Raw genomic sequence first — 57,671 nt, 5'->3', positions numbered from 1 at the left:
GCGTTACTTAAACGTTCCACAACCTGTTCGGTCCGGGTCGCCTGATCGAGCGGTGCATAGATGATGGAATATGCTGTCATTCTCTAATTCCTGACTGAAATGACATAAGATTTCAGCCTGTCTGCAAACAACGCTAAAAAATGCCGTGACGATGCAGCGCTTGCGCATCTTCCGGTACTGGGGTGATAGCATCCCAAAGCTCAGCCACTTTGCCGTTTTCAATGCGCCACAGCTCAAAGTAGCTGTGGCGTGCCCCGGCAATACTCCCCTCGGAATGGCTCAGGACAAACTGCCCGTCGGCGACGGTACGGTGGATTTTTGCATAATGCAGGCCCCGTCCTTCTTCCTTGAGTTGCTGAAGAAACGCAGTGAGCGCAGCCGTACCATCAGGAATATCGGGACTGTGTTGGCGAAACGCTTCACCGTTGGTGTAGTTGCCAAACTCAGCGTAATGCCCTTCGATCAGGGTACGGGTGAAAAAATTAACCAGCCGTTCGCGGTTCTTCTCCCTGTCATGGTGATGGCCGGTTTCCGTCGGGCCGTCTAACTGCGTTCGGCCACTGGCATTGGGTGCGGACTGTGGCACCAAGCCGTCCCAGTGCTCCACGATTAAGCCATCGGCAACCCGGTACAAATCAAAACCGACCAGCGGCTGCTCGTCTAACCCGGTAAAACGGCCGTGGATAGCCACCAGATCACCGTCCTGTAGGACACGATGTGTTTCATGGTGCAGTTCGGGATGTGTCTGAACCAACTCACGCAGCCCGGCAAGCCCCTCTTTGACCAACGGGGAATGTTCAATGAAATTCGGCGCGAAATAACGCTCAAGTGCTCCCACATCACGCTCAGTAAACAACTCATGGTGCGCACGCAACACCAGATCATTTAAGGATCTATTTTGATTCATTATGGATATCCTGTTTTAGTCGTTGGAACTCATCACATGTTTGATGCGGGTATATTCTTCGAAACCATAAGCCGACAGATCCTTACCGTATCCAGAGTTCTTGAAGCCGCCATGTGGTGCCTCTGCCGTCAAAGGAATATGGGTGTTAATCCAGACAGTGCCAAAATCAAGCTCACGGGACAGGCGCAACGCGCGCCCGTGGTCGCGGGTCCAGATACTGGAGGCCAACCCGTATTTCACATCATTAGCTTTCCCGATAGCCTCCTGTTCTGTCCGGAATTTCTGCACGGTAATCACCGGACCAAAAACCTCGGTCTGAATCATTTCATCATGCTGTTCCAGATCGGTAATCACCGTCGGTTCAAAGTAATATCCCGCACGATCGGCCTGACGGCCGCCGGTTTCGATACGGGCATGGGTGGGCAGACGCGTAATAAACCCTTTGACCTGTTCCAACTGGCGAATATTATTCAACGGCCCATACAGCGCCTCTTTATCGTCCGGATCACCAAAACGGGTGGCCTTCGCTGCGGCGACCAGTTTAGTGACGAAAATATCGTAAACAGATTCATGCACCAGCACGCGCGAAGCGGCCGTGCAGTCCTGACCGGCGTTGAAGTACCCTGCGGTAGCAATGTTCTCCACGGCTTTGTCGATATCCGCATCGGCAAAAACCACTACCGGTGCTTTGCCCCCCAACTCCAGATGCGCTCTGGTGAGATTCGCCGCCGCCGAAGAGGCCACCTGCAAGCCGGCACGCACGGAACCCGTGATGGAAACCATCGCCGGCGTTTTGTGTGAAACGACCAAAGCACCTGCGCTGGCATTACCCAGCACCACGTTGAAAGCACCCGCGGGGAAGAACGGCGCGGCCAGTTCAGCCAGCAACAGGGTACTCTCCGGCGTGGTATCGCTCGGTTTAAGCACCACGGTATTACCGGCTGCCAGCGCAGGGGCTATCTTCCATACCGCCATCATCAACGGATAGTTCCACGGGGTAACCTGCCCCACCACCCCCAGCGGTTCACGCCGAATACTGGTGGTCATCTCAGGCAGATATTCAGCAGTGGCCTTGCCTTCCAGAAAACGCGCGGCTCCGGCGAAAAAGCGGATATGATCCACCGACGTCGCAACTTCTTCGGAAGCAATCAAATGCTTGAGCTGCCCGGTATTGCGGCTTTGCGACTCAATCAGGCGATCCGCATTTTTTTCCACCGCATCAGCTAACGCCAGCAACGCCTGCTGACGTGCCGAAGGCGTGCTGCGTCCCCATATTTTAGATGCCTCTTTAGCCGCTGCATAAGCCTCATCAACCTCCGCCACGGCCGCGTTAGGAGAACGCGCATAAGATTTACCCGTGACCGGACTTATCAAATCAAAATATTCGGAACCTTTAGACTCAAGATACTGACCATGAATGAAATGCCTGAGCGTTGGTATCGGCATTAGTTACCTCCTGATGGATTAAACGTATAAAACATAACCTATGATTTAATATATTTAACGGTTACATTAATGTCAAATTTGTAGCAAAAATGTAAAAACACATGGTAATTTATATACATACGAGTAACTTTCAGCGTTTCCATCAGGAAAAGAAGTTTAAATCTGTGAGTAGGATCGAGGATTTCTATATTACGGTCTGGACAGTGCAAAATAGTACGCACAAACCAACGGACTCAATCCGGTTCGTGTTATTGCACTGTTGCAATTGAGAAAACAACCTGTGTAGCCCATCTCATCACTCAGCCCTGTTATTGAAGTGCTGGTATTATGATTCAGCTATATCAGGCAACCCATGCCTGATAGCATTGTTAGATAGCCAAGTCAGGTGCTTTTACTTATCAGAGATCTTTCCGGCAAACTGCATTCACTGTCCCCCGTTTTGGGGTTGTGATCAGCAATAATAACAGGCCGGATAATGCGACAAACCCACCAGCGTAGCTGACAGCGGAATACCCGAATCCCAGTGACAACACACTTGCCCCCAATCCTGCGCCAATGGCATTACCCAGATTAAACGCTCCCACATTAATCGATGAGGCCAACGCCTGAGCTTCAGAGGCAACCTGCATCACTTTTACCTGTAACGGAGGAACCACACCAAAACTGGCGATCCCCCAGATCACTAACATGATGCCGCCACTGATACTGTCCGTACCGATAAACGGAAGCAACATCATACTGACAGCCAACAGTGTAAATAAGCCGAAAAGTGTCATGGAAACCGAACGATTAGCCCATATTCCGCCAAGATAATTACCTAATGTAAACCCCAGTCCGACAAATACCAGCATGATACTGATTTGTGCCGGTGGAGTATTTGCAATAGTCATCATCAGTGGCGCGATATAGGTATAAAGCGTAAACATCGCACTGGCACCCAGGACCGTACTCAATAAGGCAATTAATACGTTAGGCCGGCTTAATACCTGTAATTCTTTTTTGAGATGCAAAGGTTGCCCCGGCATATTTCGGGGAAGAGTCAGCAATAATGCAATCATAGTCATCACGCCTAATGCACTGATCAGCAGAAATGCTTCGCGCCAGCCGATCATCTGCGATAACCAGGTCACTGACGGTACACCGCCAATATTGGCGATGGTCATCCCCATAAACATGCTGGCAATGGCACTGGCCTCTTTACCTTTTTCCACTACCCGTGTCGCAACCAGTGCGCCGATACCAAAAAATGCCCCGTGGTTTAAACTGGTAACAAAGCGTGCAATCATTAAGCAAGTAAAATCGGTTGCCAATCCCGATAGGATATTTCCTACAGTGAAAAGGCTCATCAGGAAAATCAGCGCCACTTTGGGGGAACGCTTAATCAGTAATAACGTCATGAATGGTGCACCCAGCATCACACCCAGTGCATAGGTCATCACCAGTATACCGGCGGTAGGAATCGAAACGGACAAGCCGGAAGCAATATCCGGTAACATCCCCATCGGCGAAAATTCCGTTGCCCCGATAGCGAAGGCACCGACTGACAACGAAAACAGTGCGGTATTTGAACGCATAAGATCCTCTGTCTCTTTAACGGCACATTACGGGTAGATGCCGCAACACCATTCCGTCTGCATGTGATTAACCCGCTTATCGGACAATTTCATGAAATTTACCCGCAGATTTCGTTGGAGCTGACCAATTATGAAGGCGTAACCAACTTATTGGAAAAGCAAACGGATATTGCATTTCGTATTGGATCTTTGGCAGATTCTTCCCTGCATGCCACGCTGTTGGGTTATAGCCAGTTGCGTATACTGGCAAGCCCTATTTACCTGCAACACTTCGGTGAGCCGAAAAACGTAGATGAACTACAGCAACACTGCTTACTCGGTTTCACATCGCCAGAATCTCTTAATGAATGGCCGCTGTATCAGGGTGAGAAAAAAAGGGTGAAAATCACGCCAACGATAGCCGCCAATAGTGGTGAGATTTTGTGTAATTTAGTACGGAAAGGCGTTGGTATTGCCTGTCTGTCAGATTTTATGACCTATGAAATGCGGAAAAGTGGTGAATTCCGGCAGATCCTAACCGGAGTCACTGATGATCATAAGCAACCTATCAATGCCGTTTATTACCGTAATCAGGCACTCTCTCCGCGACTACGCTGCTTTATCGATTTTATCAGACAGCATAGTCAGCGAATTATTCGCCCATCATCAACAAGCTGAATATCCGTTATCATGATTTCAGCGTTTTTATGCACCTTATTTTTCATAAGTTAAATTTATTTAAGCATTACCATACGTTTCAATATGTTATAAACCTTCGGCACCCACCATAATGGCGCTGAACATCAATCAGATCATACTGGCGATTAGTATCGGAGCGAGTTTCTTTAACAACGGATAAGTGTTCCATCAAACGGATAAAGGAATAATTGTTTCAGTTTCATGGGGTAACTGATAGTTAAGTATTATTCGCTTGTTATTGGGTGGAAATGGGTTTATCAACTTTGTTGGCGCTATCAGTCTTTGTGATAGTGATGCAGTCAATAAGATATGGAGCCATAAAAATGAAAAAATACATTCTTCTTTGCCTGTTGGCAGCCACGACTATTCTCGCTTCAACCCAGACTTATGCCTTTACTTGCACGGCGGAATTTCCTGTTGGTAGCCCGGAATGGAAAGCATGTGCGGACCTATGCGGATTTAATATTATAACTGGTGGTTTTCTTCTTTGTGTATAGGATGGCTATTTTTAACCCCAATACAAACTGAGTCATAACTCTATCTGGTTCTCAAACTTTCATCTTTTCAGATTGATTGTCAGATAGAGTCCAATTTAGTGGTATGCCCCTAATAAAAAACCCCTGAATGTTAAGGGTTACTTCCGCCGTGGGATATTTAAAAGCATACCGTTACTGAGTCTGTTCTACATCATCATTGATATCAGCGTGATAGCGGTACCCATGATGAATTATTGGAACGATGCCCGCTTTACCAATCCCTTTGGAAAAATCACCTTGGTTCAGGGGCGCATTGGCATTTACAACCGAATATTCACCCGAATCAGGTGTAACCCGCCATCTAAACGACAGCCGCCTCTGGCATAAAAAATCAAAACGAGGTGCACCCGCCCTCCAGCAAAGCCTGTTCGTTGCAGCGGCGACCATTTGCCAGTTGGCAAACAGGAATTTGCTGCCCATTCAATTGCTGGGTTAATGCCGGGATGCCTCCGGCATCAGAGCAATTTTCACTGGCATCCCTGCTCAAGTTAATGCCCAGATCAGAATATTGATAATGTGGGTAGCCGCTGGATGAAGTGTCTGTTTGATGCCCGCTGCAACCCGCCAATATCGTGCTCACCAGCAACAGATTGATAAGGATAATTCCTCGCTTTAACAACATATCGATTCCCGTTTAAGTATCGGATTAATATTGATTTGGGTATATACCCGTCGTACTTCACGCTGCCTTTATTATCTCCCCGCGCGGCGGGGAGATAATAAGCGGCTTTCGTCTTACGAGTGGCAACTTGACGTTTATAGGGTATAGATTAGTGCCCTGCACTTTTAGAAAGTAAATTTATCACTAAGACACCCGCAATAATAAGCAAAATACCAAAGATTGCCGGTAAATCTAATTTTTGTTGATATAAAAATATCCCTGCAATAGAAACTAAAACAATACCAAGGCAAGACCAAACCGCGTAAGCAATCCCCAAGGGCATCGATTTTACAACTTGCGATAACGCCCAGAACGATAAGCAATATCCCAATACAACAACAATAGATGGCACTAAGCGAGTGAAGCCATCAGCCGTTTTTAACATTGTTGTTGCTATCACTTCCGACAAAATCGCGATAAACAAATAACCCCACACATTCATATTGCTCACCAAGCCCAAATGATAAGATAGACCAAACTTTCCAAAAACCGCCCAATTTACCATAAGTTAAAATACAATGCCTTAAAGAAATGTGGTGCTTAGATTATCTTTATCAGCAACAGAAAGATCATCAGGGATATATTTCACAGAGAGTGATTTAATCAAATAAAGAAAAATATCAATCTTTAAGTCACAAACCTTCCTTTCAATAAATTTACCTCCCTTTTGCACTTAATAAAAACAACATGAAACTCATGAATAACCCTTCGGAAAAATAACTTAAAGAAATCATTTGTTTTAATATAAAAAAAGAATAGAAAGTTATTCAGAATAATAAAAAACCATAATGAAAGATAAAATAATAACAAATAACCACGAAGAATTTGAGCTATATCGCCTTGTATCCATGAGTAATTCAAAAAACATAAACCTGTCAAATAAAAAATATTATAGACTTCAATCAAAATGATAATCACTATTAAAGCTCAAGGCGTTATGATCATGAATCCATGGCCATCGCATCATGACCACGGGATAATAAATAACAAATAATGACTATTATTGGAAAAATAATTTGAGCGGAACAGGCAGGTGATAAGGATGTATACTTGAATATATCATATATCAGAAATAAAACTTTAACCATTGGCCGATTGAGTATTAACCATTTTGTATAAGGGAGAGTGTTGAAAGGTTGCGAGATTAGCTGTAATGATACCCTGATAGAACATGCTAATACCTATTAAAAATAATATTCGAAGTTGTAAAAACAAAATATAGCGTACTGAGCGTGATTAACGCTACAGAACAAATAAATTAAGGTAGGCAAGCGCTTAAATCTATTCATTTGTATCAAAAATTACAAATAACTTGTAAACGGAATGCATTCATATCATTGATTATGAGAACACATGAAGGTTCGTTGAATGCGAACTTATATCACCTTCATCCCGCTCAAGAGGATGTATTTTACGAACAAACCCTCCATGAAAACCCCCTATTGCACAACCTGGGTTGGTATACCGTAATGGAAGGGAACGTTGATATGGCCATTGTGCAACAAACATGGCAATTACTGCACCAACATGTTGATATACTGAGGTTACGCATATCAGTTAATTCGGATCACGAAGCAACCCAATATATACAGAATCAGGGTGATCCTGAATCAGTCCTATTCCATGATTTTGCCATGCAGCCTGCTCCTGAAAAAAAAGCCAAACTCTGGATGCAGCAACAGATGGAGACAGCCATTAATTTTCGCAATGAGATCCTGTATCAAGCCGCATTGATTCGTCTTACCCGCGAAAAATATTACTTCTTCACTAAGTTTCACCATATTATGATTGATGGCGTCGGCTTATTCCGGTTCCACGAATATATCCATAAGCTGTACGCCTGCCTGCAAAATAAAACATCCACCGCGTGGCTGGCAGAAATTCCGCGATATTTAGACACCATAGAGAGAGCAAAAGAATACCTGAATTCGTTTCATTACGAAAAGGATAAAAATTATTGGTATGATTTTTTAACAAAAAACGATATACATCAATTAACCCCTTATTACCAAAATACGGGTTCTGACAGCGAGGCGTTGAGATTACCCCTTTCAATGAAAGCCGATTTACGTGCTTTTTGTGAAAAAAATAAAACGAATCTTCTCTCCGTCTTTTCAAGTCTGGTCATCATGATGATGTCGGCGCTGACAGGACAACAAGCATTAACGTTTAATACCATTACTCATGGCAGAAAGACAACATTAGAGAAATATGTTGTGGGAATGCAGGCAAATATTTATCCCGTACATTGCCATGTTTCCAACACAGTCAGTGTCATTGAACAGATCCACCGAATGGAATTCGCGCTGAAAGAGAGTTATCGCCACTGCCAATTTCCTCATTCTCACTTGGTTCGCATGGCTCATAACCACGGAGTGGCTTTACCCAATATCTTTATCTTCTATGAAAGGTTTTCAGCATCAGCCGCTGAAATCAACCAAGCCCAGCATTATAATGCCAATGGCGGATTGAATACTGATCCTATTGTTTTTCGATTGCAAGACGTTGGCTATGATCAAGAACTCATCATCACGATAGATTACTTACGGGAATATTTTAGTCAGCAAGATATAAACAGAATATTTGCGCGATTGCAGAACTTATTGACGGCGTTGCTTGACTCGCCCGCTTTACCCGTCAGTGAATTACCTATTTTATTAGCGCAGGAGCGCCACACCCTGCTGCATAGCTGGAACCAAACCGACGTTCCCTACCCGCAAGATAATATTTTGCAGCAGCAGTTTGAGATGCAGGCGACGGCTACCCCTCATCATGTGGCATTGATATTCGAAGATAAAACCCTGACCTACCGTCAGCTTAACGAACAGGCAAACCAGCTTGCCGCTGTAATACGCGAACGCTGTCAGCAGCAACGCAATGTACCGATGCAAGCCGATACCCCTATCGCCCTCTACCTTGACCGCAGTCTGGAGATGGTGGTCAGTATTCTGGCGGTGCTGAAAGCCGGCGGCGCTTATGTGCCGGTTTCGCCGGAATATCCGCCGGAGCGCGTGCAGTTTATTCTGGAAGACACCGGCAGCCCGTGCCTGCTGACCCAGCAACGCCACCTGACGCCCCTGGAGAAATGTACCCGGGCTTTGCCAATCCGGCCAACGCTGCTAGCCATTGATGACCGGACAGTCACCCAAAACCAATCCGCAGCAAATTTGCTGCCGGTAAACAAAAGCACGGATCTGGCCTACATTATCTATACCTCTGGCACGACCGGACAACCAAAAGGCGTTGAATTAACCCATCAAAATGTCATCAATCACCTGTGTTGGATGCAATCCCGATATCCATTAACCGCATCAGATAAGGTGCTGCAACAAATCCCTTATACTTTTGACGCCTCCGTCTGGGAGCTACTGGCCGCCAACTGGGTGGGTGCCAGTATCGTGATGGCTTCACCGGATATCCATCGACAGCCCGAAACCTTATATCAACTGATACAGAAAACCGGCGTGACAGTGGTGCAATTTGTTCCGTCCATGTTAGGGGCTTTTTGCCAAACCTTACGGGATTTAGGGCAGCCGTTACCCCACACGATCCGTTATGTTTTATGTGGCGGAGAGGCGTTGACGATGTCCCATGTCAGCGCGTTTAACGCCATCAATCGTGGTTCAGGCACGTTAATTAACCTCTATGGCCCGACAGAAACCACCAATGATGTCACGCACTTTGATGTCGTGGGTGAATTGAGTGGCCGCATTCCCATTGGTAAAGCACATCATAATACCCGCCTGTATGTCCTTAATCATGACGGCAAACTGTCTCCGATTGGTGCCCCCGGCGAGTTGTATATCGGCGGTGCCGGGTTGGCGCGGGGATATCGGAATCGTCCAGAATTGACTGCCGGGCGTTTTGTGGAAAATCCCTTAGCCACCGCCGAAGACAAGGCGCAGGGTTATACCCGCCTGTATAAAACCGGCGATCGGGTGCGCTGGCGGCCGGACGGTACCGTCAGTGCTATCCGCCGGCCATGTCGTCTTGGTTGCCGGCATTACGGCACTGCCATATCGGTGAATACACAGAAACGGAATTACACCGGCAACTGACCCAATGGCAAAGTGGCTTTGATTACCATCACGGCCCCCTATGGCAAGCCGCTCACCTGACCGGATATGCCGACGGCAGTGCCCGCTTATTTTTCGCCTTTCACCACCTGATTATCGACGTGGTGTCCTGGCGGATTATTGCGGAAGATATGCGCTTGCTACTACAGGGAACAACCCTGCCGGCAAAAACCAGCAGCTATCGGCAATGGGTCGCTGCTGTTCACCGCCATGCCGCACAGCATCAAGATGAAATACCCTATTGGCAGGGTGTGCTGGCCGGAAAAGAAACTTATCCGGTGATGGGCGAAGCCAACCCGCATCGGCTGAATTTATCAGCCAAACTGACAGACATCCTGCTCCATGAAGCCAACTCAGGTTATCACACCGAAATGTTACCTGACCGACGATTTGCCAGCTGTCAGTTTTAACTATCTCGGCCAACTCGGCCAATTGGGTGGTGAAGCCGGGCAACCCCGCCATCAGGACTGGACCCTGATCGATGACGGTTGCGGTTCAGTCATGGCCAACGAGAACGACAGCCATTTATTGCTGGATATCAATGGCTTGATCCAAGCGGGTCGGCTGCAATTCAGTATCAGCTCACGCTTGCCACAAACCCAAACGCAAATATTTATCACCGCCTTCGGGCAGGCACTTAATTCCGTGATCAGCGCCAGCCGGCAACAGGCGCAATCAGGCGATTGATGCGATCCAACAACATGACCGTACCCTGCCCTTTGATTTAAGCCAGCCGGGTTTAATTCGTTTCACTTTAATTAAACAGCATGAACAGTTAACCACAGTGCTGATCTCGCAACATCACATGATCACTGACGGCTGGAGTGGCCCGATTTACAGGCCGTGCATGAGTATTACAACACACTGGTGCGGGGACAAACGCCTCAGCTCGTCGTCGAACAGGCTTATCTGGCCACCCAGCAATACTATCTGGCGCATCTGGCTGAATCGGAGAGATATTGGGCTGAACACAAAGCACTATTTCAGGGAGCCAACGATCTTGCCCCCCTGTTAACTCACCGCGTTGATTTAACCCGGATAAAAGCCGTTGAAAAACCGGCCGAACAAGCGCTCATCGTACAGGGCAACACTTACGGGCAACTTAAACACCTGTGCCGTGCGCAGGGGGTTAGTGAGGTGTATGAACCGCTGGCAAATGCGTTATCTGACAGAGTTAACTGCATCGGCATCGATAATTATAATCTTTGCACAGACAATCATATTGATTCATTACAACAAATAGCCCGGATCTACATGAAGTTGATCTTAACCGAAACGGCCATTGATCAACCGATTCGTATTTTAGGCTGGTCATTGGGAGGACAGTTGGCGATGGAAATTGCCTTTCAATTAGAACAACTCGGTGCAAAAGAAATCCAGTTATTTTTATTAGATACGGTCATGAATACTGATGAGATAAAAGCGCTCAGGAATAAATTAGATATATCAAGTGCCTATCGTCAAGTGACCCGAAAATTGCAGGATATGGGCGCAAGAGAAACTTATATCAATAAAGTATTGGCCGCAATACCGTTTGAATCAGGAATAGCAGACTGTCATTTAAGCGGAAAGTTATCGTATGCCAATATCACTTTATTTAAAGCAGGCCAAGCCAGCCCGCATCATAAAGAAGGCGTTGGATTTGCAATGAGTCAATTAATCGCCAAGATACCGGATAATAATATTTCGCCATGGGCAGTTCATCCCTTGGTCATTAAGATGATTGAGGATTGTTATCATGAAAATATGATTGAGTCTGTTCCCATTATCAGTACAGAAATAATGAATACCTTGTCAATGAAGGATAATCATTAATTATTGCCCACTCCCTGACTCCCCGCGTGGCGGAGAGTCAGGGAAATACGAGAACCCGTAACGCTCAACATAACGCCGGAATTGGTCAGGCACAAATCGGTTTCGGGTGCTCGGTTTCAAGTGATCAGTTTCAAGCGATCGGTTTCAAATAAAAAGAAAAATCCGTATAATCCCCCTCCGGCCAAAAGCCCATATAGGAAATCGATAGCCGATACCATCGGCAATGTGAGAAGTCGCAATGAATCAAAAAGACACGAGAAAAGAGACACTTGAGTTCAACAAACTCCAGAAACGCCTGAGGAGAAACGTTGGTAATGCGATTATTGATTACAATATGATTGAAGATAATGATGTTGTAATGGCATGTATCAGTGGCGGCAAAGATTCATTCGCGATGTTAGATATCCTGCTGAATCTGCAAAAAGCGGCACCCATAAATTTCAAAGTCGTTGCAGTAAACCTTGATCAAAAGCAACCGGGTTTTCCTGAGCATATTTTACCCCAATATTTTGAAAATCTGGATATTCCATACTATATCGTCGATAAAGATACCTACTCCGTGGTGAAAGAGAAGGTGCCTGAAGGCAAAACGACCTGCGGGTTGTGTTCAAGACTCCGTCGCGGCACGCTCTATTCTTTTGCAGAAAAAATCGGTGCCACCAAAATTGCCCTCGGTCATCATCTTGATGACATCGTTGAAACGCTGTTCCTGAATATGTTCCATGGCGCCCGCCTGAAGGCGATGCCGCCAAAGTTACGCTCTGACAATGGGCGGAATGTCGTCATCAGGCCGCTGACATATTGTCGGGAAGCCGACTTCATGATGTATGCGGAATATAAAAAATTCCCCATTATTCCCTGCAACTTATGTGGCTCGCAAGAAAACCTACAGCGCCAAGCCATTAAAGCGATGCTGGTAGAATGGGATAAGAAAACACCGGGCAGAGTAGAGAGTATTTTCAAATCTGTTCAAAATGTTAGCCCCAGCCAATTAGCAGACAAAACCCTTTTCGACTTTGTTAACTTACCGTTGGATCGTACGGGAGAAAGAGAAGAGTATGCGTTTAACGAAGCTGTCGTATCATCAACCAACATTGATGAAAACCTGTTTATCGATGTGACAAACATTTAATGCCCCGCAAAGCAGCCTTGGTAACAGGCTGCTGACAAAAAAATTGCCGATACTCGAACCCGCATCGGCATAATTAATGAGCAATTATTCTGTCTGAAACTCAATATGAGAAAGACGACAATGATGGAGCACAACGTTCATTGAGCAACGTTGTATTCACCTGCGGGATCTATCTTGCTTGAATTGCGGGCACCGAACATTGACCTATCTCAAATCCGGCAGTATTAATGGCCGCAGCGGGCAAAATATCATCATGCTACAACCATTTGCTTCGCCTTAACCACCACGCGAAAATCCCAATCAAAAGTGACATCAAAAGCGTGAATAAGCCGAACCCAAACGGATACGCATTACCAGGAATGCCCCCCAAGTTGACACCAAATAACCCGGTCAAAAAGGTCGTTGGCAAGAATACCATCGCCAACAGGGACATCATGTAAGTACGGCGGTTCATGGCATCTGCCATCATGGAACTGATTTCATCTGCCAGCACAGCGGTTCGGGCAATACAACCGTCAAGATCATCAATTCCCCTTCCCAATCGATCAGCAATTTCCTGCATTAAACGACGCTCTTCATTACTCATCCAAGGTAATTGCTCACTGGCTAAACGAATAAAAATATCCCGCTGTGGTGCCATGTACCGGCGCAGGACGATTAACTGCTTACGCAGCAAAACTAATTCTCCACGACCAGGCACTTTTTGCTCCAAAATACCATCTTCAAACTCAATCAGGTTATCATGCAGCTCTTCAATAAAGTCATTGACTTCATCAGTAATGGCGCCGGTGATTTCCACCAGCCAATGACCGGTATTTTTCGCCCCCACACCGTTGCGCAGATCGTCCAGTACTTGGTCGATGCAGTGAATTTTCCGGTGCCGGCTGGAGATAATCATTTTGTCATTAATATAGATGCGAAACGAAACGAGGTGATCGGGACGCGCATTATCATTGCGGTTCACCGCTCTCAGGGTAATCAAAGTGCCTTCACCTGTGCGCAGTACCTTTGGACGAATACTTTCACTCACTAACCCCTCTTTTACCGGGGGTGATAGCAAGGTGGTATTCATGAGCCATTGATGACTATCCGAATTTTTATAATCAAGATGTTGCCACACTGGCTGTTCTGCCGTGACGAGTGAATCGTCCCCAAATGCCGTTATACCGCCCTTGCCATTTAACTGACAGGCATCAATGGCATTTGAACCTTTAAATACCGAGCCATAGATCGTTTCCACATCTGCTCCTTATTTGTACCTGATTTTCATGCTTGATCTTCATGCTTAATGGGGGTTTCTTGCTGTTCTACATGGTATGACTTACATGGTATGACTATAGGTGACATCTTCAGGTTTGGTGATCGGGTATCCTCTTAACCACGGTTTGAACAATATTATAAGACATTGTTAATTAAAGGAAGGTAGCGCATTTCTTCAATATTACCTCTATTTTTTGTGGGCAAGATCGCACTATTCCTTTACACTGGCGACGCAGTTTACTTTATAGAGGGATTAAACCATGACACAAACAGTCAAGTTTCAAGGTGGTGATATCACCGTTAACGGAGATTTTCCACAAGCAGGTCAGGCCGCAAAAGCATTCACGCTCGTTGCTAAAGATCTTGCTGATGTCACATTGAGCCACTACGCAGGTAAACGTAAGGTGCTTAATATCTTCCCAAGCATTGATACCGGTGTTTGTGCCACATCTGTCCGTCAATTCAATCAACTCGCCAGCGAAGTAGACAATACTGTCGTCCTGTGCATTTCAGCGGATTTGCCGTTTGCCCAGTCGCGTTTCTGTGGTTCTGAAGGTCTGTCTAATGTTGTCACGCTTTCTACACTTCGTGGCGGGGAATTTCAGGAAGACTACGGCGTTGCAATCAGTGAAGGGCCATTGGGTGGATTGACTGCACGTGCTGTCGTTGTGCTGGATGAAAATAATCAGGTTATTTATAGCCAGTTAGTCGATGAAATCACCAATGAACCTGACTATGACAGTGCATTGGCCGTATTGAAATAATTGTTTTATGATTAACAGTCACATTGCTCTTGTTTTTTAACACAGCAACGCATTGTTTTTAAAAGTTTATTGGCTGGCGACGATAAAATCACCATGATCTTTTATCGTCGCTGGTTCATTTTATATAAGATCATCCCACGACTCAAAACAGGCATTCCAGCCTAAACCAGCTCCCTTCATCTTACCCCTGAAAAATAGTTTTAAATCAACGTATTGTATTCATCATCACACCAGTGACCGCCCATTCTTTAATCACTCACATTATATTAACAAAAAAATACCATCACCAACTTTAAATAAACATTAGTTATAATCTTGTTGCAAAATAATTTACCATATGAAATATTTCATTTCTGATTAATAACGCCATGAATCTATTTAGCTACCCGTCAGCTCAGACATAGCTCAGTAGATAAGATAGTTTGATTTATTTTCTGAACCTTCATTCAAGGGTCATGCGGTAGCTTTAGCTGCACAAGGGGTTTTTATGGAAAAAATCATTATTGCTCACTCTTCACTTGGTGATGACACCTTACTTTTTAGGTCCTTAAAAGGAAAAGAAGAACTATCCGCTATTTATAGTTTTGAAGTTGAGCTTTTCAGTGAAAAGAAAGATATTGACATCAAAGGGTTACGAAACAAGCCCATGTCAATAGAAATAAAGAACCCGGCAAATACTTCAGAAAAATCCCGCTTTCTCAGTGGTGTTGTCCGCGAAGCGACTATCTGTGATTATTATGATACCTATCACTACTTATATAAAGTTATCATCCAACCTGCTTTGTTTATTCTCACTTTAAACAAAAATTTCAGAATCTGGCAGAAAAAGACCGTTCCGGAAATTATTCAAGATATTCTTAATAAACATAAAGTAAAGTTTAAGAATGAGCTAAATGAGAAATACCAGCCATTAGAATACTGCACGCAATATAAAGAAACTGATTTCGATTTTTTGAGCCGGCTCATGGAACACGAAGGGATCTATTACTATTTCCAGCACACTAAGAACGATCACACACTGATATTGGCTGATTCCCCTCAATCTCATTCAGCGTTACCTGAGCAGGCTTCGCTTGAATATTATCCGAACCATTTTCCGCCCAGGAGCAAAGACAAACATTATCTTTATGGCTGGACGGTCAGTTATTCAATTACGCCAAAACTTTATACAATGAATGACTATAACTTTCTTAAGCCAAATGCACAGTTAAAAGAAACACAACAGAATCCGGACACCAACGCCCCCAAAACAGAGCTGTTTGAGTGGCCGGGGAATTATACCGATAATGCGCAAGGGCAATTCTATGTTCGAATACTCCAGCAATCCTGTACGGCACAAAGTCAGTCGATAAAAGCGAAAAGCATAGAATCAGGCATTGCCCCGGGTTATACCTTCACCTTATCAAAAGCCTTACGGGACAGCGATAACGGTGACTATCTGATTATCAGTGCCCATTATGAACTGCATGAAACCCCCTATATTGCAGGGATAACAGCATCGGATACTGACGGCACAAAAATCATCAGCACTGAGTTCACCGCTATCCCCGCCAAAGTGAACTGGCGCGCTCCTCGCCTGACCCCGTGGCCAATCGCCGGTACTGAACGGGCAATCGTTGTCGGCGCAAGTGGCAAAACCATCTGGACCGATGAATATGGCCGAGTCAAACTCAAGTTTCACTGGGACAGAAGTGAAACAAAAGATGATAAGAGTTCCTGTTGGGTACGGGTATCCAATCATTGGGCAGGCGCAAAGTTTGGGGCAATACAGGTGCCGAGGGTGGGAGAAGAAGTGCTCGTCAGTTTCATTAATAATAACCCGGACAAACCGCTCGTCGTGGGACGTAATTTCAACCAAAACAATATGCCGCCTTGGGACTTACCCGCAGAAGCCAGCAAAATGGGGATCATGTCACGGAGTCTGGAAGGCGGAAAAGAGAATACCAGTTATTTGTTGATTGATGATGCCAAAGGCAAAGAGTCGTTTGAAATACACGCTGAAAAAGATATGAAAATCTCGGTGGAAAATGATCAAACCGTTTCCATTGACGGTGCATGTACCACAGAGATCAAGAATAAACAAAAGACCACCGTGACCAATGGCAAAGAAGTCGAAGTCACCAGTGGCGGCATTAAATATACGATTGCTGACGGATATAAATCCGATATTACGGGTGATAAATCAGAAAAAATCAGCGGTTCTTATTGCTTAGATGTCGGCAGTAATTCGACTGAAAGCATCAGTGGTAATTACAAATTGAGTATTACAGGAAATAAGAATGAATCAGTAACAGGAACCGCCGAGTTTAAAGCAAGTCAAATTACCTTAACATCCAATACAAAATTGGACATTAAAGGTACAGCCAACGTTGCTATAACATCAGTGCTTATCCAATTGGGTTAAGTGCTTAAAAATTCCTACGAGATTTTTCAATGAAAATCATCAAACCCCTGCGCTTAAGTCTACTGCATCGCCCTTATCGCTGGCTGCAACACAATTATCTGGGAGTTTCCATTATGGCCTTAGCCGATATGGGCGCCACCCCTCGCTTACGGCCTGAGCCAGAACTTTGGCAACTTGCAGACGCTGAATTGAAAACCTGCAATGGCATTATCGATCTTGCCATGCCCAAATCTTCCGCGGAATTTTTGGCGACGGGTTATGCCTATACCCATCACCAGACCGATAAAACCGCTTGCTGTGCACGCATTCAGGTAGAGGAGTTGGATAAGACGCTGATGGTTTCCGGCGATCGCCATTGGGTTAATGATAGACCCTCTCAGCCGCAGAAATTTGAACAGATGCGACTGGATTGGAGCCGGGCTTTCGGCGGGAAAAATTATGAAGAAAATCCACACGGTATCGGTTTTACGCCAGAAGCACCGGAAAATGGTATTGAGATCCATCGGTTACCCAATATAGAAGCGCAAAACAGACAGCTTTTGTCACCACGGGATACCCCCAACCCTGCCAGTTTTTGTCCGCTGGGATTCATGTGGCCACGTCGTTTCACCCGTATCGGTAAAAAATATGACAAACAGTGGCTGGAAAATGAATTTCCGGGTTTTTCCCGTGATATCGACTGGCGGTTATTTAATTCTGCCCCCCGTGATCAATGGTGGGAGCACTATAACGCACTGCCGGAACAGGCAGCATGGCGCATCTGGAATATGCATCCTGAAAAACCCATACAAGAAGGGAAGCTCCCGCCATGGCAAGCGCGTTGCTTTATCAAACGACTGCGCGCTGACGAAGAAGTGTTCGAAGAAATCGTCATGCGCAACACGACGGTGTGGTTTTTCCCGCATCTGGAACAGATGATCCTGATTTGGCACGGCAGCGTGCCGGTTAATGAAGATGATGCCACTGATGTGTTACAAATGCTCTCTGCGATGGAACTCAGTCACGCAGCGTACTCTGAAAATTATTATCTGCAAATACTCAACCAGCGCACGGATAAAGCCAAAGGCGCATTATATTCTTTCCGGGAAAAGGATCTGATCCCGGAAAGCATCATTGGCTCGTGGGTGGATACAGAACAACCGGAAAATACCAGCCCATTGGGAACGAACTTGCAAAATCGCGAGAAACGCCTGCGCGAGCAACAAAAGGAGCGCATGGCAAAATATGGGAAGGATATCAGTGCACTCATTCACCCCATTGAACCACTTTCCAATCCCAAACCGGCTGAGTTACCTGAGTTTGTGCACAAAATAGAGCAAGACGCAGCTCAACAACATCTTGCAGCCGAGCAGCAATGGGAAAAAATTCGTGCCGCGGCTCAAAAACAAGGTATTGAGGTCGATCCCATTGCCATGAAACATCTCCTCCGGGGGCCACAAAATTTCCATCAAATACGGGATATGCTGCACCAACAGCACGATCAGCAAAAACAAGATCAACAAAAATCAATGGAAACCAGCGATAAGAAGCTGGCGCAACTTGAGCAATCCCTCCACAAAATGTATCTGGCTGCGGTACAAGCACAACCGCCTGCCCTGCGTTTGACGGGTAACCTGTCACAAATTATTCGTAAGCGGGTTCAACGCATTATGCAGGAAGGCGGGAATTTCAGGGCAATGGACTTCACGGGAGCCGATTTATCGGGCATGGATCTGCGGGGTGCCGATTTTTCCCGGAGTTTGCTGGAAAGTGCCTGTTTCAATAACAGTCAACTGGATGGTGCTGATTTCAGTGAAGCCATGCTGGCCAGAACGGAGATATGCCACGCCTCTCTCTATGGGGCAAAACTGGATAATGCCAGCCTGACACAGGCAAAATGTGAACAAAGCGATTTTTCAGCGGCAAGTTTTAAAGAGACGCAATTGCAGGAAACGTTGTTTACTCATTGCCGGTTTCACCAGGCGGTCTTCACCGACCTGTTCCTGCAAACCACCTTTATCAAAGGTTGTCGTTTTCAGCATTCGCAGTGGCAAAGCTGTACTTTTTTTGAAATGACGCTGCCTTCACTGAAATTTAACCACGCCAGCTTAAAAAAAGTCGCCTTTAATCAATGCTTATTGGAAAACGCCATTTTTGATCACGCGACGCTCGAAAATTGCTCATGGGTAGAAACCAAAGCTGAGGCGATCCGGTTCCGCTCAGCCAAACTGCTAAACTGTGTCTTTACCCTGAAAAGTGTGCTGAATCAGGCAGATTTCTGCTGTGCCACCTTGACGGAATGTAATTTGCGCCAGATGCCTTTGGTGCAGGCTTCTTTCCGCTCGGCAACACTGAATAACAGCGACCTGAGCGAAGCCAACTGCCAATTGGCCGATATGCAGTATCTGAACACCGACAAAAGTCTCTTTGCCAGAACGGATTTTAAAAACGCATTTCTGAATAATGCCAACCTGATCGGGGCTTTTATGCAGAAATGTACGTTTTGTGGCACTAACTTACGCGAAACTAACCTGTTTCGCACGGATATGTCCCAGTCAATCATTGACGACACCACGTTGATTAATCATGCCTATACGCAACGGACGAAAACCCTGCCCAAACGTGATCAGGAAGTGATATGAGTACCCTGACAGCCGATGAAGTCATGACGAGGATCAAACAAGGTGACATCGTTGAAAAAGTCAATTTGCAGGGCATATCGCTGGTTGGACAAAATTTATCCGGCGGCAGGTTCAGGGCGGTCGATTTTTCAGATGCCGATTTTTCCCATACCATTCTTGAAGAGTCGGTTTTTACTGAATGCCTGTTCGAAGAAGCTGTCTTCAACTCGGCCATATGTGAAAACACCTTGTTTGAGCAATGTAATATGATACGCGCCACCTTCAATAAGGCCACATTGAACGCGAGTCTGTTCAACCAATGTGGGTTGAACAAGACACAATTCAACGCCACAAAACAAAACAGTACCCAATTTTTGGCCTGCCACCTTCAATATGCCGATTTTATTGATAGTGAATTTGAGCGCGTGACATTTATCAACTCAGTGCTGAATTACGCAATATTACGTAATAGCCGCTTTTTTCTGACCACATTTTTTCGGCAGGATTTAAGAAAAACCGATTTTTATGCCAGTCAGTTCGTCAAAACTGTTTTTTTTGAATGTGATCAACGTGGTCAAAATTATCAAAAACTGCAATTTCAGGCATGTCAGTTCACGGATAATCAACTTGATGCCGTCAATTTTAATGGTTCAATGTTAACCCATTGCAACTTTCAGGGAAGCAAGCTGCAAGATGCCCAACTCTCGGATGTCAATGCAACCCAAGCGTTATTTATCAACGCGGATTTAACCCGTGCTTGTTGCCATCGCAGCCTGTTTAATGAAGCGATTTTTATTGATGCTTGCCTTGAACGGACGGATTTCCGGCAAAGTCAGCTTCAACAGGCCATCATGCAAAAAGTACGGGCTGTCAACGCACAGTTTGTTGGCTGCGACATGGCCTATGCGGATCTTTCCTATGCCAATGTTAATCAAAGTGATTTCAGTTTCGCCCAGTTCATGAGAACCCTTTTTCATCGTATTCAACAGGCAGGGGCACTATTCACTGATCGTCAGGGCATATTGGAAAATGATCCTGAATTATTTGCTGCCGAAGAGTGGAGCACACAACAACGCCAACGTAAGATTTAATCTGGAGGATCAATATGATGAAATTTTCTCACGCACTTTCTTCATCTACTCTTGCTACGGAACCTCTCTACATGGAACAACAGCACCCTGAAAAACTGCGTTCTGAAAAGCTACCCCCTGAAAAATCCCCCCCAGAACAACTGCAACAGATTGTAGGCCAAATTGTGAATATTCTTCAGGACGGCAGTTTAGTCGTTGAAAACCAGGATCGTAGTTGGCATTGTCAACGGGCCGTCAGTTGCCTATTGGCCCCCGAAATCGGGGACATGGTATTGCTTATGCAGGCCAATAAGCAGCTCTGGATATTGGCAATATTAGAGCGGGTACAGCAACAAAATCCGGTTGAAATCAAGGTGCCCGGCGATTTATCCATTACGGCCCAGGGAAATTTGAATCTAAACAGTCACGGATTGAATATCATCGCCGACAACGGAAATTGCCATATTAATCAAATGCAATACAGTGGTGAATCTTTGTCCGCTTGGGTGTCTATCACGAAGATGATTGGCAACCAATTTGAATCCGTTTGGCAAACGGTCACTCAGTTAAGTCATCGTCTTTTTCGCCACACGACGCAAACAGAACAAGTGCATGCAGGGCAATTAGATATGCAGGCAGAGAGTTATGCACGGCTACACGCCCAAAATACCGTTATTTCCGCCAAGGCAATCACCAAAATAGATGCTGAACAGATTCACATTGGATAACAAGGGATCAAGAGGAAACAATCATGTTCGCCAATACTCAAGGCGGTGGCACGGATCTGGCAACGCCGGATATCTGCCTGACGCCATGCCCTCCCGGTGCACCAATACCGATGGTTTACCCCAATACTGCCCAAGGCAGCAGTGGCATTAGCGCCAGTACGGCCAATATTCTCTTTGTGGGTAGCCCGGCGCATAATCTGGCAACAACGATTGCCATGACGAATGGCGATAATGCGGGCGTCAACTTAGGTGTCACATCCGGGACGGTCATGGGGCCATCCCGCCATACGCTTGGTGCCAATAGCGTCTTGATTAAAGGGTCGCCCGCAACCCGGCTATCCAGTCCCACTATGCAGAATTCAACCAATGCGATAGGAGCACGCATCAGCCCGAGCCAGACAAAGGTCGATATTTCAGGGGCATAAATTCCCCCGCATCGTCAAAGATGAGGGCAATCATGGTGAATACCACAATGGTAAATACCACAACGGTGAATACAAAAAATACCCGCCATGACAACCTACCTTTCAGTGACAAGATTCATAGATTATGTTTCAAATGGGCAAGCATGGTGATATTGCTGTCTCTTTCCCTGATCATCCCCTTCATCGTATTGACAGGGTGTTCATCATCAGAGCAGAAAAAATTGCCACCATATAAGCTGATTTTCAATACCACAAATAATGTGAATGACTCATCCCCGCTGAAAATGCACGTTGTTTTATTGAAATCGACTTCAGCGTTTATGTCTGCCGATTTCTTTTCACTGCAAGGTAATGCTCAAGCTGCACTGGGTAATAATTTGCTTGATTCTCAACCATTTTTTTTATTGCCTTCCCAACACCCGTTTTTCCTGATGGAAAAAAACCAACCAGAAGCCAACTATATCGGCATTTTTGCTGAATATAAGCAACTGGATGGAAAAAGGTGGCGTATTGCGTTGCAGATTATTCCCCTGCCTGAACAACCGGCTTTCTACAAGTTTTGGGCGTCGCCGCCAGACACATTGGACATCTGCATTCAAGTCACAGCCAATGGTTTGAATTTCATCAATAAATGCAGTTAGTGTTATGCCGTAAGAGAAGGAACTACATGAATAGATCAGAAAAAGTTATCTGGACAGAAGGCATGTTCTTGCGTCCCCATCACTTTCAACAGGCGGAAAACTATCTGGAGGCTTATGTCCGCGATTGGGGTATGGCGCTGGTGCCATATTATTGGGGGTTTTTAGCGTTAAAGTTAGATCCGTCATTCCTCGAGCAAGGCAAGGTCATGGTGGCATCCGCCAGCGGGATCTTTCCTGATGGGACACCATTCAGCTTCACCGAAGCGCAGGCTCCCGCGCCATTGCAACTGGCAGAAAATCAGACCGGAGAAAAGGTGGTATTGGCGCTGCCGATCTTCCGGGGCGGAAAAGAAGAAATTATTTTCCATGAAAGCCAAGACTCGATGGCGCGCTTTGTCACTGTTGACACGGAGGTTAATGACTTTAATGCCATGTCAGTCGGCAGTGCCACCGTGCAATTTGGGCGAATGCGACTGCGGTTGATGTTGGAATCAGAACTGACACCGGAGTGGACTTCACTCAGTATTGTGCATGTTGTCAACAGAACCCGTGATAATAAAGTGCTCCTTGACCCACACTTTATTCCTCCCCTGCTCAACTGTCATGCACATCCCCAGGTAGTCAGTTTTATTAATGATTTGCAGGGATTGTTGGCGCAACGCCGCCAGCAGATCAACCAGTGCCTGTTACAACCGGGGCGGCAAAATAGTTCGGAAGTCATCTATTTTCTTCTCTTGTCATTGGTAAATCGTTATAGCGGCCAAATCAGCCACCTACAGAATATCGTCTTACTGCACCCGGAGCGGCTGTTTGGTGAATGGCTGCAATTTGCCACCGAACTGGCAAGTTTTGCCCCATCGCGAATACCCGAAGAAAAACTGCCCATTTATGAGCATGACAATTTGAAACTATGTTTCAATCACCTGATGCTCCTGTTGCGGCAGGGATTGTCCATCATTCTGGAAGAACATGCGATTCAGTTGCCCCTGACTGAATATTCCCACGGGCTGAACGTGGCGACCTTACCGGACGCCAATATGCTCAATACATTCAGCTTTGTACTGGCTGTTTATGCCGATGTTCCTAAAGAAACACTGGTATCTTACTTTCCCGCTAAGATGAAGATTGCCCCGGTTGGCCGCATACGTGAATTGGTTCAGTTACAGCTACCCGGTATCCCGCTCAGTGCAATGCCATCCGTTCCCAGACAAATTCCCTGGCATTCCGGCTACCTATACTTCGAATTAGAAAAAGAGGGTGAATTATGGAGCCAAATGGAAAAATCCAGTGGTTTTGCCTTGCATCTGTCGGGGCAGTTTCCTGGTCTGCAAATGGAATTCTGGGCTGTTCGCAACCGCCCGCAAAGTCGTCAGAACTGAACGTTAGCGCTAATAGGAGTAGCCGCTTATATGATCCAGAAAAAAGAGACCCCAAATAGGCATATTGTGCTTTCTGGCGATACACAGGATAACCCATTAGTCACGGCCGCAAATCCCCTGTTAAATAGTATTCCCCAGATCCGCCATTATACCGGGCACCCGAACCCCACCGATTTACGGCAAAAATTGATCGACGAAATTTGCAGCTTTGAACTGCAATGTCAATATGCCAAATTGCCTTATGAAGTCATTATCGGTGCCCGCTACTGCCTCTGTACCGCATTGGATGAAGCTGCGGCACTGACACCTTGGGGCGTTCGCAGTGTCTGGTCTGGCAGTGGATTGTTGGTGACGTTTCATAATGAAACTTGGGGAGGTGAGAAATTTTTCCAGTTATTAGCCACGCTATCCCAAAAACCCCAAGAGAATCTGTTGTTGCTGGAACTGATTAATTATTGTCTCCAGCTTGGATTCGAAGGACGTTACCGGGTCACGGATAATGGGCGATCCCAACTGGAAACCCTGAAACAGCGTCTGTTTCAATTAATCCATTCGATTCGTGGCAACTATCCCCCTGAACTCTCACCGGCACTGGAAAGGATCGTCGCCCCAAACAAACTCAGGCATTCGTCCTTCCCAATTTGGACTTATATCGCAATAGTCAGTTTTGTTGCCTGTATTTTGTATATCGGCCTGAATTGGCAATTGGAAAATATCACCAGCCCCGTTCTGACGAAAATATATCAAATCAATTTGCCGAATGTGTCAGTCAATGATCGCATCTCTTCTTTCATGCCGCCGACCTTAAATCTGCAAGATAGCCTGAGACATGAAAATGCGGCGGGATTACTGAATGTCACAGATTCAGCCGATCGGAGTGTTATCACCTTAAAAGGCGATGGGTTGTTCAACACGGGTTCCACTCAAATTAAAAACAGTTATCTCAGTGCCATCAAACACATTGCTGAGATAATCAACAATATCAAGGGGAAAATTTTAATTATCGGTTATACCGATAATGTTCCCATTAATAGCCCCAGTTTTTCATCCAACTATGCGCTATCACTCGCCAGAGCCAAATCAGTAAAAAGAGAACTGCAAAAATATCTGGATCATCCCGAACGGATAAGTACAGAAGGCCGGGGAGACAACAATCCCCTATTGCCAAACGATACGCCAAGTCATCGAGCTAAAAACCGGCGGGTCGAAATCATACTGTTAGTCTCTCCTGTTAATCAGACGAAGTGAGATAAATGAACTATGTTGAATGCCATTCTTGCTATTTTTACCCGTCGGCTAATAGTGAGTTTCCTCGGGATCACTGCCGTTTCGGCTATTATCTGGTTTATTGGCCCTATTACTGCTATCGGCAACACAATACCTTTTGAATCAAGTACAGTACGCATCGTCATCATTGCCTCATTATACCTGATCTGGCTGTTTATCCAGTTGGCCTCTCACTTATACCAGACTTGGCTGAATAAAAATCCGGCGCCCCCATTAAACGGAAGCAATGACGAAAATGCGCCATTACAGTATGCACAAGGTTCACTGCCAGAACACTTTTCTGATGCCTTGCAACTACTAAAAAATGCCTATTTTTATGGCCTGAACACCCAATATAAACCGCGCTGGAAACCCTTTAACCGTCAATATCTCTATCAGTTACCGTGGTATGTCCTTATTGGTGCCCCTCATTCAGGGAAAACCACGATACTGGCTAATTCCGGCCTGCACTTTCCACTGGCGGATCATTTTAACACCTTGACCCCGAACAGCATCAAAGGAACGGATAGTTGTGACTGGTGGTTTACCGGCAACGCTGTCCTGCTGGATACGAGCGGGCGATATACCACGCAGGACACACTGCACGAACAAGATGCCCGCGAATGGAAATGTTTTATTGATTTGTTGAAAAAATATCGCACACGCCAGCCGCTGAATGGTGTCATTGTGACCATTAGCGTGGAAGATTTATTCAATCCATCCAAGAAAGCGCTTGATCAACACGCTTATTTATTACGCAGGCGGTTGTCAGAATTACATACCCAGTGCAAGATCCAGTTTCCCATTTATGTCATCATCACCAAAGCTGATCAACTGAAAGGGTTTAGTGCGTATTTTAGCCATTTCGACAAGGCACAACGCGATCAAATCTGGGGTTTCAACTTTCCATGGAATAAAACCGACTGGGATCTGAACGCCGTTTTTGAACAACAGTATCGTTTGTTGCAAGAACGATTAGATGCAGAATTACCCCATATTTTATTGCACTTGAATGCGCCCCGGCAATGCGCCGAAAGTTACCTGTTTCCACAACAATTCGCTGCATTACAGCCATTGATAGCACAATACCTTGAAACCGCATTCGCTAAATCAGGGTTTGACATCCCCTATTCACCACGCGGACTTTATTTCTCGAGTGGAACACAGGAAGGTGCGCCGTTTGACAAAGTCATGGAGAAATTTAATCACGATCTCCAATTGCCGACAGATAATGACAGCAGTTCATTATCATGGGGAAATGTACCTTCATCCGATCCCACGGCTGCTCCTGACGCTTATTTCCTGAAAAATTTACTGGAAAATATCTTTCAAGAAGCGGGGCTTGCCAGTCAAAATCGTTGGTGGGTTTATAGGAACCGGCTATTAAGGGGATTAGGTTATACCATTTTGGTGGTGATTCTGGGGTTAATCATTAGCCTGTTTTTTATCAGCTATAACAACAATAAAAATTACCTGATGGAAGTTCAGGATAAAATTTTCCCGATCCTGAGCCAAGCCGCTGAATTAAAAAAGAGCACTAATGACATTGATATTTATACCCCGCTGCCTATTTTGAACAAAGTGGCAGATTTGAGAAAAAGTCAATTCTTTTCCCTCGATGATCCTCCCTGGTCATATCAAATGGGGCTATATCGCGGAGAGCAAATCAATAATGCCAGTTTGACACTGTACACAGAAGCACTACAAACATTACTGCTGCCACAGGTCGTATCATTAATTACGTCTCAATTACGCCAAGACAACGGTACGAATACAGATAACATTTACAATATATTGAAAGCGTATCAGATGTTATGTCAGGCTCAACATTATGACGGTCAGTTCTTGCATCACTGGGTCATGCAATATTTGCAGGCACATTCAACATTCACTATCTCACAAACGCAATTACACCAAATTGATGGTCATCTGAGTCAATTACTGGAGTCTCAAGTTGTTACGTCTCCCTATCTTTGTGATAACCAACTGATAAGGCAAAAGCAGATACTACTCAGCAATATTTCACCGGCACAACTCGTTTATACCCATTTAAAACAAGCGTTATTGGATAATGCCGATTTACCGCCAGTGAACTTGGCAACGCTCGCTGGCCCCGATGCTGGATTGATTTTCTCACGCATCAACGGTACACCGATCACTCGCGATATATCGGGCATGTTCACGCCGGCAGGATATCAAATGGGGACGGGTAAAAAACTCAATACCTTAATCGATAAGTTGTACAGCCAAAACACATGGATACTGGGTCACTATACCGGAATAGACAATACCGGAGTACACAATACCGGAGTACCAGACACAGAAACCCAAACGCCAAAAGAGATTAATCTTTTAGTACGACAATTTTATATCCGTGATTATATTGAACAATGGGATAGTTTTCTGGCCGACATCCATCTCAACAATATTGACAACTTAGGGCAACGCGCCAATATCATCCAGTTATTGGCTTCAGATTCTTCCCCCATGCGCAATCTGCTCATTAATATCAGTAAAAATGTCAATCTGGATGAAGGGTTAAATGCCGGCAAGCTCGATAAAAAAATCGGTAATTTGGTCAGCCGTCAATCGGGGGCATTGACAAAAACTGTCTCTGATCAATTATTGCCAGAAAATAATCAACTCACACCAGAACAAATACTGAAAGATCATTTTGCCCAAATCGTTGCATTGACAAAAAGTTCTGATGACAAAAATAAAAATATTCCCTTTGATAATATCCTCAGTCAAATCGGCAAATTACACGAATATCTCAATTCGGTGCAAAATGCGGCCAATATGGGAATACCGGCACCCCCGGATAAAATTATCACACAACTCCAAACAACAGCGGCGCATCTGCCGGTGCCATTTAATAACATCATTTCTTCCCTGGCCGTGGGTGCCAGCAGCGATACACAATCCAGTAACGTAAAGAGTCTCAATCAGCAACTGAACGCCGACGTCCGAAGTTTTTGCCAGCAGGCTATCGCCAACCGCTATCCGCTGACACAACAGGCAATGGGCGATATAAAAAACGATATAAAACCGGATGATATGGCCCGCATGTTTGCGCCACAAACGGGTATCATGGACAGCTTCTTCCAGAAAAATCTCATGGGGAAAGTCGATACTTCTCACGCCAATTGGCGCTTTATTCCGGGAATGGATGGCAAAGCGTTGCCGGGCAATGAAAGTTTCCTCAAGCCATTCCAACAAGCCCGGATTATCCGGGATACCTTGTTCAGCAGTGGCTCGAATATCCCTTCATTCCGTGTCATCGTGCGTACCATGGGTATGGATAAAGAGATATTAAGCATGATCCTGGATGTTGACGGCCAACAATTGCAATATAGCCACGGCCCACAAGTTTCACAGTTACTCAATTGGCCCGGCCCCAATGGTAATAATCAGGTGCGTATCCAATTGAATTTAGAAGATGGTACAACCGCAAGTTTAATCACTTCCGGTCCGTGGGCATTAAATCGCCTAATCGACCATGAGCAATTCGCCACACGCAATCCAGCCACCGATAATAATGTAAAACGCAGTGTGACATTTAAAATTCAGGGTCATCATATTTCATTGGAATTTATCCCAAACAGTATTTTCAGCCCGTTTCAACTTCCCCATTTCACTTGTCCCAGTCTAATGAATTGAGAAGAAATTAAAGCAGTTTTCATCATAGCGACACACGCAAAACAACAATTTTGGCGTGTTATTTAAGTGGCATATTCAACCATCAATAAGGGCAGCAGGTTATTATGAACATCGACGCCTTACTCGAACCCATCAGTATTGAATCGCCTTGTGGGGAGGATCTGGAGTATGACCCTGAATTTATGGCATTGGAGCAATCCCTGTATGGAAAAACAGAACAGCAATTTGGTGATGTGACCATTCCAGCAGAGCCTCCTGATTGGGTACAAGCAGAAAAACAAGCCATTAACCTGTTAAAGCGCACCAAAGATCTGCGTATCATCATTGCGCTAATACAATCATGGCTGGAAACTCGGGGATTATGTGGCTATGCCGATGGCTTGGATTTGCTTCAACAGACACTGGAACGCTATTGGGACGAGGTGTGGCCGAAATTGGAGTTTGAGGGAGAGTATGACCCCTTGTTTCGTCTCAATATCCTTGCGGCTATTGAGGATGATTCCCCCCTGACTTACCAAGTACAACGCTCTATTCTACTGAAAAGTATTTCGAAAGAATTATCGTTGCAGGAAGTTTATTCATTGCTCGACGGCACAATCAGTGAAATTCATGGCTATACCGGTGGGCGTTCCCGATTGCAGGAAGAATTAAAACAGCAGGCCAATAGCCCTGAAATTCTGGCAATCATCCGTATTCAACATTACTTGATGACAATACTCGACATTATTCGCCAGCAATTATCAGAAAGTTATGCTCCTGAATTATCCCGGTTATTAAAACAATTAAATAAGGTAATTGAATTTTGTCCTGCGCCCGAAAAAACAAGTGATAATGCCAAGGCGTCAGACAGCCAACATCATTTTCAAGCAACGACATTATTTGCAGAACAGGCAATGACGGAACAACAAACACCGGCATCACCCCATTCAACCAACAAGGTATTTACTTATTGGCATGAAATTGAAGCCAGCAACCGAGATGAAGCACGCATGTTATTGGAAAAGGCTAAAAACTATTTTCTCATCCATGAACCCAGTCATCCCGCTCCGCTCATGATTACTCGTATTCAACGGTTAATTGATCGTGGCTTTATTGACATTGTTTATGATCTTGCTCCCGATGGGTTAAATCAACTCGAAATTATTTTGGGTCGATTGGATAATTTTGATCCGAATTAATTATCGGACCTCGAACAATCTGTCTTATCAAACTCTTTATCGTTCATATCTTATTAAATTAGCTAGTGATACTCGTCATTCTTCAAGATGTATTTATTATCTCCCCTCCGTGCGAGGGACATAATAAGCTGATTTCGTCTTGCGGGTATATTAGCCGTAATGGAGAATTTGCCATGAAATCCAGTGGACAAAAATTTATTGCCCGGAATCGTCCTCCACGCGTACAGATTGAATATGACGTCGAACTTTATGGTTCAGAACAAAAAATTCAATTACCGTTTGTGATGGGGGTGGTAAGCGACTTAGCAGGAAAACCATTAGAAGCGTTACCGGAAGTGAGTGACCGAAAATTCATGGAAATAGATATTGATAACTTTGATGAGCGCATGAAATCAATACAGCCTCGTGCTGCTTTTCAGGTAGACAATACGTTAACCAATGACGGAAAACTGAATGTCGAATTAATCTTTGAAAGAATGGAAGATTTTCAGCCTGATGCGATTGCCGGAAAAGTAGAACCCCTGGCCAGGCTACTGGAAGCGCGAACCCAACTGGCAAACTTATTATCCTATATGGATGGTAAAAGCGGCGCTGAACAATTGATCGCCGATATCCTGCAAAATCCTGCCCTGTTGAAATCACTGGCCGAAGCACCCAAACCCACTGACAGTGACAGTTCCGCGAATACAGAAAATGCTAACGCCGAAGAGGCTGAAAATAAGGAGTAATGAATGAGCACAACTGAACAAGACACTGAACTTCAGCAAGAACAGGCTCCGAAAGAGTATACGCCTGATGAACTGGGTGTATTGCTGAATAAAGAATTTCGTCCACAAAACGACCAGACACGAAGTGCGGTTGAAAGCGCAGTAGCAACACTGGCACAACAGGCGCTGGAAAATACGGTAACGATCTCCGGTGATACCTACCGAACCATTCAAGCCCTCATTACCGAAATCGATAAGAAACTATCACAGCAAATTAATCACATTCTGCATCATGATGAATTCCAATCCTTGGAAGGGGCTTGGCGTGGGTTACACTATCTGGTCAATAACACAGAAACGGATGAAATGTTAAAAATCCGCATGATGTGCATTTCCAAAAAAGAGTTAGGTAGTACGTTAAAACGCTTCAAAGGCGTCAGTTGGGATCAAAGCCCTATCTTTAAAAAGATCTATGAAGCGGAATATGGTCAGTTTGGTGGTGAGCCTTTTGGTTGCCTTATCGGCGATTATTATTTCGATCACACCGCACCCGATGTTGAACTTTTGCGTGAGATATCCCAAATTAGTGCCGCGGCACATTGCCCGTTTATTTCAGGGGCGGCGCCCAGTGTGATACAGATGGAATCCTGGCAAGAGTTATCGAATCCACGCGATCTGACCAAAGTTTTCCAGAATACGGAATATGCCCCTTGGCGCAGTTTACGTGATTCTGAAGATGTGCGTTATCTGGGATTGACGTTACCCCGTTTTCTCTCACGTCTGCCTTATGGTAATAAAACAAACCCTGTTGATAATTTTAATTTTGAGGAGGTGACCGAAGGCCCGACCCACAGTAACTATACCTGGGCCAATGCCGCTTATGCCATGGCGGTGAATATCAACCGTTCATTTAAATTGTATGGTTGGTGTACATCTATCCGTGGCGTAGAATCCGGCGGGATTGTCGAAAATTTGCCTTGCTACACATTTCCCTCTGATGATGGCGGCGTGGACATGAAATGCCCCACTGAGATAGCCATTAGCGATCGCCGTGAGGCAGAGTTGGCAAAAAATGGGTTTATTCCATTATTGCATCGCAAAAACACCGACATGGCCGCCTTTATTGGCGCACAATCCCTGCAAAAATCGGCGGAATATTATGACCCCGATGCTACCGCCAACGCGAATCTTTCAGCCCGTCTACCCTATTTATTTGCCTGCTGCCGTTTTGCCCATTACCTGAAATGTATTGTGCGCGACAAAATCGGAACATTTCAGGAACGCGATGACATGGAAAACTGGCTCAATAAGTGGATAATTAATTATGTTGATGGTGATCCTGCAAACTCTTCCCAAGGAACCAAAGCACGAAAACCGTTGGCAGCCGCAGAAGTTCAAGTAGAAGAAATCCCCGGTAACCCGGGATATTATCACGCTAAATTCTTCCTGCGTCCCCATTATCAATTAGAAGGATTAACCGTTTCTTTACGTCTAGTATCAAGATTGCCTTCATTAAAAGGCACCTAGTTTTCTCCTATCAGCAAAACCACTCCCTGTCATAATATGATGATTTATGACTTTCCATCAATATATCACTGTTACCAAAACAACCAAATACATTATCCTGCATTCAATATTATTGATTGATCATTATTTTTATAATAAACAATATTTGAGGTGTAACTATGTACGAAAATAATGCTTTCGTTAAATTCGATGGAATTACGGGAGAATCAAAAGCTAAAGGTCATGAAGATTGGGTCGGCCTTCAATTCTTTAGCTTCGGCATAATAAATTCTACTGCTACTGATCTCAACGTACAGTCTTTCGGTTCAGGTAAAGGTATTTTACGTCAATTAGCTCTTAATATTAATTATGACAAGGCGTTAGTGACTTTACAACAATACGCTATCCTTGGTAAACATATTGCGACAATAGAGATTGATATGCTTCATGCCGTTGGAGATAAGGATCCTAAAATATGGGCTAAATATACATTAACCAATACTTATATTACTGAGATCAGTAATGGACAACCTTCCGATAATTCCGCAGTGCTTGCCGTAAGACCGCAAAAAATTAAAGCCGGCTACACACCCGCAGATTATACCGGTAAGCCACAAGCTGAAGTCACCTGGACTTGGGATCTTCAATTGCAGACCATTGAATAGTCATAGTTATATATTTTACTTATATAACATACTACCCATCACCTCCCTGCGGGGAGGTGATGTTCCACCAACCAACAATAGGCATCCATCATTATGCGATTCACCATTGTTAAAAATACCGGTACAAACCAGCCGCAACAACTGAGTTATGATTTTATCCCACCCGGTGGCACCATTGGCCGCAGCCCGGATAATAACTGGGTTTTGCCCGATGAAGGGCAAGCTATAGCGCGTTTACAGGCCGTTGTATCTATTTCCATCGATGACGAATGCCGTATTACCAATCGGGGAGCTGCCCCTGAGATTTTGTTAAATACCCTCCCTATGGCACCTGATCGCCAAATAGAAGTCCGTGACGGTGATATATTGAATATCGGCGATTACCAAATTCAAATTATTAATATCAACCCCATTAATATCCATCAAAGTGCGGGCAAGCCACCACTGGCAACTATCCGTTCGCTGGGAACCCAACAAATCTTTCAGGAATTAAATGACCATAATCCGTTGATAAAAACTCCACAGCAGCAGGAACGCAATCCAATAAACCCCCTCGAACACATGGAGACAATGATTGACCTGGATTCTCTGCAATTCCGAGCCACTGATCCGGTGACGATGTTTAATGCAGATACCGATCGCCAGCAAGAGAATATTTTTACTGACAGTACGCCCAGTACTTTGTTGCAACAGGGCAAACCGTCTGATAACCAAGATGAAAAACAGGAAATTGATCCACTGGTTTTATTCTCTGATAAACCGATACGAAGAGTTAAAAATGATCCTCCCTTAAACAACCCGATGCTGGATAATGCTGAACCGCTGATGGCCTTGGATGATACGGTGTTTTGCAATCATCAATATGGTGCCAAAGATCCTCCTTTCTACAGTCCCTCCGAACGTCTGAATATCGACCCCATTGCCTATTCGCCTGATCCTCACCAAGTAAATAATGTTAAAGAGGAAATTAAATTAGAAGGAAAACTCTTGGCCGCTTTACTGGATGGTATGGGACTCAGTCATATTCAAAGCCCACAATTCGATGAAGATGCAATGTATAAATTGGGAAAATTACTCAGCCAGTTATCACAAGGCATTATCGCGCTTAACGCTTCCCGCACGCTGCTGAAATATGAGACTGATACGGGAGTAACCCAGATTCTGTCGGATGGCAACAATCCATTTAAACTCCTGCCTTCCGGCCAGGCGGTGCTGGTTCAAATGTTCGGCGATCATATGCCCGGATTTATGCCACCAGAACAGGCAACACGCGATATTTTAGTCGAGTTACAGGCACATCAATTAGGCATCATTGCAGGATTACGTACTGTCACAAAAGATATTTTACAACCCCTCAGGCCTTCAGTTATTGAGCAAAAAGCACGGGAAACCAGCCATCTTCCCCGCTTATCATTATCATCAACCTATAAAGCCGCTTTATGGGATTATTTCACCAAAGATTATCAGAGGATCATGATAAAAATTGAGCAAAATGCTCCCCTGCTTGGTGAAAATTTTCAACACTCTTATGAAGCAGAAATGACCCGATATAGAAATACGCAAAATCCATCAAAAAATAAAAAATAAAAAATAAGAAAGTGTCCGGTAACGTTGAAATGTCATTTAATCGATAACTGATACCTAATAAGAATAAATAATGAAAGACAATATCACTTTATTACATGGTGGTTATCATTCCCGCAAGATTCCTGCACGGATAACTGCCAGGGACAGAATGCAATCTTCTTTACTTGACCGGCTGACTGACCATGAGCCTGACGAAAATAAAGAAGCCGTTAGCAACTATTTATTATCACACAGAGCCTTTCGCCAAAATGTACTACGGGATTTACAGTGGTTACTTAACAGCATTAATAAAGAACCTGATGAAATTCTTTATTTCCTCCCTGAAATACAACATTCCACTTATAATTTCGGCATCGCGCCATTAGCAGGTAAAAATATATCTGATATCGAATGGCATGATATCCAAAATAAAATCATTAAAGCCATTCATATTTTTGAACCCCGTATTATTCCCAATGAACTGCAAGTCAATTGCATTTCTGACATCAAATCATTGTCTATGTACAATATATTATCTATCGAAATAAAAGGGTTTTTATGGTGTATCCCCTGGCCAATAGAGTTCCTGTTTCGCAGTGATATCGATTTAGAACTCGGTTATTTCAGCATGAAAGAAGCCGGATAAAAATATAAGGGAAACGTGATGGATAAATTGCTGAAATATTATAACCGCGAGTTGATGTATTTACGTGAAATGGGCAAAGAATTTGCTGAACGCTATCCCAAAATTGCCAATCGTTTGGGCATGCACGGCATTGAAGTTACCGACCCCTACGTTGAACGTCTGATAGAAGGATTCGCTTTCTTGACTTCCCGCATTCAATTAAAAATGGATGCCGAATTTCAACATTTTTCCCAGCATTTATTAGAAATGCTTTATCCCAACTATCTGGCCCCTACGCCTTCAATGGCCATTACAGAACTCCGGCCAGATATGAGCAAAGGCGATATCAGCCACGGTTTTCGGGTGCCACGCGGCACGGTTATGTTTTGTCAATCACTGAAGAACGACGGGATTACTTTACAATATTCCACCACTCAGGATGTCGTTTTACAGCCTCTTAAGCTGCAAAAAGTGGAGCTGGGCAAGATCCCGGCCAACATTCCCCTGATGGGATTAAATCTTCATCAATATGGCGCTGTCAGTGCATTACGCATTCGTCTTGCCTGTAACGGAAAGTTTTTTCTCCACGATTTGGATATCAATAAACTGACCTTTTTCCTTTCAGGGCCGGATATTCAGTCCCAGAAATTGCTGGAACTGATGATGGAACATTCTGTCGGTATGGTATGCCACACGCCGGGCGAAACGCCGCAATATTTGGCATTGCCTGATATTTCTCCACATCATGAAGGGTTTGATGACGATCAGGCGCTATTGCCCAATGATCCCCGTAATTTTAGTGGATATCGTCAAGTTCAAGAATATTTCGCCTTTCCCGTTCGTTTCCAGTTTTTCAGTATTCGTGGTATGCAATCTTTGCTCAAGGAAACCAAGAACGAGACGGAATTCGAGCTTATCCTGCTCCTGAACAAAATCGATAGCAGCTTAGAGAGCCTGATCGATACTTCCTATCTGGCGTTGAACTGTACGCCGGTGATTAATTTATTTCCCAAAACGACTGAGCGGGTCACGGTGGATGAAAGTAGCAATGAATATCATCTGGTCGTGGATAATATCCGCCCGCTGGATTACGAAATTTTTTCCGTGCAACGCCTGCATGGTGTCGATGCACAACATAGACAAGAATGTCTATTTCGCCCTTTCTGGTCAACCAACAGCGATGACAACGGCAATTACGGCGCTTATTTCTCACTGCGCCGGGATCCGCGCATCTTGTCTGAACATGCTCACCATTATGGCACCCGCACCAGCTATATCGGCACAGAAGCCTTTATCTCAATTGTTGATGAACATCATTCCCCCTGGCCCAACGCGTTAAAATACCTGAGTGCCGACGTGATGTGCACTAACCGGGATTTACCCGTCATGTTGCGACAACAGGATATCGATAGCTTTGTTATGCTGGATTCCATCCCCATCAGTCAAATTGGGTTTATCAAAAGGCCGACGATCCCGCGTCCTGCGCTGGCAGAAGGTTCAATATCATGGAAATTAATCAGCCAATTGCAGATGAATTACATGAATTTTATCGATCAAGATCAAGAGGGCACTCAGGCACTACGACAATTATTGCGTCTCTATGCCGATCTTGCTGAACCCGCCGTCGTGCGTCAAATTAATGGCATACGCCACTGCGCATTAAAAGAAGTCTATCGTCGGGTATCCGGAGCGGGACCTATCGTTTTTGCCCGTGGTGTCAGCATTAAACTCGACGTTGATGAGCAAGAATTTGCCGGCACCAGCCCTTGGCTTTTAGGCAGTGTGCTGGAAAAATTATTCTCGCGGCTGGTCACCATGAACGCTTTTACTGAAATGACCCTGCACAGCCAGCAACGGGGGCAGATCGGCTTCTGGCCTGCCCGTATGGGCAACAAGAAATTGATATGAGCGTTGAGTGAACAAGCCAGCCCAGTAACAACTTAACAAAGGGTGGGAATAAATGAATATGAAGACAGATGTCATTGCCATTCATCGTGTATGCCGCTTACCAACGTATTTCTGGCAACAACTCGCTCAGGCTCCTTGGCAATTTGATCTCTTTCAAACCTTGCGTCGCATTGATGCCCAATCGGGCAAGTATTATCGGTTGGGAACAGCCCCATTACCACGATACGAGCCTTTACGTTTGGGACAAGAAGCGTCAATGGCCTTCGCACCTTCCACAATATCCAAAGCCCATCAGCTAAAAAATTCAGAGTTATATGAAATCCTTATTTATAGCTTCGGCTTATTTGGCCCCAATGGACCATTACCGTTACACCTGACTGAATATGCCTATTCACGGAAATATAATTATCAAGATCCCACGTTGGGTGACTTTGCCAATTTATTCCATCATCGACTGATACTCCTGTTCTATCGGGCTTGGGCCAATGCCCAGCCCACTTCGTCATTAGATCGACCCGAAGATCAGAAATTCTGTCATTATCTGGCTTGCCTGACAGGCATGGGATTACCGGCTCAACAGGAGATCAATGCGGCGAATGGCAATCGTATCAGCAGCCATGCCCGTTACGCTTTGTCTGGTCATCTTTCCCGTCAAGGACATAGTGCGGAAGGATTGAGGAAAATATTGCTCTTTTATTTCAAGGTGCCCGTCAGAATTGTCCAAAATGTTCCACAATGGCTGAAAACCGAAACTCAGGATCAGGCTCGGTTGGCAGCAGGACGTCATATTCCCTGTTTAGGCAAATCGGCAATTTTAGGCATCGCAGTATACGATATTCAGCATAAATTCCGTATTGAGTTAGGGCCACTCACGCGTGCAGAGTATGACAAATTTCTGCCCGGACAGCCGAAATCCCGACAAGTGCGTGATTGGGTTGACCAATACTTAGGTATTGAATATGTGTGGGATATTCGGTTGATACTTGATAAATCGGACATAACAGAAATGTATCTGTCAGAAACGGTGCAATTGGGTCTAAATAGCTGGCTGGGAAAAGTGCAAAAAACCACCCATTATGATGACTTAATCTACAGCCCAGAATCTTCCCAAATGAATTAATCACGATTTCCCATCAACACCACTTATTGCGGGTTATAGAGTTATGTCAGAAATCAGTCGTTCTGTGCTCTTTGGTAAGCTCAATCGTGTCCTATTCACCTCACTGGAACAGGCCACCACTTTCTGCAAATTGCGCAGTAATCCTTATGTGGAGTTGGTACATTGGCTACATCAGCTCATGCAGCAGCAAAACAGTGACTTACAATCGATTATCCGTTACTTTGCATTGGATGAGGCCACGCTGACAAAAGATATCATTGCCGCGCTGGATCGCCTGCCACGCGGTGCCAGTGCGATCTCTGATCTCTCCGAACATATTGACAGTGCCGTAGAACGTGCTTGGGTGTATGGTTCATTGAAATTTGGCGTTGACAAAATCCGTAGTGCACATTGGCTGATTGGCATGTTAAAAACCTTCAATCTGCGCAATACCCTGAAAGCCATTTCCCCACAGTTTGAACAGATCAATGCAGATACGCTGGTCGATAATTTCAACGCTATCTGTGGCAGCAGCGATGAAGCACAAGAGAGTGAACGCTCCCCCCATCTATCCCCCGACCATTCCCATCCTACAAAACAATCCACCGCTGAGAGTGCCCTGCGGCAATATGGGCAAGATTTAACCGACCGGGCGCGTAATGGTGATATTGACCCGGTATCAGGGCGTGATGAAGAGATCCGCCAGATTATCGATATTCTGATGCGCCGCCGGCAAAATAACCCCTTGTTGACCGGCGAAGCCGGGGTGGGAAAGACCGCCGTCATTGAAGGGCTGGCTCTGCGGATCGCCGCCGGCGAGGTTCCTCCTCCCCTGCAAAATGTCCAACTTTGGTTACTGGATATTGGCATGTTACAAGCTGGCGCCGGGATCAGGGGCGAATTTGAATCCCGCTTGCGCAAAGTCATTGATGAAGTGCAATCCAGCCCGATCCCCATCATTCTGTTTATTGATGAGATCCATACCCTGATAGGTGCAGGCGGACAACAGGGAACCGGTGATGCGGCCAATTTACTGAAACCCGCATTGGCACGAGGTCAGTTACGCACACTTGGGGCAACCACGTGGTCAGAATACAAGAAATATATTGAAAAAGATCCTGCCCTCACCCGTCGTTTTCAGGTTGTCCAAATTCATGAACCCGATGAAACCAAAGCCCTTTTGATGCTGCGTAGTCTGGTCAGAACGCTGGAAAATCATCACCGTGTCCTGTTATTGGATGAAGCTGTTGACGCTGCGGTACGTCTCTCCCACCGCTATATTCCGGCCCGTCAGTTGCCAGACAAGGCCGTGGCTTTGCTGGATACTGCCTGTGCCAGAGTTGCCATTAGCCAACACGCCGAACCCCCTCAGTTGGAAAATTGCCGGCATCACATTGAGGCGTTGAAGATTGAATTAGACATTGTTGAACGGGAAGCAAAAGTCGGCATCGGCAACCCGCAACGATCAGGCATCATCCTCAATGAGCTGGCCATATTAGAAGAACAGCGGATTGAGTTGGAAAATCGCTGGCAACAAGAACGCGCACTGACGGATAACATTATCCAACTGCAAGCCCAACTGCATGGACAGTCAATTCATGAACAGCCCCTTCATGAACAGCAACATGATGATATTAATGCCCGGCATGCTGAGCTGCTGGCATTACAACAACAGTTAAAAACGCGGCAAGGAGAGAATCCGCTGATTTTTGCTTCGGTAGACAGCAATGTTGTTTCTGCCGTGATATCAGACTGGACGGGTATCCCGCTGAGCCGCATGGTAAAAGACGAAATTGATGCGGTACTGCACTTGGCGGATACCCTTAACCAACGTGTCATCGGGCAATACCATGCTTTGGAATTAATTGCGAAACGGGTCCGCACCTCACGCGCCAAATTGGATGATCCCAATAAACCCGTCGGCGTGTTCATGCTCTGCGGCCCTTCCGGTGTCGGTAAGACTGAAACCGCGCTGGCACTGGCAGAAACCTTGTATGGTGGGGAGCAAAATCTGATTACCATCAATATGAGTGAATTTCAGGAAGCGCATACGGTATCGACGTTGAAAGGTGCTCCGCCGGGATATGTAGGCTATGGTGAAGGCGGAGTATTGACCGAAGCCGTGCGGCGACGCCCCTACAGTGTGGTATTACTGGATGAAATTGAAAAAGCCCATTCTGATGTACATGAAATTTTCTTTCAGGTCTTCGACAAAGGTTGGATGGAAGATGGTGAAGGCCGCCACATTGATTTTCGCAACACGATTATCATCCTGACATCCAATGTTGGCGCGGATTTAGTCAGTTCGCTCTATTTACAACAGAATTCCACGCCAGATCCAGAAAAACTGACCACCGCCCTGCGAAACCCCCTGCTGCATGTATTTCCTGCCGCCTTATTAGGCCGTTTGATCGTGATTCCCTACTATCCGTTGAGCGATAAGGTGATGGCAAGCATTGTTTATCTGCAATTAGACCGAATCAAAAAACGTTTACTGGAAAATCATGATATTGTCGCAACATTTGATGATGCCCTGATTGCGTTTATTGTTGAACGATGTACCGAAATCGAATCGGGTGGCCGTATGGTCGATGCCATCCTGACCAACTCGTTGCTACCCCAGATCAGCCAACTTTTGCTCTCTGCCAACGCGAATGATCAACAATATCGTCAACTGCAAGTTTCTCTCAAACAAGGTGAATTTCAGTTCCGGTTTATGGACTGAGGTCAGATACATTGATTATCTCCCTGTGACGCAGAAAGATAATCAACTGTTTTTGTCTTGCGGGCTACAACCTGACGTTTATCAGTGACATATAGATATATTTATCAATGATTAGATGTGGCAGTTTTCACATTCAAGTAAAAAAACGAAAGAAAACAGCGAGGCCGAAATAAAATTTGATAGGAAGAAACCGTGTTTTTTTCCCACTTCTCAATGAACAAGCTTTACGGGCACCGTAGATAATTCTATTCTGTAAAATAATAGTTGAACGTGCGTGAACCCATATTTTCATACGGCTCACCTAATCAAGCCTAATAATTACAGGAGGTTTTATGACTACAAGGTCTGATATAGAAAAAGGAAGACTGGTTTATACAGAGAAGTTAGGGTGGGTAGATTTGGGGCATGCTCAAGGTGATGATGCCAGATTACTTATGGCAGCGATAAATAAAGGCGCTGATAGATGTACCAGAGACAGGTACTTTATTGTTAGATATGTCCAATATATGGGGAAAGGACGTAGAAATGGAACATCTATAAAAACAAGGTGGCAAGTCAGGGAAAATTTATCATTGCATGATAAAAAAAGAGTCGCTCTGACTATTATGATGTATACAACTCATTCATTTGAATCCTACCAAGATTCTTTTCCGTTTAATTGGGTGACAGACAGTGGTTATAGTGGTGAAGATTTAGCCTCTAATTTACTGGGTTTTTATCGGGCTGTGAATGGCATTGATTACTTGCCACAGTTAGGCGTCGTCAGTAAAGAAAAAGCCTTTAAGCGATGGGATTATTATGGACCTATAGGTAAATATAAGAATAAAATTTTTAAGCCATTATTATTTCCCGATCCGGAAAAATACCCCAATAATGCCAAGCCTTATCATACGTCTCTGCCTGGTTTTTTAAATACCATATCCCCCATCAGTGACATCAAAAAAGGCCAAGATTTAATACTTATTAGCGACTTAGCTTATGTTAACATAGGTAAGGAATATGCCGGGATTACGCTTGAGTAGTTTTATAAGAATCCTTGTTTTCATATCCATTTTCATTGGTTGTGTAGTGATTTTTTTTATGTCACTTGCAAATGTTAATTTGTCATATACAAAAAAAAATTTCATTTATTACAATATGTTTACCTTTGATGAAATTAAACATATTCCTTTAATTTCAAATGATTACATCATACTCTATGATTCTCCTGATGGTACATCAACAATGACTAACGATATTGTTTTTTCAAATGTTAATTTAGATAGTGAAACCGAACTAATAAAATATGTTGAGAATATGGGATTCGGAAAATATTACGACCAATACTGGGGTGATGAACGTTGGCAAAAAGATGACATAATAATCACTATAAAACAAAATGGTACTAAACGTACCATTTTGTTTTCAGTTGAGAAGAAATAAAAAATGGGCCGGCGGCAGAGAATTCTCCCATAAGAGATTAAAATACATTATCTTCTCTTATACTGTAACCGGATGTTCCTGCCATATGATGTGTCCACGTTATGCTATCATATGAAATAGTTATACTCTCATATGGTTGCATATCATTGTGACTGAGTGAGTTGGGATAGTGTATTGAAATATTTTTTATGGTGGCGTTAGTTAATTTTATTGAATAAAACTTTTCCAGTCCTCCTGACGAACTGTTCCGATATATATCAATATCACATTGAAAACTTTCGTTATTTGATATTGCAACGCCTAATAGCGGAGAGGATTTGTCAATGGGTTTTGTTATAATTATGGGCTGGTGATTGACGTTTTGTTCCCGACTTATATCATGATCAACCGAATAAACTAATATTTTATCTTTATGCTCTTCCTGGTATTTATTTCCTATTGAGTCATATGTTGAGCATCCGGCCGATATCAGCCCCTGTTTTTTACCTTTTATAGTCATATAAATAATATTAGCCACACTGTTTCTCCTGAGTATTTTTTGGACACAACAAAAACGCAGGATAACGTATTATTTTATCGATGGCATTGATTAAATTTTAAAAGCTTACGCATTCAATTTAATAGATGACCCACTATCTTTCTTTGGGAAAGTTGCCTATCAATATTGAATTAAACAATTATCAATATTCGATCATTCAGCCAGAGATTATCTCTGGCTGAATATTTAACAGTCAATCGCAGCTATTATTCATCATCTTCATGTTCAACTGCGGGTTTTTTACCACTCAAGCCATATTCACGTAATTTATTGGCGATTGCGGTGTGAGAAACACCCAGCCGTTTTGCCAGCTTGCGGGTACTGGGATAATGGCGGTAAAGACGTGTCAATACTGAGCGTTCAAAGCGCTTGCTGATGTCATCCAAAGAACCCACCAGAATATCTTCATTAAATGCCACCTCAGTCTCCCGTTCAGGTAACTGAATATCCTGCGGGCTGAGTTTGTTGCCTTCAAGTTGAGTCAATGCCTGATATATGGCATTGCGAAGCTGCCTGACATTTCCCGGCCAATGATAACCACACAAAAATGAGGCTAAGTCGGCAGAAAATTTCGGTTTAGGTAAGCCCTGTTCTTGCGCAAAACGGGTTACAAAATAGTCCGTCAATGGCATGATATCCGCCTGACGTTCGCGCAAAGGGGGGATTGTGATAGTTAAAACATTCAGCCGATAATAAAGATCTTCTCGAAACGCCCCTTTTTGCACCAACTCAATTAAGTTTTTCTGAGTGGCACAGATAATGCGGACATTCACTTTAACCTCATTCTCTTCACCGACTCGGCGAAATGTTCCATCATTTAAGAAACGAAGTAATTTAATCTGCATCTGTGGCGACATTTCACCAATTTCATCCAACAAAACCGTGCCGCCATTCGCCTGTTCAAAGAAACCTTTTTTGCCTTCCAAGGCATTGGGATAGGCTCCCGCCGCATAACCAAACAGCTCACTTTCGACCACATCATCCGGCATAGAAGCACAATTTAATCCCAGAAAAGGCTGTGTTCCCCTTGCACTGCGTAAATGGCAGGCTTTGGCAAATTCATCTTTCCCTGTCCCTGTTTCACCGATAAGCAGTAAGGGGGCATCAAGCATTGCCATTTTACGGGCCTGTTCAACGACATGAACCATTTTGGGGCTGACAGCAATAATGTGTTCAAAAGCGCTGCCATCATTGACGATTAATGGTTTGGGCGACGACCCGATATGTACCACTGAACGCTGCTCACCGCCAGAACGTAACATAATCACCGCCCCTACACACCTAATGGTTTGATTTTCATTCATCAACTGCATAGGGATAATATCCATCCCATAATCTTGTCCTTTGATGGATAGTTGAGTTGAATGGGGTTGATGATGTTCACTTTCAAGCCAGTGCAGGAAAGGATAATTGCTGATCAGATGACCTATGTTTTTTTGGTTAATTCTTTCTTTACTGAAACCGAACAGTGCCAAAGCCGCGGAGTTAGCCAGTTCAATATTGCCTTTCATGTCAATTGAAAAAATAGGCTCAGGCACCGATTCCAACAGTGTCCACATCGCCCTGTGCTCTTTCTCTGACGGCATGAAGGCCACCGTCCTGACATCAATGACACCATTGATCCGGCGAATTTCTGCCATCAATCCACGGAAGATATTGAAGTCAATTTGAGTAAAATTAAGGTAAATACGACGTGCAGGAGAAATTTCAATTCCTTTCAGGTCAATATTTCGTAAAACCAGTAAATCAAGTAATTCGCGGGTTAACCCGATTCGATCCTGACAAGTCACTTCCAATCGCATTTTTCTGACCTTATTGACACGATGTTCTTAACCGCCTGAAATGTTACCCGCTAAGCTGCAATAGATGAAGCCCTTGTCAGCAAAAGTTTACAAAAAAGTAAGATGTCAAGCTGGGATAACAGTTATCGTGAGTTGGTTACTTGCTGTTATCCGGGGCTTTGGCTGGGCTTTTGTTTTTCACGGGTAACGTACTTTTGAGTTGAGCGAGCAACTGGTGGCGAAAATCCCCTAATTTCGGCTTATCTCCCTCAATCCACGGCAACGGCCGGCACAACTCCATGGCCTTGATGCCCAAACGCGCCGTCAGCAACCCGGCACCGATCCCCTGTGCAGCACGTGCAGAAAGGCGCGCCGCAATATCCTGTGACAACCAGTCCATCCCCACTTCTCTCACTAATTCCGATGCCCCGGCAAAGGCAATATTCAGCAGGACTAAGCGAAATAAGCGAATACGGCTGAAATAGCCTAATTCAATGCCATAAAGTGCGGCAATGCGATTAATCAGTCGAATATTTCTCCATGCAATAAAGGCCATGTCCACGATCGCCAAGGGGCTGACAGCGATCATTAAAGCCGATTCCGCCGCAGAACGGCTGATCTCTTTTTTCGCCTGCCTGTCCAAGACAGGCTGCACTAATTGACTGTACAGCATGACAATTTCACGATCATTGTGGGTTTCATGTACTGCCGCCTGCCAACGCTGTAATGCCGGGTGTTGTTGCTCAATACCCGCTTGCCCTGCCAATTTTTCACAAAATTGTTTTCCCTTGCCGATGCCATGACTTTGCAATAGCGTTTTCGCAACATCTCGCTCTTCTGTACGCTGGCGCAACTGGTAAAGGCGTCGCCATTCCCTCATCACGCTGCCGATGCCCGCAAAAACAATCATGCTGCCTGCCGCCGTCATTCCCAGTGCGATCCAATCCTGTTGCTGCCATGCTTGATATATCCAATGAACACACTGGGCAACAACACTCACGCCCAATAGCAACACCGCACCGGAAAAAACTTTTCGCCAAAAACTGCGTTTCGGTTTTAAAGCGGCATTCACTGCACCTTCAAATTCACCTTCTCTCTCTTCCGCGTCCAGCTCTGGCATGGCCGGATAGAACGCTTTTTCCTGCTCAGTGAATTCTTGTTTTGGTTTCAGTGGTGGCGGTGACGATGTTGATACCCGATCGTCAAAATCCATTCTCGGTTTCAGGGGGCCGGTCATGTTAATTTGTCTCCCAATAAAAATTCCATTGCACTATCCATGCGAATATGGGGTAACGGTGTATCTGCATTGATTTGTCTTGGCCGGAATGATTCGAAATTAAACCCTTGTTTTTGCCAGAATTCACGATTTGGCAAGCGCTGTGGTACATCTCCCGGAAAAAACGTCAGTAATTTATCATCCGACAGGCGATTGCCCTTGATGGCAGGGATTTTCTCCCCTTGGTGGATAACCATGCCGTTCTCTGTTGCCTGAACAGATGCCAGTCCCACACAATCCATGCTGATCCCTTCAAATGCCGCATTTTGCCACGCTTCCTGTACCAATTGCTGTAAAAGTGAAACAAGATTGGCATGTTGATCTGCCGTAATATGATCCGCTTTGCTGGCAGCAAACATTAATTTATCGATGCAGGGCGAGAATAAACGACGAAACAACGTTCGTTTGCCATAATGAAAACTCTGCATAAGTTGGGTCAATGCAAGCCGCATGTCATTGAAGGCTTGCGGGCCACTATTCAAGGGTTGTAAACAATCCACCAGCACAATTTGCCGATCAAAACGAAGAAAATACTCTTTATAGAACCCCTTGACGATCTGATCACAGTAATAAGCAAAGCGGTCACGCAACATCCCTATGTTGGTGTGTTTGTCCGCTTTTGCTAATTGCGGCTCCCCGATTTTGTCAATGTCCGGCCACGGGAAAAATTGCAACGCCGGGGCGCCCGCCAGATCCCCCGGTAAAATAAAACGGCCGGGTTGAATAAAGTGCAATCCCTGTTGCTTACACTGATGCAGGTAATCGGTGTAAGCCTGAGCGATTTTGGCCAGTAAATTTTCATCGGCAGGTGCCAATGGGTCACATTGCTGGCATAACGCTAACCACGGTTTTGCCCAATTAGCCCTTTCCCCTTTCAGTAATCCCAGCATATGCCGTGACCACGCCAGATAATTTTGTTCCAGCATGGATAAATCCAATAACCATTCGCCCGGATAATCGACAATTTCCAGATAAAGGGTGGACGTTTCTTTGAGGTAACGAAATAAGGCATCTTCTGAACGATAACGCAGTGCCAGGCGTATTTCACTCACGCCACGTGTCGGCGTTGGCCAGTGAGGGGGAGTATCATGTAATTCTGCCATGTTTTCATCATAGGCAAAACGAGGCACCCCAAAATCGCGCTGCGGCACACGTTTCACCCCCAGTAAGCGCCCATCGCGCACGGCAGAAAACAGGGGCAATCTGGCACCACTGTGAACATGCAGGAGTTGGTTCACCAAAGAAGTGATAAATGCGGTTTTTCCACTGCGACTTAATCCGGTTACCGCCAGTCGCAAATGACGGTCCATTCCACGATTAACGAGCGCGGTTAGTTCGTTTTGCAACCGTTTCATGTTGCTCCTAAATGGGAATACCGTGGATCCGTTTTATCCGGCCAGTAACATCGGTAAAATTTGACATTATTTCCGCATTTCCGCTGTTACTGGTCAGATACCCTATTTTTCTATTCTGGTCGCCTGTCTTCAGAGTTGGCGGAAGCGGCTGCGCACATTGTAAGTCTCTGACGTAATATAGCGTTCCATTTGACGCAGGCGCGCTTCGTTCGCTTTCAATTGGTCGTCTACTTCATCCAACATACCCTGTGCTGATAGCCCGCTATTTTTTTCCCCTGCCAAATATCCCGCAGGTGCGGGATCCATGACAAAGGTCAGGATAATATAAGCCAATACCGTTATGCCAAATAACCCAAAGAATAGTGATAATACCGTGATAGTACGAATCAGCGGAGCGGGTACGTTAAAATAGTCTGCCAGCCCGGCACAGACTCCTTTAACCACCCCCTGCTCTGGCAGACGGTAAAATTTCCGGCGATATTGATTTGACATTATGACTGTCTCCAATTGGGATGCTCTGCGTCAAGAATATCTTCTAACGTTTTGATCCGTTCCTGCATACGCCTGGCGTTCTCTGTCAGTTGTTCCAAACGCTGAACTTCACTGCTCCCTAACTGGCCTCGATTGCTGTTGTGGTTGCTGTAATGCAACCACAACCAGATGGGCAAGACAAAAAGCACAAAAATGATCAGCGGGATACCAAGAAATATATAGCCCATTATCTTTCCTTAGTGATGTATGACATTTGTCATCATTGTGGATCTTTGCTACTCATTTTAGCTTTCAAGGCCGCAAGTTGTGCATTGATTTCATCATCGGCTTTCAATTCGACAAATTGCTGTTCGAGTGATTTCTGTTTACCTAACCCAAACGATTCCGCTTCTGCTTCCATGTGGTCTATCCGGCGCTCAAACTGTTCGAAACGTGCCATGGCTTCATCGATTTTGCCGCTATCCAACTGACGGCGGACTTGACGCGAAGATGCCGCCGCCTGATGGCGCAGTGTCAATGATTGTTGCCTTGCACGCGCTTCTGTCAATTTATTTTCCAGCTCAGTCACTTCGCCTTTAATGCGTTCCAGCGTTTCATCCAGAATCGATAGCTCGTGTGTGAGTGTTTCAACTAAGCTACTGACTTTTTGTTTTTCAATCAACGCAGCACGCGCCAGCTCTTCTTTACCCTTGCCCAGTGCCAGCTCAGCCTTTTCTTGCCAGCCATCGATCTGGCTTTCCCCGATACTGATACGGCGAAAAAGCTGCTTTTGCTCTGCCAGCGTGCGGGCGGAAGTCGAGCGGATTTCCACCAGCGTGTCTTCCATTTCCTGAATCATCAAACGGATCATTTTTTGTGGATCTTCTGCCTTATCCAGCAGAGAGGAGATGTTAGCGTTCACGATATCAGCAAAACGAGAAAAAATACCCATAGTCATAAACCTCTTTCATTAGAATGTATGTATGTTATGCCGGTGTATTGTCAGAACGAATACAAGGTGCACGGTAAGACGCATAATTAAATACAAGATACATGCCAACTTTTTTATTTTACTTATCCAATTGAATTACTTAAATAATTTTTATTTGCTTTTTTCTTCCAATCAGCTAATTTGGTTAAATCAACCAACTTTTGGCGAAAAATACCATGTCTCAGTTTATTGATAACCTATTAGGTGAAGCAAACTGTTTTATTGAAATTTTGGAACAAGTCTCCGCATTGGCAAAGCTGAATAAACCGGTTTTAGTACTGGGAGAGCGGGGAACAGGCAAAGAGTTAATTGCCCGTCGCTTACATTATCTTTCCCCGCGTTGGCAAGGCCCTTTTATTTCGCTGAACTGTGCAGCACTCAATGAGAATCTGCTTGATTCCGAACTGTTTGGTCATGAAGCCGGGGCATTTACCGGCGCCCGTTCAAAACATCAGGGGCGCTTTGAACGGGCTGATGGCGGAACCTTGTTTCTTGACGAACTCGCTACGGCGCCCATGCAAGTGCAGGAGAAACTACTGCGTGTCATTGAATATGGTCATTTGGAGCGTGTCGGCGGTACTCAATCATTACAAGTTGATGTACGTTTGATCTGTGCAACCAACGAAGATTTGCCGGCGATGGCTGCCAACGGGAAATTCAGGGCTGATTTGCTCGACAGGCTGGCGTTCGACGTGGTTCACATTCCACCATTGCGCCAGCGGCAACCGGATATTATGTTACTGGCGCAGAATTTTGCGATTCAGATGTGTCGTGAGTTGAACCTGCCCTTTTTCCCCGGGTTTACTGACAAGGCCAAACAACAGTTACTTTCCTATCCCTGGCCCGGCAATGTCCGTGAATTAAAGAATGTTATCGAACGTTCCATTTATCGGCATGTTATTGATCTAAATGATATTGATCAACCTAATCACCGTGAAAATAAATTAAATACGATCATTATCAACCCGTTTTCCCCATTACAGCCATCTGTCCCACCCTCCACTGATAACGAAACTATCCCCTATTCCCTTCCCCAATTACCGCTCGATTTAAGGCAGTGGCAAGACGATAGCGAAAAGCGTTTGATCATACGGGCCTTGACAGAAAGTCAATTTAATCAGAAAAGAGCGGCTGACAAACTTAATTTGACTTACCACCAGTTACGCGGATTAGTCAAAAAACACCATATTAATGTTAACAACAACTAAAGAGAGGTCGTTCAGGCAAGCGAACGCGATATAGGCGGAGAGATAAAAAAAAGTAGCCGGCACCCGAGCCGGCTAATAAAAATACTGGAAGCAATGTGAGCAATGTCGTGCCCTTCCTGAGATGACATGTTACAAGGTGTCTCTCCGAAAGCACATGAGAATGATAATGCTTCTCAGTTATTTTTGTAAAGCACTTTATTGAGAATATTTCTCACTCTCGTGATCTGACCGTTGTTTTTAGCAAAAAGCGTCAATTAAGTTACAATGGCCAAACTCTCTTTTATGACTGACATTTTATATGCGCTATTTGATTTACTGGATCATATTATTGATTTCCGTTCCGGCTCTGGCGGCCAAGAATGCTATTCCAGAAACGCTTGCGGAACCCATCCCAGAATCTACTAAAACGCTCCCAGAATTGAGGCCACCCCTCCCCTCAGAAAGCCTGTCTCATATTTCAGCGGACTTACGGCAGAACAGCTTTATCTATTGCGTTAATGGCAATTTGAGTACGTTTAATCCCCAAATGGCGATCAGCGGCTTGGCCGTGGATACGCTTGCTGCACAAATTTATAATCGCCTGCTGGGGGTTGACCCCCTGACCTATCGTCTGGCACCTGAACTGGCTACGGATTGGGAAGTTCGGGACAATGGGGCGACCTATCGCTTTTACCTGCGCCATAATGTTGCTTTTCAATCAACCGCTTGGTTTACCCCAAGGCGCACGATGAACGCAGATGATGTCGTTTTCAGCTTTCGCCGCGTCTTCGATAAAACACATGACTATCATGATGTTAATGGTGGTTACTATCCCTATTTTGATAGTCTGCAATTTGGTGATTCGGTCAAGGATATTCGGAAAATTGACAAATATACTGTCGAGTTTCGCCTCAATGCCCCTGATGCCTCTTTTCTCTGGCATCTGGCAACCCACTATGCCCCGATCTTGTCTCAGGAATATGCGCAAAAATTGCAGCGAATGAATCGACAGGAACAAATAGATTGGAAACCGGTCGGAACAGGTCCCTTTATGCTGGAAAATTACCAACTGGACCAATTTATCCGCCTTGTCCGCCATGATCACTATTGGAAAGGCAAGCCACGCATGGAACAAGTGATTATCGATACGGGCGCAGGCAGCACAGGCAGGATCTCAAAATTGCTCACGGGGGAGTGCGATGTATTGGCTTATCCCGATGCTAATCAGTGGAACATTTTGCATGATGATCCCAATCTGCGTCAGACATTACGTTCAGGCATGAATATCGCCTATCTTGCGTTCAATACCAGTAAGCCACCGTTGGATCAGTTAGCCGTTCGTCAAGCCATTGCTTACGCCATCAATAACCAACGCCTGATGAAGTCCATTTACTATGGCACGGCAGAAACAGCGGCCTCTATTTTGCCTCGTGCATCATGGGCGTATGATAATCGTGCTGAAATCACTGAATACAATCCTGAAAAATCCCGCAAGATCTTAAAAAATCTGGGATTAAGTGGATTGGAATTAACGTTATGGGTGCCAACGGCTTCACAAGCTTATAATCCAAGCCCCCTGAAAATGGCAGAACTGATTCAGGCAGATTTAGCACAAATTGGTATTAAGATTGCTATCCGCCCGGTCGAAGGCCGTTTTCAGGAGAGCCAATTGATGGATAAGACTCACGATATGACGCTGGCAGGCTGGTCTACAGACAGCAATGATCCGGATAGTTTTTTCCGTCCATTATTGAGTTGTGCCGCCATTGCGTCGCAAACGAATCTAAGCCGCTGGTGTTATCCGGCTTTTGATGATGCTCTGCATCAAGCCTTGTTAAGTCAACAACTTGCTTCACGCATCAAGAATTATCATGTTGCACAAGGAATTCTCGCGCAACAATTACCCGTATTGCCACTGGCTTATGCGATGCGTTTGCAAATCTCGCGTTACAATATTAAGGGATTGGTACTCAGCCCGTTTGGCAATAGCGCCTTTGACCGGGTCTACCGTGAACAGGAACCGCCTATTTCCGATGAACATAAAAAGGGAAGCAAATGATTATTTATATCTTACGTCGTTTGCTGCTTCTGGTTGTGACGCTGTTTTTTCTTTCATTAATCAGTTTCAGCCTTATGTATTTCACCCCTCATGGTACGTTGAGTGGCGCGTCGCTGTCAGATGCCTATGTCTACTATTTCCATAGCTTGCTCCAATGGGATTTTGGTATTTCCAGAATTAATGGGGAGCGCATTATTGAACAACTGTATGCGGTTCTTCCTGCCACCATGGAGCTTTGTGTTCTCTCTTTTTCCATCGCGTTGTTAATCGGTATCCCGCTTGGGATTATTGCGGGTGTCTGGCGCAACAAAAAAGTCGATATTATTATCAGCACATTTGCCTTGTGTGGTTTTTCCATTCCGGTTTTCTGGCTGGCTTTGTTGCTGACCCTGCTTTTTTCACTTTATTTAGGCTGGCTGCCTGTTTCGGGACGGTTTGATTTGCTCTATCGGATGGAGCCTGTCACCGGTTTCGCACTGATTGATGCTTGGCTGTCAAAGTCGCCTTATCGCAATGAAATGATCATGAGCGTTATTCTGCATATGATCCTGCCTGTTATTACGCTGGCCGTCGCCCCGACCACTGAGGTTATCCGTTTGATGCGTAATAGTACGGAGGAAGTTTCAGGCGCAAATTACATTAAGTCAGCAGCAACGCGGGGTTTATCACGGCTAACTATCATCCGCCGTCACTTATTGCATAATGCCTTGCCGCCTATCATTCCTAAGTTGGGATTACAATTTTCAACCATGCTCACATTAGCCATGGTGACAGAACAAGTTTTTAACTGGCCGGGTTTAGGACTTTGGCTCATCAATGCTATCCGCCAGCAGGATTATTCCGCAATCTCTGCGGGCGTCATGGTAATAGGAACATTGGTTATTTCAGTGAATATTCTGACAGATATTATTGGAGCAATGGCTAATCCCCTGAAGCATAAGGAATGGTATGCCTTTAGATAATTTTTACCGGGAAAAGAAAATGCCGTCGCCATTGAGAGTGATCTGGCGATTTTTCTATGCTGATATATTGGCAATAACGGGCTTTTATGGGGTATTAATTTTAATTGCACTGAGCCTGTTAGGGGATTATCTGGCCCCATATCCGCTTGATCAACACCTTATGGCTCAACTTATGCCACCTTCATGGTCGTATCACGGCAATGTCGCCTTTTTCCTTGGCACTGACGATCTCGGCCGTGATATTTTCAGCCGGTTATTGATTGGCACATCATCCACATTTGGCGGTGCATTGGTTGCCACTGCATCAGCAACCATTGCAGGATTAATCATCGGTAGCCTGGCCGGAATGACTCATGGATTAAGGTCGGCAATGCTGAACCATGTCCTTGATACCTTGCTCTCTATTCCTTCATTGCTGCTGGCGATTGTTGTCATTGCTTTTGTCGGCGCCAGCCTACATCATGCCATGATTGCCATTTCGCTGGCATTGATGCCAAGAATAGTGCGTACTGTTTATACTGCGGTGCATGATGAACTGGATAAAGAGTACATTACCGCCGCACGCCTGGATGGCGCATCAAACTACCATATTTTACGCTACGCCGTTTTTCCCAATATCACTGCGGTGATAGTGAGTGAGTTAACCCGTGCTCTCTCCATCGCGATCCTTGATATTGCTGCGCTGGGATTTCTCAATCTTGGGGCGCAGTTGCCCTCTCCCGAATGGGGAGCAATGTTGGGAGATTCATTAGAATTGATCTATGCCGCCCCTTGGACTGTGATGTTGCCCGGCGCAGCCATTATGCTCAGTGTCCTGTTGGTTAACTTACTGGGTGACGGCCTTCACCGCGCGATTAACGCAGGAGTCGAATAATGCCATTGCTTGATATTCGAAACCTCACGATTGAATTTATGACAGCAGAAGGTCCCGTCAAGGCGGTTGACCGAATGAGCATTTCACTGACAGAAGGTGAAATACTCGGTTTGGCTGGCGAATCAGGATCAGGTAAAAGTCTGATTGCCAAGGCGATTTGTGGTGTTGCAAAAGAAAACCTCAAGGTAACCGCTGATCGTTTTCGTTTTAACGATATTGATTTATTGCGCCTGACACCGCGGCAGCGCCGTAAGGTGATTGGTCACAATATTTCAATGATTTTTCAGGAGCCGCAGTCATGTCTCGATCCCTCAGAAAATGTGGGTAAACAGATTATTCAATCTATTCCCGGATGGACGTATAAGGGCCGTTGGTGGCAGAGAATTAACTGGCGAAAACGCCGAGCAATTGAGTTATTGCACCGCGTTGGTATTAAAGATCACAATGACATTATGCGCAGTTACCCTTATGAATTAACAGAAGGTGAATGTCAAAAAGTGATGATTGCCATTGCACTGGCCAACCAACCACGATTGTTGATTGCTGATGAGCCGACCAATGCCATGGAACCCACGACACAGGCACAAATCTTCCGGTTACTGTCGAGCCTGAATCAGAATAACAACATGACTATCCTGTTAATCAGTCATGACCTGCAAATGATGAGTAAACTGGTCAAACGCATCAATGTGCTGTATTGCGGTCAAACAGTGGAAAGTGCCACCCCCGATGAGCTGCTGGTGAAACCTTACCATCCCTATACGCAAGCGCTGATCCGTTCAATTCCTGATTTTGGTAGTCCGTTACCGCACAAAAGCAGGCTAAATACGCTGCCCGGTGCTATTCCATCACTGGAACATCTGCCGGTAGGTTGCCGCTTGGGGCCACGCTGTCCTTATGCACAGAAAACCTGTATTGCAACCCCACGATTACGGGTGATTAAGAACCATACATTTGCCTGCCATTTCCCTTTGAATATAGAGGAACCGTAAGTGGTTGAGACATTACTGGAAGTGAAAAACCTGACGAAAACATTTCGCTATCAAACGGGGTTATTCCGCCGTCATCAGCTTGACGCCGTAAAACCCGTGAGTTTTACCCTGCAACCGAAAAAAACACTGGCTATCCTTGGTGCAAATGGCTCCGGTAAATCTACATTAGCGAGAATGTTATCGGGGGTGATTGAGCCGACTTCAGGTGAAATTTTGATTAATGACCATAAGCTGTCTTACGGGGATTACCGCTATCGCAGCCAGCGCATTCGCATGATTTTTCAGGACCCCAGTACCTCACTGAATCCTCGTCAGCGCATTGGTCAAATCCTGGATATGCCGTTAATCTTGAATACAGATCTATCCCCCACCGAACGGGAAAAACGTATCAACCAAACATTGCGTCAAGTGGGTTTATTGCCAGATCATGCCAATTATTATCCACATATGCTCGCATCAGGGCAGAAACAGCGTGTGGCGTTGGCACGGGCGTTAATATTGCAACCACAAATCATCGTTGCAGATGAGGCCTTGGCCTCCCTTGATATGTCGATGCGTTCCCAAATCATTAACTTGATGCTGGAATTACAGGAAAAACACGGTATTTCATATATCTATGTCACCCAACATCTCGGCATGATGAAACATATCAGCGATCAAGTGCTGGTGATGCACCAAGGGGAAGTTGTCGAACGTGGTAATACGGCGGAAGTTCTGGCTTCTCCGCTGCATGATATTACACGCAAATTGATAGCCAGCCATTTTGGTGAAGCCCTGTCTGCCGAAGCATGGCGACAAGATATCACCTAATGTTTTCATTGGATGTATTTTAATCACTGATCGGAACAGCATGGGAAACTAACCCTATTTGCCTCCGGCGTGGTAGAATCGTCCCCGTTTATTCATCATAAATACCGCAGTCATGGTGAGATATTTGTTGTTGCTATGTCCCCATGACTTTTGGTGTTTGGTCACAAAGAACAATTTTGATCACAAAGAACAATTAAGGATACTGCTATGGGTTTCATGACCGGCAAGCGCATTCTCATTACTGGCGTCGCCAGCAAACTGTCTATCGCTTATGGAATTGCCAAGGCAATGCACGATCAAGGAGCAGAGCTGGCTTTTACCTACCAAAATGACAAGTTGAAACCTCGTGTCGAAGAATTCGCTGCATCCCTGAATTCAAGCATCGTTTTGCCATGTGACGTGGCCGAAGATGAAAGTATCGACGCATTGTTCGTTGAACTCGGTAAAGTCTGGCCTAAATTCGATGGTTTTGTTCACTCTATCGGTTATGCACCGGCGGATCAGCTTGATGGTGATTATGTTAATGCTGTCAGCCGTGAAGGCTTCAAAATTGCACATGACATCAGTGCGTATAGCTTCGTTGCCATGGCGAAAGTCTGCCGTAATATGCTGAATCCGGGTTCCGCCCTTCTCACCTTAAGCTACCTGGGTGCAGAACGTGCAATTCCTAACTATAACGTCATGGGTCTGGCGAAAGCCTCCCTGGAAGCAAATGTGCGTTATATGGCCAATGCCATGGGTGCTGAAGGGGTTCGCGTTAATGGTATCTCTGCTGGCCCAATCCGTACTCTGGCGGCTTCTGGTATCAAAGATTTCCGGAAGATGCTGGCACACTGTGAAGCAGTGACACCGATCCGCCGCACTGTGACAACAGAAGATGTCGGTAATGCGGCTGCCTTCTTGTGTTCAGATCTGGCCGGGGGTGTTTCTGGTGAGATCCTGCATGTTGATGGTGGTTTCAGCATCGCTGCCATGAATGAGTTAGAGTTAAAATAAATAACTCACCGATATATTAAAGAGAGTCCCACCCATAAATTATGGTTGGGACTTATCGCTATAGGCCGGAAGCATCATTTCACGGACAATTTTCAGTATCAGTCTATTTTTACTGCATGAAATTGATGTTCTGGAGTGACCATCCTATCCTGCGCCGCAACAATCTGTAATTCATATTCCTCACTCTTTTGTGTTTCCAACATCACTTCGTAGACTGCGGCTGCGACATGTTCTAACGCCGCTTGCAATGCTTCATTTGTCAAAGACGGGCTTTTCAACAGATTAACGAGGAACAAACCACTGGTTAAGTCACCAACACCAACTGGCTGACGTGCTCCCGTATCAATTAAAGGGCGACTAACGTGCCAACTATGTTCTTTCGTCACCAAAAGCATTTCAAAACAATCTGCCTGATAACCTGCACGGCTTAAATGCTTAACCAATACAATCTTAGGACCTTTTTCACATAACTCACGAGCGGCGGATATCGCTTGTTCTACATTGCCAATTTTCCGCATAGTCAGTGTTTCAAGTTCCAACAAATTAGGGGCAATAATATCACTGTCAGGTAATGCTTTTTCACAGAAGAATTCAGCAACCCCGGGGGCAACGATACATCCTTTTTCTGGATGCCCCATGACAGGGTCACAAAAATACCACGCATCAGGGTTAGCTTTTTTAACCTGCTTCACGATATCAAGGATAACATTCCCCTGCTCCGCAGAACCAATATAACCACTCAAGACTGCATGACAGGAGGCCAGTTTATTAATTTCACCAATTCCCTGCACGATTTCAGTCAAATGTTCCGGCGGCATCACACAGCCACGCCATTGGGGATATTGGGTATGGTTTGAAAATTGCACCGTATTTAATGCCCATACGTTCACCCCCATACGACGCATCGGAAAAACAGCCGCACTGTTTCCTGCATGACCAAAAACAACATGAGACTG

Annotated in this window: 48 protein-coding genes and 2 pseudogenes (2 of these 50 cut by a window edge); 35 read left to right on the top strand and 15 right to left on the bottom strand. The window is 45.0% G+C overall.

Going from position 1 to position 57,671, the window contains the following annotated elements; all coding sequences use genetic code 11:
• The 4 genes from PSI17_RS00500 to PSI17_RS00485 all read right to left on the bottom strand — a co-directional run.
• Nucleotides 1-80, bottom strand: partial view of a FadR/GntR family transcriptional regulator gene (locus PSI17_RS00500; protein WP_273550062.1) — the 5' end (the start) only. 676 nt of this gene lie to the left of the window's left edge; the window shows 80 of its 756 coding nt (coding positions 1-80); it begins with the start codon at nucleotides 78-80; the stop codon falls past the left edge of the window.
• A 53-nt stretch (nucleotides 81-133) separates the two neighbouring features.
• Complete coding sequence (locus PSI17_RS00495) at nucleotides 134-907, bottom strand: nuclear transport factor 2 family protein (protein ID WP_273550061.1); 774 nt, start codon at nucleotides 905-907, stop codon at nucleotides 134-136.
• A gap of 15 nt (nucleotides 908-922) precedes the next feature.
• Nucleotides 923-2,353, bottom strand: coding sequence for a gamma-aminobutyraldehyde dehydrogenase (locus PSI17_RS00490; protein ID WP_273550060.1), 1,431 nt, complete (start codon nucleotides 2,351-2,353; stop codon nucleotides 923-925).
• Between the two features lie 398 nt (nucleotides 2,354-2,751).
• Entirely contained in the window at nucleotides 2,752-3,927 is a 1,176-nt protein-coding gene (locus PSI17_RS00485) for an MFS transporter (protein WP_273550059.1), read from the bottom strand.
• A gap of 3 nt (nucleotides 3,928-3,930) precedes the next feature.
• Here PSI17_RS00485 and PSI17_RS00480 point away from each other — a divergent pair, with 3 nt between their 5' ends.
• Nucleotides 3,931-4,584 carry a LysR substrate-binding domain-containing protein gene (locus tag PSI17_RS00480; protein ID WP_273550077.1) on the top strand — a complete coding sequence of 218 codons (654 nt, stop codon included), beginning with the start codon at nucleotides 3,931-3,933 and terminating at the stop codon, nucleotides 4,582-4,584.
• Nucleotides 4,585-5,472: 888 nt separating this feature from the next.
• Here PSI17_RS00480 and PSI17_RS00475 read toward each other — a convergent pair.
• Nucleotides 5,473-5,763, bottom strand: a complete 291-nt coding sequence (locus PSI17_RS00475; protein ID WP_273550058.1) for a putative hemolysin — start codon at nucleotides 5,761-5,763, stop codon at nucleotides 5,473-5,475.
• A gap of 148 nt (nucleotides 5,764-5,911) precedes the next feature.
• Complete coding sequence (locus PSI17_RS00470) at nucleotides 5,912-6,244, bottom strand: DMT family transporter (RefSeq protein ID WP_273550057.1); 333 nt, start codon at nucleotides 6,242-6,244, stop codon at nucleotides 5,912-5,914.
• A gap of 901 nt (nucleotides 6,245-7,145) precedes the next feature.
• Here PSI17_RS00470 and PSI17_RS00465 point away from each other — a divergent pair.
• From PSI17_RS00465 to ttcA, 6 genes and pseudogenes are all read left to right on the top strand, one after another.
• Nucleotides 7,146-9,860: a non-ribosomal peptide synthetase gene (locus PSI17_RS00465; RefSeq protein WP_273550056.1), complete on the top strand. Its 2,715-nt coding sequence runs from the start codon at nucleotides 7,146-7,148 to the stop codon at nucleotides 9,858-9,860.
• The gene (locus PSI17_RS00460; RefSeq protein WP_273550055.1) at nucleotides 9,785-10,288 is read left to right on the top strand and encodes a condensation domain-containing protein; all 504 of its coding nucleotides are present in this window, start codon (nucleotides 9,785-9,787) and stop codon (nucleotides 10,286-10,288) included. The genes PSI17_RS00465 and PSI17_RS00460 overlap by 76 nt, the downstream gene beginning before the upstream one ends.
• Nucleotides 10,269-10,565 (top strand): hypothetical protein, encoded by a 297-nt coding sequence (locus PSI17_RS00455; RefSeq protein WP_273550054.1) that lies wholly within the window; start codon nucleotides 10,269-10,271, stop codon nucleotides 10,563-10,565. The genes PSI17_RS00460 and PSI17_RS00455 overlap by 20 nt, the downstream gene beginning before the upstream one ends.
• Nucleotides 10,561-10,653, top strand: a pseudogene (locus PSI17_RS17355) (hypothetical protein); the annotation flags it as partial. The gene PSI17_RS00455 and the pseudogene PSI17_RS17355, both read left to right, overlap by 5 nt.
• Nucleotides 10,654-10,721: 68 nt before the next feature.
• Nucleotides 10,722-11,693, top strand: coding sequence for a thioesterase domain-containing protein (locus PSI17_RS00450; protein WP_273550053.1), 972 nt, complete (start codon nucleotides 10,722-10,724; stop codon nucleotides 11,691-11,693).
• 238 nt (nucleotides 11,694-11,931) lie between these two features.
• Nucleotides 11,932-12,780: pseudogene (gene ttcA, locus PSI17_RS00445) on the top strand (tRNA 2-thiocytidine(32) synthetase TtcA); the annotation flags it as partial.
• Nucleotides 12,781-13,081: 301 nt separating this feature from the next.
• Here the strand turns inward: ttcA and zntB are convergent.
• A complete protein-coding gene (zntB, locus tag PSI17_RS00440) occupies nucleotides 13,082-14,065 on the bottom strand; it encodes a zinc transporter ZntB (RefSeq protein ID WP_273550051.1) in 984 nt (327 codons plus the stop codon).
• A gap of 280 nt (nucleotides 14,066-14,345) precedes the next feature.
• Between zntB and tpx the strand changes: the two genes are divergently transcribed.
• The 21 genes from tpx to PSI17_RS00335 all read left to right on the top strand — a co-directional run bounded on the left by tpx (nucleotide 14,346) and on the right by PSI17_RS00335 (nucleotide 42,423).
• Nucleotides 14,346-14,849, top strand: a complete 504-nt coding sequence (gene tpx, locus PSI17_RS00435) for a thiol peroxidase (protein ID WP_273550050.1) — start codon at nucleotides 14,346-14,348, stop codon at nucleotides 14,847-14,849.
• A gap of 487 nt (nucleotides 14,850-15,336) precedes the next feature.
• Nucleotides 15,337-17,253: a type VI secretion system Vgr family protein gene (locus PSI17_RS00430; RefSeq protein ID WP_273550049.1), complete on the top strand. Its 1,917-nt coding sequence runs from the start codon at nucleotides 15,337-15,339 to the stop codon at nucleotides 17,251-17,253.
• A gap of 29 nt (nucleotides 17,254-17,282) precedes the next feature.
• Nucleotides 17,283-19,874 (top strand): DUF2169 family type VI secretion system accessory protein, encoded by a 2,592-nt coding sequence (locus PSI17_RS00425; protein ID WP_273550048.1) that lies wholly within the window; start codon nucleotides 17,283-17,285, stop codon nucleotides 19,872-19,874.
• Complete coding sequence (locus PSI17_RS00420; protein ID WP_273550047.1) at nucleotides 19,871-20,944, top strand: pentapeptide repeat-containing protein; 1,074 nt, start codon at nucleotides 19,871-19,873, stop codon at nucleotides 20,942-20,944. The genes PSI17_RS00425 and PSI17_RS00420 overlap by 4 nt, the downstream gene beginning before the upstream one ends.
• A gap of 71 nt (nucleotides 20,945-21,015) precedes the next feature.
• Nucleotides 21,016-21,651: a DUF3540 domain-containing protein gene (locus tag PSI17_RS00415; protein WP_443255982.1), complete on the top strand. Its 636-nt coding sequence runs from the start codon at nucleotides 21,016-21,018 to the stop codon at nucleotides 21,649-21,651.
• A 23-nt stretch (nucleotides 21,652-21,674) separates the two neighbouring features.
• The gene (locus tag PSI17_RS00410; RefSeq protein WP_273550045.1) at nucleotides 21,675-22,076 is read left to right on the top strand and encodes a DUF4150 domain-containing protein; all 402 of its coding nucleotides are present in this window, start codon (nucleotides 21,675-21,677) and stop codon (nucleotides 22,074-22,076) included.
• Nucleotides 22,077-22,108: 32 nt separating this feature from the next.
• Complete coding sequence (gene tssJ / locus PSI17_RS00405; RefSeq protein ID WP_273550044.1) at nucleotides 22,109-22,717, top strand: type VI secretion system lipoprotein TssJ; 609 nt, start codon at nucleotides 22,109-22,111, stop codon at nucleotides 22,715-22,717.
• Nucleotides 22,718-22,743: 26 nt separating this feature from the next.
• Nucleotides 22,744-24,096: a type VI secretion system baseplate subunit TssK gene (gene tssK / locus PSI17_RS00400; protein WP_273550043.1), complete on the top strand. Its 1,353-nt coding sequence runs from the start codon at nucleotides 22,744-22,746 to the stop codon at nucleotides 24,094-24,096.
• 30 nt (nucleotides 24,097-24,126) lie between these two features.
• A complete protein-coding gene (locus PSI17_RS00395; protein ID WP_273550042.1) occupies nucleotides 24,127-25,344 on the top strand; it encodes a DotU family type VI secretion system protein in 1,218 nt (405 codons plus the stop codon).
• A gap of 12 nt (nucleotides 25,345-25,356) precedes the next feature.
• Entirely contained in the window at nucleotides 25,357-29,022 is a 3,666-nt protein-coding gene (tssM, locus tag PSI17_RS00390; RefSeq protein ID WP_273550041.1) for a type VI secretion system membrane subunit TssM, read from the top strand.
• Nucleotides 29,023-29,126: 104 nt separating this feature from the next.
• Nucleotides 29,127-30,200, top strand: coding sequence for a type VI secretion system protein TssA (gene tssA, locus PSI17_RS00385; RefSeq protein WP_273550040.1), 1,074 nt, complete (start codon nucleotides 29,127-29,129; stop codon nucleotides 30,198-30,200).
• A 173-nt stretch (nucleotides 30,201-30,373) separates the two neighbouring features.
• Nucleotides 30,374-30,928, top strand: a complete 555-nt coding sequence (tssB, locus tag PSI17_RS00380) for a type VI secretion system contractile sheath small subunit (RefSeq protein ID WP_273550039.1) — start codon at nucleotides 30,374-30,376, stop codon at nucleotides 30,926-30,928.
• A gap of 3 nt (nucleotides 30,929-30,931) precedes the next feature.
• Nucleotides 30,932-32,434, top strand: coding sequence for a type VI secretion system contractile sheath large subunit (gene tssC / locus PSI17_RS00375; protein WP_273550038.1), 1,503 nt, complete (start codon nucleotides 30,932-30,934; stop codon nucleotides 32,432-32,434).
• A gap of 158 nt (nucleotides 32,435-32,592) precedes the next feature.
• Nucleotides 32,593-33,078 (top strand): Hcp family type VI secretion system effector, encoded by a 486-nt coding sequence (locus tag PSI17_RS00370; RefSeq protein ID WP_273550037.1) that lies wholly within the window; start codon nucleotides 32,593-32,595, stop codon nucleotides 33,076-33,078.
• Nucleotides 33,079-33,171: 93 nt separating this feature from the next.
• Complete coding sequence (tagH, locus tag PSI17_RS00365) at nucleotides 33,172-34,665, top strand: type VI secretion system-associated FHA domain protein TagH (protein WP_273550036.1); 1,494 nt, start codon at nucleotides 33,172-33,174, stop codon at nucleotides 34,663-34,665.
• Nucleotides 34,666-34,735: 70 nt separating this feature from the next.
• Nucleotides 34,736-35,290 (top strand): type VI secretion system baseplate subunit TssE, encoded by a 555-nt coding sequence (locus PSI17_RS00360; RefSeq protein ID WP_273550035.1) that lies wholly within the window; start codon nucleotides 34,736-34,738, stop codon nucleotides 35,288-35,290.
• Between the two features lie 18 nt (nucleotides 35,291-35,308).
• Nucleotides 35,309-37,177: a type VI secretion system baseplate subunit TssF gene (tssF, locus tag PSI17_RS00355; protein WP_273550034.1), complete on the top strand. Its 1,869-nt coding sequence runs from the start codon at nucleotides 35,309-35,311 to the stop codon at nucleotides 37,175-37,177.
• A gap of 52 nt (nucleotides 37,178-37,229) precedes the next feature.
• A complete protein-coding gene (gene tssG, locus PSI17_RS00350) occupies nucleotides 37,230-38,297 on the top strand; it encodes a type VI secretion system baseplate subunit TssG (RefSeq protein ID WP_443255981.1) in 1,068 nt (355 codons plus the stop codon).
• 43 nt (nucleotides 38,298-38,340) lie between these two features.
• On the top strand, nucleotides 38,341-41,001 hold the full coding sequence (gene tssH, locus PSI17_RS00345; RefSeq protein ID WP_273550033.1) for a type VI secretion system ATPase TssH: 2,661 nt from the start codon (nucleotides 38,341-38,343) through the stop codon (nucleotides 40,999-41,001).
• 332 nt (nucleotides 41,002-41,333) lie between these two features.
• Nucleotides 41,334-42,023, top strand: a complete 690-nt coding sequence (locus PSI17_RS00340) for a hypothetical protein (RefSeq protein ID WP_273550032.1) — start codon at nucleotides 41,334-41,336, stop codon at nucleotides 42,021-42,023.
• Nucleotides 42,001-42,423, top strand: a complete 423-nt coding sequence (locus tag PSI17_RS00335; RefSeq protein WP_273550031.1) for a hypothetical protein — start codon at nucleotides 42,001-42,003, stop codon at nucleotides 42,421-42,423. Before PSI17_RS00340 ends, PSI17_RS00335 begins: the two co-directional genes overlap by 23 nt.
• Nucleotides 42,424-42,460: 37 nt before the next feature.
• Here PSI17_RS00335 and PSI17_RS00330 read toward each other — a convergent pair whose 3' ends face one another.
• The 7 genes from PSI17_RS00330 to pspA form a co-directional block, all read right to left on the bottom strand.
• Entirely contained in the window at nucleotides 42,461-42,940 is a 480-nt protein-coding gene (locus tag PSI17_RS00330; protein WP_273550030.1) for an Hcp family type VI secretion system effector, read from the bottom strand.
• Between the two features lie 227 nt (nucleotides 42,941-43,167).
• Entirely contained in the window at nucleotides 43,168-44,763 is a 1,596-nt protein-coding gene (tyrR, locus tag PSI17_RS00325; RefSeq protein ID WP_273550029.1) for a transcriptional regulator TyrR, read from the bottom strand.
• A gap of 136 nt (nucleotides 44,764-44,899) precedes the next feature.
• Nucleotides 44,900-45,979 carry a YcjF family protein gene (locus tag PSI17_RS00320; protein ID WP_273550028.1) on the bottom strand — a complete coding sequence of 360 codons (1,080 nt, stop codon included), beginning with the start codon at nucleotides 45,977-45,979 and terminating at the stop codon, nucleotides 44,900-44,902.
• Nucleotides 45,976-47,373: a YcjX family protein gene (locus tag PSI17_RS00315; RefSeq protein ID WP_273550027.1), complete on the bottom strand. Its 1,398-nt coding sequence runs from the start codon at nucleotides 47,371-47,373 to the stop codon at nucleotides 45,976-45,978. The genes PSI17_RS00320 and PSI17_RS00315 overlap by 4 nt, the downstream gene beginning before the upstream one ends.
• A gap of 129 nt (nucleotides 47,374-47,502) precedes the next feature.
• Nucleotides 47,503-47,865: an envelope stress response membrane protein PspC gene (gene pspC, locus PSI17_RS00310; protein ID WP_273550026.1), complete on the bottom strand. Its 363-nt coding sequence runs from the start codon at nucleotides 47,863-47,865 to the stop codon at nucleotides 47,503-47,505.
• Entirely contained in the window at nucleotides 47,865-48,092 is a 228-nt protein-coding gene (gene pspB / locus PSI17_RS00305) for an envelope stress response membrane protein PspB (protein ID WP_273550025.1), read from the bottom strand. The genes pspC and pspB overlap by 1 nt, the downstream gene beginning before the upstream one ends.
• A gap of 32 nt (nucleotides 48,093-48,124) precedes the next feature.
• Entirely contained in the window at nucleotides 48,125-48,796 is a 672-nt protein-coding gene (pspA, locus tag PSI17_RS00300) for a phage shock protein PspA (protein ID WP_273550024.1), read from the bottom strand.
• 215 nt (nucleotides 48,797-49,011) lie between these two features.
• On the opposite strand from pspA, the gene pspF reads away from it, so the two are divergent.
• The 7 genes from pspF (at nucleotide 49,012) to fabI (ending at nucleotide 56,715) form a co-directional block, all read left to right on the top strand.
• A complete protein-coding gene (gene pspF / locus PSI17_RS00295) occupies nucleotides 49,012-50,043 on the top strand; it encodes a phage shock protein operon transcriptional activator (RefSeq protein WP_273550023.1) in 1,032 nt (343 codons plus the stop codon).
• 298 nt (nucleotides 50,044-50,341) lie between these two features.
• Complete coding sequence (sapA, locus tag PSI17_RS00290; protein WP_273550022.1) at nucleotides 50,342-52,081, top strand: ABC transporter substrate-binding protein SapA; 1,740 nt, start codon at nucleotides 50,342-50,344, stop codon at nucleotides 52,079-52,081.
• Complete coding sequence (gene sapB / locus PSI17_RS00285) at nucleotides 52,078-53,043, top strand: putrescine export ABC transporter permease SapB (RefSeq protein ID WP_273550021.1); 966 nt, start codon at nucleotides 52,078-52,080, stop codon at nucleotides 53,041-53,043. Before sapA ends, sapB begins: the two co-directional genes overlap by 4 nt.
• On the top strand, nucleotides 53,030-53,917 hold the full coding sequence (gene sapC, locus PSI17_RS00280; protein ID WP_273550020.1) for a putrescine export ABC transporter permease SapC: 888 nt from the start codon (nucleotides 53,030-53,032) through the stop codon (nucleotides 53,915-53,917). Before sapB ends, sapC begins: the two co-directional genes overlap by 14 nt.
• Entirely contained in the window at nucleotides 53,917-54,909 is a 993-nt protein-coding gene (sapD, locus tag PSI17_RS00275) for a putrescine export ABC transporter ATP-binding protein SapD (protein WP_273550019.1), read from the top strand. The genes sapC and sapD overlap by 1 nt, the downstream gene beginning before the upstream one ends.
• Nucleotides 54,910-55,719, top strand: coding sequence for a putrescine export ABC transporter ATP-binding protein SapF (gene sapF / locus PSI17_RS00270; RefSeq protein WP_273550018.1), 810 nt, complete (start codon nucleotides 54,910-54,912; stop codon nucleotides 55,717-55,719).
• A gap of 207 nt (nucleotides 55,720-55,926) precedes the next feature.
• Nucleotides 55,927-56,715, top strand: coding sequence for an enoyl-ACP reductase FabI (gene fabI, locus PSI17_RS00265; protein ID WP_273550017.1), 789 nt, complete (start codon nucleotides 55,927-55,929; stop codon nucleotides 56,713-56,715).
• A gap of 98 nt (nucleotides 56,716-56,813) precedes the next feature.
• Here the strand turns inward: fabI and pdxY are convergent, their stop codons facing one another.
• Nucleotides 56,814-57,671, bottom strand: partial view of a pyridoxal kinase PdxY gene (gene pdxY / locus PSI17_RS00260; protein ID WP_273550016.1) — the 3' portion only. The gene runs 21 nt beyond the window's last position; 858 of the gene's 879 nt are visible here — the last part of the coding sequence; the start codon falls outside the window, past its right edge — the gene reads right to left on this strand; the stop codon is at nucleotides 56,814-56,816.

The organism is Xenorhabdus sp. IM139775 (assembly GCF_028598745.1).
Classification (GTDB): Bacteria; Pseudomonadota; Gammaproteobacteria; order Enterobacterales; family Enterobacteriaceae; genus Xenorhabdus.
The sequence above is the reverse complement of the archived record's forward strand: the minus strand, read 5'-3'. Positions and strand labels throughout refer to the sequence as shown.

Excerpts from the sequence above, each read along its gene's own strand:
- PSI17_RS00495 (WP_273550061.1), bottom strand. The coding sequence starts at position 907 with ATGAATCAAAATAGATCCTTAAATGATCTGGTGTTGCGTGCGCACCAT.
- PSI17_RS00490 (WP_273550060.1), bottom strand. The coding sequence starts at position 2,353 with ATGCCGATACCAACGCTCAGGCATTTCATTCATGGTCAGTATCTTGAG.
- PSI17_RS00485 (WP_273550059.1), bottom strand. The coding sequence starts at position 3,927 with ATGCGTTCAAATACCGCACTGTTTTCGTTGTCAGTCGGTGCCTTCGCT.
- PSI17_RS00475 (WP_273550058.1), bottom strand. The coding sequence starts at position 5,763 with ATGTTGTTAAAGCGAGGAATTATCCTTATCAATCTGTTGCTGGTGAGC.
- PSI17_RS00470 (WP_273550057.1), bottom strand. The coding sequence starts at position 6,244 with ATGAATGTGTGGGGTTATTTGTTTATCGCGATTTTGTCGGAAGTGATA.
- PSI17_RS00465 (WP_273550056.1), top strand. The coding sequence starts at position 7,146 with ATGAGAACACATGAAGGTTCGTTGAATGCGAACTTATATCACCTTCAT.
- PSI17_RS00460 (WP_273550055.1), top strand. The coding sequence starts at position 9,785 with ATGTCGTCTTGGTTGCCGGCATTACGGCACTGCCATATCGGTGAATAC.
- tpx (WP_273550050.1), top strand. The coding sequence starts at position 14,346 with ATGACACAAACAGTCAAGTTTCAAGGTGGTGATATCACCGTTAACGGA.
- PSI17_RS00430 (WP_273550049.1), top strand. The coding sequence starts at position 15,337 with ATGGAAAAAATCATTATTGCTCACTCTTCACTTGGTGATGACACCTTA.
- PSI17_RS00425 (WP_273550048.1), top strand. The coding sequence starts at position 17,283 with ATGAAAATCATCAAACCCCTGCGCTTAAGTCTACTGCATCGCCCTTAT.
- PSI17_RS00420 (WP_273550047.1), top strand. The coding sequence starts at position 19,871 with ATGAGTACCCTGACAGCCGATGAAGTCATGACGAGGATCAAACAAGGT.
- PSI17_RS00415 (WP_443255982.1), top strand. The coding sequence starts at position 21,016 with ATGGAACAACAGCACCCTGAAAAACTGCGTTCTGAAAAGCTACCCCCT.
- PSI17_RS00410 (WP_273550045.1), top strand. The coding sequence starts at position 21,675 with ATGTTCGCCAATACTCAAGGCGGTGGCACGGATCTGGCAACGCCGGAT.
- tssJ (WP_273550044.1), top strand. The coding sequence starts at position 22,109 with ATGGTGAATACCACAATGGTAAATACCACAACGGTGAATACAAAAAAT.
- tssK (WP_273550043.1), top strand. The coding sequence starts at position 22,744 with ATGAATAGATCAGAAAAAGTTATCTGGACAGAAGGCATGTTCTTGCGT.
- PSI17_RS00395 (WP_273550042.1), top strand. The coding sequence starts at position 24,127 with ATGATCCAGAAAAAAGAGACCCCAAATAGGCATATTGTGCTTTCTGGC.
- tssM (WP_273550041.1), top strand. The coding sequence starts at position 25,357 with ATGTTGAATGCCATTCTTGCTATTTTTACCCGTCGGCTAATAGTGAGT.
- tssA (WP_273550040.1), top strand. The coding sequence starts at position 29,127 with ATGAACATCGACGCCTTACTCGAACCCATCAGTATTGAATCGCCTTGT.
- tssB (WP_273550039.1), top strand. The coding sequence starts at position 30,374 with ATGAAATCCAGTGGACAAAAATTTATTGCCCGGAATCGTCCTCCACGC.
- tssC (WP_273550038.1), top strand. The coding sequence starts at position 30,932 with ATGAGCACAACTGAACAAGACACTGAACTTCAGCAAGAACAGGCTCCG.
- PSI17_RS00370 (WP_273550037.1), top strand. The coding sequence starts at position 32,593 with ATGTACGAAAATAATGCTTTCGTTAAATTCGATGGAATTACGGGAGAA.
- tagH (WP_273550036.1), top strand. The coding sequence starts at position 33,172 with ATGCGATTCACCATTGTTAAAAATACCGGTACAAACCAGCCGCAACAA.
- PSI17_RS00360 (WP_273550035.1), top strand. The coding sequence starts at position 34,736 with ATGAAAGACAATATCACTTTATTACATGGTGGTTATCATTCCCGCAAG.
- tssF (WP_273550034.1), top strand. The coding sequence starts at position 35,309 with ATGGATAAATTGCTGAAATATTATAACCGCGAGTTGATGTATTTACGT.
- tssG (WP_443255981.1), top strand. The coding sequence starts at position 37,230 with ATGAATATGAAGACAGATGTCATTGCCATTCATCGTGTATGCCGCTTA.
- tssH (WP_273550033.1), top strand. The coding sequence starts at position 38,341 with ATGTCAGAAATCAGTCGTTCTGTGCTCTTTGGTAAGCTCAATCGTGTC.
- PSI17_RS00340 (WP_273550032.1), top strand. The coding sequence starts at position 41,334 with ATGACTACAAGGTCTGATATAGAAAAAGGAAGACTGGTTTATACAGAG.
- PSI17_RS00335 (WP_273550031.1), top strand. The coding sequence starts at position 42,001 with ATGCCGGGATTACGCTTGAGTAGTTTTATAAGAATCCTTGTTTTCATA.
- tyrR (WP_273550029.1), bottom strand. The coding sequence starts at position 44,763 with ATGCGATTGGAAGTGACTTGTCAGGATCGAATCGGGTTAACCCGCGAA.
- PSI17_RS00320 (WP_273550028.1), bottom strand. The coding sequence starts at position 45,979 with ATGACCGGCCCCCTGAAACCGAGAATGGATTTTGACGATCGGGTATCA.
- PSI17_RS00315 (WP_273550027.1), bottom strand. The coding sequence starts at position 47,373 with ATGAAACGGTTGCAAAACGAACTAACCGCGCTCGTTAATCGTGGAATG.
- pspC (WP_273550026.1), bottom strand. The coding sequence starts at position 47,865 with ATGTCAAATCAATATCGCCGGAAATTTTACCGTCTGCCAGAGCAGGGG.
- pspB (WP_273550025.1), bottom strand. The coding sequence starts at position 48,092 with ATGGGCTATATATTTCTTGGTATCCCGCTGATCATTTTTGTGCTTTTT.
- pspA (WP_273550024.1), bottom strand. The coding sequence starts at position 48,796 with ATGGGTATTTTTTCTCGTTTTGCTGATATCGTGAACGCTAACATCTCC.
- pspF (WP_273550023.1), top strand. The coding sequence starts at position 49,012 with ATGTCTCAGTTTATTGATAACCTATTAGGTGAAGCAAACTGTTTTATT.
- sapA (WP_273550022.1), top strand. The coding sequence starts at position 50,342 with ATGCGCTATTTGATTTACTGGATCATATTATTGATTTCCGTTCCGGCT.
- sapB (WP_273550021.1), top strand. The coding sequence starts at position 52,078 with ATGATTATTTATATCTTACGTCGTTTGCTGCTTCTGGTTGTGACGCTG.
- sapC (WP_273550020.1), top strand. The coding sequence starts at position 53,030 with ATGCCTTTAGATAATTTTTACCGGGAAAAGAAAATGCCGTCGCCATTG.
- sapD (WP_273550019.1), top strand. The coding sequence starts at position 53,917 with ATGCCATTGCTTGATATTCGAAACCTCACGATTGAATTTATGACAGCA.
- fabI (WP_273550017.1), top strand. The coding sequence starts at position 55,927 with ATGGGTTTCATGACCGGCAAGCGCATTCTCATTACTGGCGTCGCCAGC.